Annotated in this window: 61 protein-coding genes (2 of these 61 running past the window's edge); 37 read left to right on the top strand and 24 right to left on the bottom strand. The window is 69.0% G+C overall.

Features of this window, described 5'->3' with window-relative positions:
• The 5 genes in view from urtE to urtA are tightly spaced (at most 48 nt apart) and all read right to left on the bottom strand, a layout consistent with a single transcriptional unit that may run on beyond the window.
• Window positions 1–100 carry the start of an urea ABC transporter ATP-binding subunit UrtE gene (gene urtE / locus ACLF3G_RS09945; protein ID WP_430669199.1) on the bottom strand. The gene continues 593 nt to the left of window position 1, outside the view, so 100 of the gene's 693 nt are visible here — the first part of the coding sequence; it begins with the start codon at window positions 98–100; its stop codon lies off the left edge, out of view.
• Window position 101: 1 nt separating this feature from the next.
• Entirely contained in the window at window positions 102–842 is a 741-nt protein-coding gene (gene urtD / locus ACLF3G_RS09940) for an urea ABC transporter ATP-binding protein UrtD (protein WP_430669198.1), read from the bottom strand.
• Window positions 839–1,933: an urea ABC transporter permease subunit UrtC gene (gene urtC / locus ACLF3G_RS09935; RefSeq protein ID WP_430669197.1), complete on the bottom strand. Its 1,095-nt coding sequence runs from the start codon at window positions 1,931–1,933 to the stop codon at window positions 839–841. Before urtC ends, urtD begins: the two co-directional genes overlap by 4 nt.
• Complete coding sequence (gene urtB, locus ACLF3G_RS09930) at window positions 1,930–3,498, bottom strand: urea ABC transporter permease subunit UrtB (RefSeq protein WP_430669196.1); 1,569 nt, start codon at window positions 3,496–3,498, stop codon at window positions 1,930–1,932. The genes urtC and urtB overlap by 4 nt, the downstream gene beginning before the upstream one ends.
• A gap of 48 nt (window positions 3,499–3,546) precedes the next feature.
• The gene (gene urtA / locus ACLF3G_RS09925) at window positions 3,547–4,791 is read right to left on the bottom strand and encodes an urea ABC transporter substrate-binding protein (RefSeq protein WP_430669195.1); all 1,245 of its coding nucleotides are present in this window, start codon (window positions 4,789–4,791) and stop codon (window positions 3,547–3,549) included.
• Window positions 4,792–5,061: 270 nt separating this feature from the next.
• On the opposite strand from urtA, the gene ACLF3G_RS09920 reads away from it, so the two are divergent.
• The 9 genes from ACLF3G_RS09920 to ACLF3G_RS09880 are packed head-to-tail and all read left to right on the top strand — an operon-like array spanning window position 5,062 to window position 11,136.
• Entirely contained in the window at window positions 5,062–5,886 is an 825-nt protein-coding gene (locus ACLF3G_RS09920; RefSeq protein ID WP_430669194.1) for an urease accessory protein UreD, read from the top strand.
• A gap of 40 nt (window positions 5,887–5,926) precedes the next feature.
• Window positions 5,927–6,229, top strand: coding sequence for an urease subunit gamma (locus ACLF3G_RS09915; RefSeq protein ID WP_430669193.1), 303 nt, complete (start codon window positions 5,927–5,929; stop codon window positions 6,227–6,229).
• Window positions 6,226–6,531, top strand: a complete 306-nt coding sequence (locus ACLF3G_RS09910) for an urease subunit beta (RefSeq protein ID WP_430669192.1) — start codon at window positions 6,226–6,228, stop codon at window positions 6,529–6,531. Before ACLF3G_RS09915 ends, ACLF3G_RS09910 begins: the two co-directional genes overlap by 4 nt.
• On the top strand, window positions 6,531–8,240 hold the full coding sequence (gene ureC, locus ACLF3G_RS09905; protein WP_430669191.1) for an urease subunit alpha: 1,710 nt from the start codon (window positions 6,531–6,533) through the stop codon (window positions 8,238–8,240). The genes ACLF3G_RS09910 and ureC overlap by 1 nt, the downstream gene beginning before the upstream one ends.
• Window positions 8,241–8,249: 9 nt before the next feature.
• Entirely contained in the window at window positions 8,250–8,765 is a 516-nt protein-coding gene (locus tag ACLF3G_RS09900) for an urease accessory protein UreE (protein WP_430669190.1), read from the top strand.
• Window positions 8,722–9,444 (top strand): urease accessory protein UreF, encoded by a 723-nt coding sequence (locus ACLF3G_RS09895; protein WP_430669189.1) that lies wholly within the window; start codon window positions 8,722–8,724, stop codon window positions 9,442–9,444. Before ACLF3G_RS09900 ends, ACLF3G_RS09895 begins: the two co-directional genes overlap by 44 nt.
• Window positions 9,441–10,112: an urease accessory protein UreG gene (ureG, locus tag ACLF3G_RS09890; protein ID WP_430669188.1), complete on the top strand. Its 672-nt coding sequence runs from the start codon at window positions 9,441–9,443 to the stop codon at window positions 10,110–10,112. The genes ACLF3G_RS09895 and ureG overlap by 4 nt, the downstream gene beginning before the upstream one ends.
• A complete protein-coding gene (locus tag ACLF3G_RS09885; RefSeq protein WP_430669187.1) occupies window positions 10,112–10,675 on the top strand; it encodes a HupE/UreJ family protein in 564 nt (187 codons plus the stop codon). The genes ureG and ACLF3G_RS09885 overlap by 1 nt, the downstream gene beginning before the upstream one ends.
• Window positions 10,672–11,136 (top strand): bleomycin resistance protein, encoded by a 465-nt coding sequence (locus ACLF3G_RS09880; RefSeq protein WP_430669186.1) that lies wholly within the window; start codon window positions 10,672–10,674, stop codon window positions 11,134–11,136. Before ACLF3G_RS09885 ends, ACLF3G_RS09880 begins: the two co-directional genes overlap by 4 nt.
• Here ACLF3G_RS09880 and ACLF3G_RS09875 read toward each other — a convergent pair.
• The 3 genes from ACLF3G_RS09875 to ACLF3G_RS09865 are packed head-to-tail and all read right to left on the bottom strand — an operon-like array spanning window position 11,082 to window position 15,020.
• Entirely contained in the window at window positions 11,082–12,257 is a 1,176-nt protein-coding gene (locus ACLF3G_RS09875) for an NAD(P)/FAD-dependent oxidoreductase (RefSeq protein ID WP_430669185.1), read from the bottom strand. The two genes, ACLF3G_RS09880 and ACLF3G_RS09875, sit on opposite strands and share 55 nt — an antisense overlap.
• Complete coding sequence (locus ACLF3G_RS09870; protein ID WP_430669184.1) at window positions 12,257–13,900, bottom strand: NAD(P)/FAD-dependent oxidoreductase; 1,644 nt, start codon at window positions 13,898–13,900, stop codon at window positions 12,257–12,259. Before ACLF3G_RS09870 ends, ACLF3G_RS09875 begins: the two co-directional genes overlap by 1 nt.
• A 7-nt stretch (window positions 13,901–13,907) precedes the next feature.
• Window positions 13,908–15,020, bottom strand: coding sequence for an S-(hydroxymethyl)glutathione dehydrogenase/class III alcohol dehydrogenase (locus ACLF3G_RS09865; RefSeq protein ID WP_430669183.1), 1,113 nt, complete (start codon window positions 15,018–15,020; stop codon window positions 13,908–13,910).
• 165 nt (window positions 15,021–15,185) lie between these two features.
• Between ACLF3G_RS09865 and ACLF3G_RS09860 the strand changes: the two genes are divergently transcribed.
• From ACLF3G_RS09860 to ACLF3G_RS09815, 10 genes are all read left to right on the top strand, one after another.
• A complete protein-coding gene (locus tag ACLF3G_RS09860) occupies window positions 15,186–16,058 on the top strand; it encodes a DUF4189 domain-containing protein (RefSeq protein WP_430669182.1) in 873 nt (290 codons plus the stop codon).
• Window positions 16,059–16,096: 38 nt separating this feature from the next.
• Window positions 16,097–17,119: a transporter substrate-binding domain-containing protein gene (locus ACLF3G_RS09855; RefSeq protein WP_430669181.1), complete on the top strand. Its 1,023-nt coding sequence runs from the start codon at window positions 16,097–16,099 to the stop codon at window positions 17,117–17,119.
• A gap of 39 nt (window positions 17,120–17,158) precedes the next feature.
• Window positions 17,159–17,854 carry a GntR family transcriptional regulator gene (locus ACLF3G_RS09850; protein WP_430669180.1) on the top strand — a complete coding sequence of 232 codons (696 nt, stop codon included), beginning with the start codon at window positions 17,159–17,161 and terminating at the stop codon, window positions 17,852–17,854.
• 142 nt (window positions 17,855–17,996) lie between these two features.
• A complete protein-coding gene (atzF, locus tag ACLF3G_RS09845) occupies window positions 17,997–19,328 on the top strand; it encodes an allophanate hydrolase (protein ID WP_430669179.1) in 1,332 nt (443 codons plus the stop codon).
• Window positions 19,325–19,714, top strand: coding sequence for an allophanate hydrolase-related protein (locus ACLF3G_RS09840; protein WP_430669178.1), 390 nt, complete (start codon window positions 19,325–19,327; stop codon window positions 19,712–19,714). Before atzF ends, ACLF3G_RS09840 begins: the two co-directional genes overlap by 4 nt.
• Before the next feature lie 11 nt (window positions 19,715–19,725).
• The gene (locus tag ACLF3G_RS09835; RefSeq protein ID WP_430669177.1) at window positions 19,726–20,688 is read left to right on the top strand and encodes an ABC transporter substrate-binding protein; all 963 of its coding nucleotides are present in this window, start codon (window positions 19,726–19,728) and stop codon (window positions 20,686–20,688) included.
• A gap of 24 nt (window positions 20,689–20,712) precedes the next feature.
• Window positions 20,713–21,567, top strand: coding sequence for an ABC transporter permease (locus tag ACLF3G_RS09830; protein WP_430669176.1), 855 nt, complete (start codon window positions 20,713–20,715; stop codon window positions 21,565–21,567).
• A complete protein-coding gene (locus tag ACLF3G_RS09825) occupies window positions 21,560–22,333 on the top strand; it encodes an ABC transporter ATP-binding protein (RefSeq protein WP_430669175.1) in 774 nt (257 codons plus the stop codon). Before ACLF3G_RS09830 ends, ACLF3G_RS09825 begins: the two co-directional genes overlap by 8 nt.
• Entirely contained in the window at window positions 22,333–23,208 is an 876-nt protein-coding gene (locus tag ACLF3G_RS09820) for a polysaccharide deacetylase family protein (RefSeq protein ID WP_430669174.1), read from the top strand. Before ACLF3G_RS09825 ends, ACLF3G_RS09820 begins: the two co-directional genes overlap by 1 nt.
• 7 nt (window positions 23,209–23,215) lie before the next feature.
• Window positions 23,216–23,926, top strand: a complete 711-nt coding sequence (locus ACLF3G_RS09815) for an aspartate/glutamate racemase family protein (RefSeq protein WP_430669173.1) — start codon at window positions 23,216–23,218, stop codon at window positions 23,924–23,926.
• Here the strand turns inward: ACLF3G_RS09815 and ACLF3G_RS09810 are convergent.
• Window positions 23,923–24,621 (bottom strand): TVP38/TMEM64 family protein, encoded by a 699-nt coding sequence (locus ACLF3G_RS09810; protein WP_430669172.1) that lies wholly within the window; start codon window positions 24,619–24,621, stop codon window positions 23,923–23,925. The two genes, ACLF3G_RS09815 and ACLF3G_RS09810, sit on opposite strands and share 4 nt — an antisense overlap.
• Window positions 24,618–25,709: an FAD-dependent oxidoreductase gene (locus tag ACLF3G_RS09805; RefSeq protein ID WP_430669171.1), complete on the bottom strand. Its 1,092-nt coding sequence runs from the start codon at window positions 25,707–25,709 to the stop codon at window positions 24,618–24,620. The genes ACLF3G_RS09810 and ACLF3G_RS09805 overlap by 4 nt, the downstream gene beginning before the upstream one ends.
• A gap of 111 nt (window positions 25,710–25,820) precedes the next feature.
• On the opposite strand from ACLF3G_RS09805, the gene ACLF3G_RS09800 reads away from it, so the two are divergent.
• From ACLF3G_RS09800 to ACLF3G_RS09780, 5 genes are all read left to right on the top strand, one after another.
• Window positions 25,821–26,204 carry a VOC family protein gene (locus tag ACLF3G_RS09800; protein ID WP_430669170.1) on the top strand — a complete coding sequence of 128 codons (384 nt, stop codon included), beginning with the start codon at window positions 25,821–25,823 and terminating at the stop codon, window positions 26,202–26,204.
• Window positions 26,201–27,349, top strand: coding sequence for an MFS transporter (locus ACLF3G_RS09795; protein WP_430669283.1), 1,149 nt, complete (start codon window positions 26,201–26,203; stop codon window positions 27,347–27,349). The genes ACLF3G_RS09800 and ACLF3G_RS09795 overlap by 4 nt, the downstream gene beginning before the upstream one ends.
• A gap of 104 nt (window positions 27,350–27,453) precedes the next feature.
• Entirely contained in the window at window positions 27,454–28,278 is an 825-nt protein-coding gene (locus ACLF3G_RS09790) for a transporter substrate-binding domain-containing protein (RefSeq protein ID WP_430669169.1), read from the top strand.
• Between the two features lies 1 nt (window position 28,279).
• Complete coding sequence (locus tag ACLF3G_RS09785; protein WP_430669168.1) at window positions 28,280–28,948, top strand: amino acid ABC transporter permease; 669 nt, start codon at window positions 28,280–28,282, stop codon at window positions 28,946–28,948.
• Window positions 28,948–29,652, top strand: a complete 705-nt coding sequence (locus tag ACLF3G_RS09780) for an amino acid ABC transporter permease (RefSeq protein ID WP_430669167.1) — start codon at window positions 28,948–28,950, stop codon at window positions 29,650–29,652. Before ACLF3G_RS09785 ends, ACLF3G_RS09780 begins: the two co-directional genes overlap by 1 nt.
• On the opposite strand, the gene ACLF3G_RS09775 is transcribed toward ACLF3G_RS09780, so the two are convergent.
• From ACLF3G_RS09775 to ACLF3G_RS09760, 4 genes are read right to left on the bottom strand one after another with little or no spacing between them, the layout of a single operon-like run.
• The gene (locus tag ACLF3G_RS09775; RefSeq protein WP_430669166.1) at window positions 29,633–30,556 is read right to left on the bottom strand and encodes a dihydrodipicolinate synthase family protein; all 924 of its coding nucleotides are present in this window, start codon (window positions 30,554–30,556) and stop codon (window positions 29,633–29,635) included. The two genes, ACLF3G_RS09780 and ACLF3G_RS09775, sit on opposite strands and share 20 nt — an antisense overlap.
• Window positions 30,553–31,656, bottom strand: a complete 1,104-nt coding sequence (locus ACLF3G_RS09770; protein WP_430669165.1) for an NAD(P)/FAD-dependent oxidoreductase — start codon at window positions 31,654–31,656, stop codon at window positions 30,553–30,555. The genes ACLF3G_RS09775 and ACLF3G_RS09770 overlap by 4 nt, the downstream gene beginning before the upstream one ends.
• Window positions 31,656–33,071 (bottom strand): NAD(P)/FAD-dependent oxidoreductase, encoded by a 1,416-nt coding sequence (locus ACLF3G_RS09765; protein WP_430669164.1) that lies wholly within the window; start codon window positions 33,069–33,071, stop codon window positions 31,656–31,658. Before ACLF3G_RS09765 ends, ACLF3G_RS09770 begins: the two co-directional genes overlap by 1 nt.
• Window positions 33,068–33,346 carry a (2Fe-2S)-binding protein gene (locus ACLF3G_RS09760; protein WP_430669163.1) on the bottom strand — a complete coding sequence of 93 codons (279 nt, stop codon included), beginning with the start codon at window positions 33,344–33,346 and terminating at the stop codon, window positions 33,068–33,070. Before ACLF3G_RS09760 ends, ACLF3G_RS09765 begins: the two co-directional genes overlap by 4 nt.
• A 110-nt stretch (window positions 33,347–33,456) precedes the next feature.
• Between ACLF3G_RS09760 and ACLF3G_RS09755 the strand changes: the two genes are divergently transcribed.
• The 10 genes from ACLF3G_RS09755 to ACLF3G_RS09710 all read left to right on the top strand — a co-directional run bounded on the left by ACLF3G_RS09755 (window position 33,457) and on the right by ACLF3G_RS09710 (window position 41,125).
• Entirely contained in the window at window positions 33,457–34,197 is a 741-nt protein-coding gene (locus ACLF3G_RS09755; RefSeq protein WP_430669162.1) for an amino acid ABC transporter ATP-binding protein, read from the top strand.
• Window positions 34,198–34,207: 10 nt separating this feature from the next.
• On the top strand, window positions 34,208–35,032 hold the full coding sequence (locus ACLF3G_RS09750) for a transporter substrate-binding domain-containing protein (RefSeq protein ID WP_430669161.1): 825 nt from the start codon (window positions 34,208–34,210) through the stop codon (window positions 35,030–35,032).
• A gap of 3 nt (window positions 35,033–35,035) precedes the next feature.
• Window positions 35,036–35,710, top strand: coding sequence for an amino acid ABC transporter permease (locus ACLF3G_RS09745; protein ID WP_430669160.1), 675 nt, complete (start codon window positions 35,036–35,038; stop codon window positions 35,708–35,710).
• A gap of 3 nt (window positions 35,711–35,713) precedes the next feature.
• The gene (locus ACLF3G_RS09740; protein ID WP_430669159.1) at window positions 35,714–36,394 is read left to right on the top strand and encodes an amino acid ABC transporter permease; all 681 of its coding nucleotides are present in this window, start codon (window positions 35,714–35,716) and stop codon (window positions 36,392–36,394) included.
• A gap of 12 nt (window positions 36,395–36,406) precedes the next feature.
• Window positions 36,407–37,315: a DUF6282 family protein gene (locus ACLF3G_RS09735; protein ID WP_430669158.1), complete on the top strand. Its 909-nt coding sequence runs from the start codon at window positions 36,407–36,409 to the stop codon at window positions 37,313–37,315.
• An 8-nt stretch (window positions 37,316–37,323) separates the two neighbouring features.
• Window positions 37,324–37,701, top strand: coding sequence for an oxalurate catabolism protein HpxZ (hpxZ, locus tag ACLF3G_RS09730; protein WP_430669157.1), 378 nt, complete (start codon window positions 37,324–37,326; stop codon window positions 37,699–37,701).
• Between the two features lie 280 nt (window positions 37,702–37,981).
• Window positions 37,982–39,391 carry a sensor histidine kinase gene (locus ACLF3G_RS09725; protein WP_430669156.1) on the top strand — a complete coding sequence of 470 codons (1,410 nt, stop codon included), beginning with the start codon at window positions 37,982–37,984 and terminating at the stop codon, window positions 39,389–39,391.
• The gene (locus ACLF3G_RS09720) at window positions 39,391–39,762 is read left to right on the top strand and encodes a response regulator (protein WP_430669155.1); all 372 of its coding nucleotides are present in this window, start codon (window positions 39,391–39,393) and stop codon (window positions 39,760–39,762) included. Before ACLF3G_RS09725 ends, ACLF3G_RS09720 begins: the two co-directional genes overlap by 1 nt.
• 5 nt (window positions 39,763–39,767) lie before the next feature.
• The gene (locus tag ACLF3G_RS09715; protein ID WP_430669154.1) at window positions 39,768–40,772 is read left to right on the top strand and encodes a phosphotransferase family protein; all 1,005 of its coding nucleotides are present in this window, start codon (window positions 39,768–39,770) and stop codon (window positions 40,770–40,772) included.
• Window positions 40,772–41,125, top strand: a complete 354-nt coding sequence (locus tag ACLF3G_RS09710) for a DUF6285 domain-containing protein (protein WP_430669153.1) — start codon at window positions 40,772–40,774, stop codon at window positions 41,123–41,125. The genes ACLF3G_RS09715 and ACLF3G_RS09710 overlap by 1 nt, the downstream gene beginning before the upstream one ends.
• On the opposite strand, the gene ACLF3G_RS09705 is transcribed toward ACLF3G_RS09710, so the two are convergent.
• The 4 genes from ACLF3G_RS09705 to hmgA are packed head-to-tail and all read right to left on the bottom strand — an operon-like array spanning window position 41,100 to window position 45,853.
• Window positions 41,100–42,239: a CaiB/BaiF CoA transferase family protein gene (locus ACLF3G_RS09705; RefSeq protein ID WP_430669152.1), complete on the bottom strand. Its 1,140-nt coding sequence runs from the start codon at window positions 42,237–42,239 to the stop codon at window positions 41,100–41,102. The two genes, ACLF3G_RS09710 and ACLF3G_RS09705, sit on opposite strands and share 26 nt — an antisense overlap.
• Complete coding sequence (locus ACLF3G_RS09700) at window positions 42,236–43,207, bottom strand: hydroxymethylglutaryl-CoA lyase (protein ID WP_430669151.1); 972 nt, start codon at window positions 43,205–43,207, stop codon at window positions 42,236–42,238. Before ACLF3G_RS09700 ends, ACLF3G_RS09705 begins: the two co-directional genes overlap by 4 nt.
• A gap of 28 nt (window positions 43,208–43,235) precedes the next feature.
• Entirely contained in the window at window positions 43,236–44,504 is a 1,269-nt protein-coding gene (fahA, locus tag ACLF3G_RS09695) for a fumarylacetoacetase (RefSeq protein WP_430669150.1), read from the bottom strand.
• A gap of 5 nt (window positions 44,505–44,509) precedes the next feature.
• Complete coding sequence (gene hmgA / locus ACLF3G_RS09690) at window positions 44,510–45,853, bottom strand: homogentisate 1,2-dioxygenase (protein WP_430669149.1); 1,344 nt, start codon at window positions 45,851–45,853, stop codon at window positions 44,510–44,512.
• Window positions 45,854–45,966: 113 nt separating this feature from the next.
• On the opposite strand from hmgA, the gene ACLF3G_RS09685 reads away from it, so the two are divergent.
• The 3 genes from ACLF3G_RS09685 to ACLF3G_RS09675 all read left to right on the top strand — a co-directional run bounded on the left by ACLF3G_RS09685 (window position 45,967) and on the right by ACLF3G_RS09675 (window position 49,652).
• Window positions 45,967–47,139 carry a thiolase domain-containing protein gene (locus ACLF3G_RS09685; protein ID WP_430669148.1) on the top strand — a complete coding sequence of 391 codons (1,173 nt, stop codon included), beginning with the start codon at window positions 45,967–45,969 and terminating at the stop codon, window positions 47,137–47,139.
• Between the two features lie 5 nt (window positions 47,140–47,144).
• Entirely contained in the window at window positions 47,145–47,543 is a 399-nt protein-coding gene (locus tag ACLF3G_RS09680) for a Zn-ribbon domain-containing OB-fold protein (protein WP_430669147.1), read from the top strand.
• Between the two features lie 321 nt (window positions 47,544–47,864).
• Window positions 47,865–49,652: an ATP-binding protein gene (locus ACLF3G_RS09675; RefSeq protein ID WP_430669146.1), complete on the top strand. Its 1,788-nt coding sequence runs from the start codon at window positions 47,865–47,867 to the stop codon at window positions 49,650–49,652.
• Between the two features lie 36 nt (window positions 49,653–49,688).
• On the opposite strand, the gene ACLF3G_RS09670 is transcribed toward ACLF3G_RS09675, so the two are convergent.
• From ACLF3G_RS09670 to lgt, 6 genes are all read right to left on the bottom strand, one after another.
• Window positions 49,689–49,991 carry a hypothetical protein gene (locus ACLF3G_RS09670; RefSeq protein ID WP_430669145.1) on the bottom strand — a complete coding sequence of 101 codons (303 nt, stop codon included), beginning with the start codon at window positions 49,989–49,991 and terminating at the stop codon, window positions 49,689–49,691.
• Window positions 49,992–50,087: 96 nt separating this feature from the next.
• Complete coding sequence (locus ACLF3G_RS09665; protein ID WP_430669144.1) at window positions 50,088–51,020, bottom strand: ribose-phosphate pyrophosphokinase; 933 nt, start codon at window positions 51,018–51,020, stop codon at window positions 50,088–50,090.
• 131 nt (window positions 51,021–51,151) lie between these two features.
• On the bottom strand, window positions 51,152–52,069 hold the full coding sequence (locus ACLF3G_RS09660) for a hypothetical protein (protein ID WP_430669143.1): 918 nt from the start codon (window positions 52,067–52,069) through the stop codon (window positions 51,152–51,154).
• Between the two features lie 59 nt (window positions 52,070–52,128).
• On the bottom strand, window positions 52,129–52,905 hold the full coding sequence (pgeF, locus tag ACLF3G_RS09655; RefSeq protein ID WP_430669142.1) for a peptidoglycan editing factor PgeF: 777 nt from the start codon (window positions 52,903–52,905) through the stop codon (window positions 52,129–52,131).
• The gene (locus ACLF3G_RS09650) at window positions 52,902–53,906 is read right to left on the bottom strand and encodes a class I SAM-dependent methyltransferase (protein WP_430669141.1); all 1,005 of its coding nucleotides are present in this window, start codon (window positions 53,904–53,906) and stop codon (window positions 52,902–52,904) included. Before ACLF3G_RS09650 ends, pgeF begins: the two co-directional genes overlap by 4 nt.
• Window positions 53,907–53,913: 7 nt before the next feature.
• Window positions 53,914–54,362, bottom strand: partial view of a prolipoprotein diacylglyceryl transferase gene (lgt, locus tag ACLF3G_RS09645; protein ID WP_430669140.1) — the 3' portion only. It continues 343 nt past the right edge of the window; 449 of the gene's 792 nt are visible here — the last part of the coding sequence; the start codon falls outside the window, past its right edge — the gene reads right to left on this strand; the stop codon is at window positions 53,914–53,916.

Raw genomic sequence — 54,362 nt, 5'->3', positions numbered from 1 at the left:
CCAGCACGGCGGTGACCCTGCCGGGTTCCGCCACCAGCGAGACGCCGCGCAGGCAAAGGCTGGCGCCGTAGGACAGGTCGATGGCGGAGACGTTCAGCATTTCATCGCCCCAGATACACTTCGATGACCCGGGGGTCGTTCTGCACGTGGTCGATGGAGCCCTCCGACAGCACGCTGCCGTCGCACAGCACGGTTACCCGCCGGCCTAACGCGCGGACAAATTCAAGGTCGTGCTCGACCACCACGACGCTGCGCTTGCCGGCAATGCGCACCAGCAGGGCCGCGGTCTGCTCGGTTTCCGAATCCGTCATGCCGGCGACGGGCTCGTCCACCAGCAGCAGCTCTGGGTCTTGCATCAGCAGCATGCCGATCTCCAGCCACTGCCGCTGCCCGTGGCTGAGGATGCCGGCCAGGTCGTAGGCGCGTTCGAGGAGTCCGATCTCCTCGAGCGTACGCTCGATGCTGGTGCGCGCCTCGCCGGTCAGGATCCAACGCAGGCAGGCGATCGGACCGCGCGGGGCCTTCAGTGCCAGTTCCATGTTCTCAAACACGGTCAGCGCATCGAACATCGTCGGTTTCTGGAACTTGCGGCCGATCCCGAGATTGGCGATGCCGGCCTCGTCCATCCGGGTCAGGTCGATGTCGCCGAAGTTTACAGTGCCCGTGGTGGGACGCGTCTTGCCGGTGATCACGTCCATCATCGTGGTCTTCCCGGCACCATTCGGCCCGATGACGGAGCGGAGCTCCCCCGGCTCGACGATAAGGGAGAGGTTGTTGAGCGCCCGGAAGCCGTCGAATACGACGGTGACGCCATCCAGGTACAGCCGGCGTCCCTGGCTCACGGGCTCCGCCCCTTCATCAGTCCGATCAAGCCCTTCGGCAGGAACAGCGTGACCGCAACGAACAGCCCGCCAAGCACGAATAGCCAGAGGTCCGGTGCGGCGGAGGTCAGCCAGGTCTTCAGCGCATTGACGGAGAATGCGCCAAGGACTGCGCCGATCAGGGTGCCGCGGCCGCCGACGGCAACCCAGATGACCGCCTCGATCGAGTTGGCAGGGCTGAATTCCCCGGGATTGATGATGCCGACCTGCGGCACGTAGAGCGCCCCGGCCACGCCGGCCAGCATGGCGGACAGCACGAAGGCGAACAGCTTGTGGTTGGTGGTGTTGTAGCCGAGGAAGCGCACCCTGCTTTCCGCGTCGCGGATCGCCGTCAGCACACGGCCGTACTTGCTGCGGGTCAGTCGCACACAGATCAGGAAGGCCAGCACCAGCGCGAGGAGAGAAGCGTAGAAGAGGCCCGATCGCATGCCAGAGGTGTTGAGCGGCTGGCCCAAAAGCTCCTTGAAATCGGTGAAGCCATTGTTGCCGCCGAAGCCCATGTCGTTGCGAAAGAATGCCAGCATGAGCGCGAAGGTCATCGCCTGGGTCAGGATGGAGAAGTAGACGCCCGTGATGCGGCTACGGAAGGACAGGAAGCCGACGACGAGGGCCAGTGCGCCAGGCACCAGCACCACCATCAACATGGCGAAGGGGAAGCTGTCGAAGCCCAGCCAGTACCAAGGCAACTCCTGGTAGCCAAGGAACACCATGAAGTCCGGCAGCACAGGATGGCCATAGGACCCGCGCGGCCCGATGAGCCGCATCAGGTGCATACCCATGGCGTAGCCGCCAAGCGCGAAGAAGGCGCCGTGGCCCAGCGACAGGATGCCGGCATAGCCCCAGGCGAGGTCCAGCGACAACGCCAGGATCGCGTAGCAGATCCATTTGCCGGCGATGGAGACGAGGAAGTCCGAGACGTGCAGCGGATGCGCCACCGGCAGCAGGTTCAGCAGCGGCATGACGCCGAGCGCCAGGATGAAGATCAGCAGGCCGGCCCGCAGGCCGAGCCGCAGCCTGCCATCCGGGGCCGTTGGGGATACCGCAAGGCTCATGCGTCCGCGGCCCTTCCCTTCTGCGCGAACAGGCCGCGCGGCTTGCGCTGGATGAACAGCATTGCCGCCACCAGCACGAACACCTTGGCCAACACCGCACCGGCCCAGGGCTCCAGCATCTTGTTGATGATGCCGAGGCCGAAGGCGCCCACCAGCGTGCCCGCCAGGGAGCCGACGCCGCCGAACACCACCACCAGGAAGCTGTCGATGATGTAGCCGGTGCCTAGGTTGGGGCTGACATTGTCGATCTGGCTGAGCGCCACGCCGGCGATTCCGGCAATGCCCGACCCGAAGGCGAAGGTCAGCGCATCCACACGCCCGGTGCGGATGCCCATGGAGGAGGCAATGGCCCGCTTCTGCGTCACCGCGCGCATCTCTAGCCCGAAGCGCGTGAAACGGATGGCGGCCACCGTCAGCCCCAGCACGACCAGCGAGAAGACCAGGATCCACAGCCGGTTCTGCGTCACGGCGATGTCGCCCGGCAGCATCAGCGTGCCCTGCATCCAGGCCGGGCTGATGATCTCGCGGTTCTGCGCGCCGAAGGTGAGCCGCACCGATTGCTGGATCATCATGCCGACGCCGAAGGTCATCAGCAGAGTCTCCAGCGGCCGGCCGTACAGGTGGCGGATGAGGCCACGTTCCATCGCCGCGCCACAGGCGGCGGTCACCAGGAAGGCGGCCGGCACCGCAAGCGGCAGCGACCAGGGCGCGAGCGCCGGAATGCCGCGCAGCGCTTCCTGCACCACGAAGGTGGTGTAGGCGCCGAGCATGACGAACTCGCCATGCGCCATATTGATCACGCCCATGACACCGAAGGTCACTGCGAGTCCCAGTGCCGCCAGCAAAAGCACGGAGCCAAGCGACAGCCCCTGGAACAGCGTCTCCGCCGCGCGCCGGACCGCCAGGCGCTGGTCGACCGCGGCCACCGCTTCCTCGATCTGCACGGAAAGATCCGGGTTGGCGGCGCGAATTTCGAGAAGCACGGCACGCGCCTCCGGGGAGGCCGTGGCGCCGAGGGCCGAGATGCCGAGCAGTTTGTCCGCCGGGTCATTTGCCATGACGCGAGAGGCGGCCAGGGCCAGGGCCAGCCGCGTGCGAATAGTAGGCACCGTCTCCCGTGCCAGGGCCGCATCAAGCAGCGGCACGTTTTCCGCCGATCGGCTGCGGAACACCGCCTCCGCCGCCGCCTGGCGTTCCGCGGGATCGGGCGAGACCAGTTGCAGGCGCCCAAGCGCCCCGCGTAACGCAACGCGCACCCGGTTGTTCAAGCGCACGGCTTCCGCGCCTGCGGCATCGGCGGTTGCGCCAAACAGCGCGTCGGTCGCGCCTGCCTCGGCACGGATCAGCAGTGTTCCATCTGCGCGGCGCAGCAGGCGCCCATCGCTCAACGCGCGTAGCAAGGGGAGGGCCGCCGGGTCGCCGCTTGCGCCCAGCCGGTCCACGGCCTCCGCCGTCTGGTTGAAGCCGGTGCCGATTCCGGCGAGACGGGCGGCTATCGTGTCCTGTGCGTGCACCGGCAGGGCCATGGCGCACATCAGCAGCAGGGCGAGAAGCGCGTTCTTCATGCGGTTGCGAACAGGGGGCGGCACGATGCCGCCCCCCATCCCTTCTGATCAGCCGCGGCGGCGGTTCGCGTTTTCCGGGATGAAGGGAGACCAGTTCTCGGCCGCGATGACCGTAGGCGTCTTCCACACCGTGTTGAACTGCCCGTCGGCCTGGATCTCGCCGATCATCACCGGCTTGGTCAGGTGATGGTTGGCGCGCATCTCCTGGTTGAAGCCGGAAGGTGCATCGACCTTCTGGCCGATCATGGCTGTGCGCACGGCATCGACATTGGTCGTCCCGGCCTGGGTCACGGCCTGGGTCCACATCTTGAAGCCGGTGTAGGTGGCTTCCATCGGGTCGTTGGTCACGCGGCGCGGGTTCTTGATGTAGGCCTGCCACATCGCCTTGAACTCGGTGTTCACCGGGCTGTCGACGGACATGAAGTAGTTCCATGCGGCCAGGTGCCCGACCAGCGGCCGCGCATCAATGCCGGCCAGTTCTTCCTCGCCGACGCTGAAGGCGACGGAGGGGATATCCTCGGCCTTGATGCCCTGGTTGCCCAGCTCGCGGTAGAACGGCACGTTGGCATCGCCGTTGATGGTCGATACGATGGCGGTCTTCTTGCCCTCGCCGGCGAAGCGCTTCACGCGGCTGACGATACCCTGCCAGTCGCTGTGCCCGAACGGCGTGTATTCTTCCATGATGTCGGCATCCGGAATGCCCTTGCTGTTCAGGAAGGCACGCAGGATGCGGTTGGTGGTGCGCGGGTAGACGTAGTCCGTGCCGAGCAGCGCGATACGCTTGGCCTCACCGCCATCGGCACTCATCAGGTATTCCACGGCCGGGATCGCCTGCTGGTTCGGCGCAGCACCGGTGTAGAAGATGTTCTTGCTCTCTTCCTCGCCCTCATACTGGACGGGGTAGAAAAGCATGCCGTTCAGTTCCTCGAACACCGGCAGCACGGATTTGCGGGACACGCTGGTCCAGCAGCCAAAGGTCACGTCGACCTTGGAAACTGCGAGAAGTTCGCGCGCCTTCTCCGCGAACAGCGGCCAGTTGGATGCAGGGTCGACTACCACCGCCTCGACCCGCCGGCCGAGTAGGCCACCGCGGCCGTTGATCCATTCGACCATCATCAGCACGGTGTCGCGCAGCGCGGTCTCGCTGATCGCCATGGTGCCCGACAGCGAATGCAGGACGCCCACCCTGATCGGCGCGGCCTGCGCGAAGGAGGGGCGGATGGCGGGCGCGGCCAGCACCGTGCCGAGGCCGGCCAGGGCGGCGCGCCGCGTGATGGGCATGCGATGGATCATTGTTTTGAAGCCTCCTCGGGGATGCACGAACCGGCGGCACCGACGCCGCCACTTGGCTGCGTCCCCACCCGAGCCGTCGCTGTTGCGAGATGTGTGCCAACGCTTGGCATACGATCAGATCGGCGCGTGCCCTGGTTTCGTGGCGTATCTGAACATCAGGTTTGCACAAAGAAGTGGCGGGGGGTGCCCTCGCCGGCCACGCGGCGCCATCGGCGTGTGCAGTTGCACATGTCTTGGCCGAGCGGTCGTTGACGTGCCATGCTGGGCGCGATGGACCAGACCGCACCGCTGGCGCTTCACCACCAGCGCGCCCGAGGCCGGGCCGAACTCGGCCTGCTTGCGGCGCCGGGCAGCGCGCGCATCGCGCATCTCTACCAGTCGTCGCCGCTGCGCGTGTTGTTTCCCGATGCCGATCCGGATGAGCCGAAGCAGGCGGCGCTGGTCAATGTCGCCGGCGGTCTGGCGGGTGGCGATCGGCTCGAGGCGGCGCTGACCCTTGGTGCCGATGCGCGCTTCACCGTCACGACGCCGGCGGCCGAGAAGGTTTATCGCAGCCTTGGTCCCGTTACCGAGATCTCGAGCAGCCTGGTACTGGCGGATCGGGCCACGGCGGAATGGCTGCCGCAGGAGACCATCCTGTTCGATGGTGCCCGGCTGGCGCGGCGGCTGGAGATCTCGCTGGCGCCTGACGCAAAGCTGCTGGCGGCGGAAATGCTGGTGCTCGGCCGCGCGGCCCGCTCCGAGACCTTTACCAGGGGTATGCTGCGCGATCGCTGGTGCATCCGTCGCGACGGCCGCCGGCTTTGGGTGGATGCATTGCACCTCGACCCTGGTGCGATCCCGCACCGGTTCACGCTGGATGGCGCCGGCGCGCTGGCGACACTGGTGCTGGCCATGCCGGATGCCGCCGCGCATCGCGATTTGGCCCGGGATCTTGCCGCCGGTGGTGCCGGCCTGTTGGCTCCCGGCCTGCTGGTTGCCCGTTGGCTCGGTGAGGCGGGTCAGGTGCGCGCCGCGTTGGCCGCCGCGATCATGGCGCTCCGGGCCCAGGCACTTGGCCTGCCGGCGCGGCTGCCGAGGCTCTGGCGCACATGATGTGGCATGCGCCATGCTTGGCGCCGCTGGGAGGTAGCGCATGAACCTGACGCCGCGAGAGAAGGACAAGCTGCTGGTCGCCATGGCGGCCACCGTGGCGCGCCGCCGGCTGGAGCGTGGCGTACGGCTGAACCACCCGGAAGCCGTGGCCCTCATCACCGACTACGTGGTGGAAGGCGCCCGCGATGGCCGCAGCGTGGCGGAACTGATGCGCGACGGCGCGACCGTCGTGACGCGCGCGCAGGTGATGGAGGGCATCGCCGAGATGATCCATGAGATCCAGGTGGAGGCCACCTTCCCGGACGGCACGAAGCTGGTCACCGTGCATGAGCCGATCCGATGATTCCCGGCGAGATCTTCCCCGCCGCGGGTGACATCGAACTTAACGCCGGCCGCCCGGTGACGGAGCTTGCCGTTGCCAATACCGGCGACCGCCCGATCCAGGTTGGCAGCCACTACCACTTCGCCGAAACCAACCCGGCGCTGCGCTTCGATCGCGCCGCCGCACACGGCCAGCGGCTCGACATCCCGGCCGGTACGGCCGTGCGGTTCGAGCCTGGCCAGTCGCGCAGCGTGCGGCTTGTGCCGTATTCCGGCGCGCGCATTGTGCACGGGTTCCGCGGCGAGACAGAAGGGAAGCTCTGATGGCCGCACGCCTGTCCCGCCGCGCCTATGCCGGCATGTACGGCCCGACCACCGGCGACCGCCTGCGCCTGGCCGACACCGACCTGATCATCGAGATCGAGCGGGACCTCACCACCTACGGCGAGGAGGTGAAGTTCGGCGGCGGCAAGGTCATTCGCGATGGCATGGGCCAGTCCCAGGTCACTCGGAAAAACGGCGCGGTGGATACCGTCATCACCAACGCGCTGATCCTCGACCACAGCGGAATCTACAAGGCTGATGTGGGCCTCAAGGACGGGCTGATCCACAGCATTGGCAAGGCGGGCAACCCGGACACCCAGCCAGGCGTCACCATCATCATCGGCCCGGGCACGGAAGTTCTGGCTGGTGAGGGCCGAATTCTGACGGCGGGCGGCATCGACCCGCATATCCACTTCATCTGCCCGCAGCAGATCGAGGAGGCGCTGGTCTCCGGCATCACCACCATGTTCGGCGGCGGCACGGGACCCGCCCATGGAACGCTGGCCACGACCGCCACGCCCGGCCCTTGGCACCTCGCGCGGATGCTGCAGGCGGCCGAAGCGTTTCCGATGAATCTCGGCTTCCTCGGCAAGGGCAATGCCGCCCTGCCAGAGGCGCTGGAGGAACAGATACGCGCCGGCGCCTGCGGCCTGAAGCTGCACGAGGATTGGGGCACCACGCCCAAGGCGATCGACACCTGCCTGCGCGTAGCGGACGCCTTCGACATCCAGGTCGCGATCCATTCGGACACGTTGAACGAAAGCGGCTTCGTCGAAGATACCATCCGTGCCATCGGCGGCCGCAGCATCCAGGCCTTCCACACCGAAGGCGCCGGCGGCGGCCATGCACCAGACATCCTGAAGGTCATCGGCGAGCCGAATTTCCTGCCGTCCTCGACCAACCCGACGATGCCCTACACGCGCAACACGGTGGATGAGCACCTGGATATGCTCATGGTCTGCCACCACCTCGACCCGCGCATCCCGGAAGACGTCGCCTTCGCCGAATCGCGCATCCGCAAGGAGACGATCGCGGCCGAGGATATCCTGCACGACCTCGGCGCCATCAGCATGATGTCCTCCGACAGCCAGGCGATGGGACGGGTGGGCGAGGTCATCATCCGGACCTGGCAGGCGGCGCACAAGATGAAGCAGCAGCGCGGCCGCCTGCCGGGCGAGACAGGCGACAACGACAATCTGCGCGTCCGCCGCTACATCGCGAAATACACCATCAACCCCGCCATCGCGCAGGGCATCGCCAAGCATGTCGGCAGCATCGCCGTGGGCAAGCTGGCGGACCTGGTGCTGTGGTCGCCGGCCTTCTTCGGCGTGAAGCCGGACTACGTGCTGAAATGCGGCACCATCGCCATGGCGCCGATGGGTGATCCCAACGCCTCCATCCCGACGCCGCAGCCGATCCACTACCGCCCAATGTTCGGCGCCTATGGTCGTGCCAACACCCTGTCCTCCGTCACCTTCGTGTCGCAGGCCGCGCTCGAGGCCGGCATCGGCCAGAGCCTCGGCCTGTCGCGCCCCTTGCTGGCCGTATCGGGTACGCGCAACCTGTCGAAGCGCGACATGGTGCTGAACGATGCCTTGCCGAAGATCGAGGTGGACGCCGAAACCTACGAAGTGCGCGCCGATGGCGAGCTGCTGATTTGTGAACCCGCCACGGAACTTCCCATGGCGCAGCGCTACTTCCTGTTCTGAGAGCCACGCATGCCCAACACCACGCCGCCCCGCGCCATCGCCGTCCACGCCGCCGGCACCTGGCCGCAGCAGGAGATGCGGGACACCGTCACGGTCGATTTCGACGACCGCTTCCGCCGCCGCAAGATGTACCTGACGGAAGGCGGCGGATCCTTCCTGCTCGACCTGCCGGAGGCGCAGGTGATGCGGGATGGCGACGGGCTGGAACTCGAACATGGCGGCTTCATCCACCTGCGTGCGGCGGCGGAGGATCTGGTCGCCGTCTCCGCGCCGAGCCCGGCCCTGCTGCTGCGCCTCGCCTGGCACCTCGGCAACCGCCACCTGCCGACGGAACTCGCCGGCGAACGCATCCTGATCCGGCACGACCACGTGATCATCCGGATGCTGGAGGGGCTTGGCGCGACGCTGGAGAAGGTGCGGGCGCCGTTCAACCCGGAGGGTGGCGCCTATGGCGAACACAACCGCCTGCCGGACCATCCGCATGGCCATCATCACCACGGCGACGATGACTACCACCACCACTGACCTCGCCGCATTGGCGCGGCTTCTGGCTTGGCTGTCGCCGGCCTATCCGACCGGCGCTTTCAGCTACAGCCATGGGCTGGAGATGGCGGTGGAGGTGGGCGCGGTGACGGACCGCGCCAGCCTCGTCGCCTATGCCGAGGCGGCCCTGGCGCATGGTGCCGGCGCTGTCGATGGTGGACTGCTCGCGCTGTCCTGGCGCGCGGCCGCAGCGGGTGACGAGGCCGCGCTGGATGACCTCGCGGACCTTGCCGCCGCCATGCGCGGCACCGCCGAGTTGGCGCTGGAGGCGACGCAGCCGGGCCATGCCTTCGCGCTCGCCACCAACGCCGCCTGGCCGCATCCGGCATTCGCCGCCTTCACCGCGCGGCATCCCGGCCGCCTGACCCATGCCGTCGCATTCGGCGCCGCTGCCGGCTGCCACGGCATCCCGCAGCGCGAGGCCTGCTTCGCCTGGCTCACCGCCTTCGCCGCCAATCTGGTCTCCGCCGGGGTCCGGCTGGTGCCGCTCGGGCAGACGGATGGGCAGGTCGCGACCGCGGCGCTGCTGCCCGCCATCGTCGCCGCGACGGACGCCGCGCTGGCTGTCCGTGATCCGGAGGATATCGGCAGCGCCGCGCCGGTCATCGACCTGTTCTCGCTGCGCCACGAGACCCAGTACACAAGGCTCTTCCGCTCATGAATGCTTCAGAAGGCCGGCCGCTTCAGGCCTCCGCGCGCAAAGAGCCCTCCGGCCATCGGACGGCGAACGGCCCCTTTCGCATCGGCATCGGCGGCCCCGTCGGTTCGGGGAAGACGGCGCTGGTCGACCGCCTTTGCAAGGCGATGCGCGACAGCCACGACGTCGCTGCCATTACCAACGACATCTACACCAAGGAGGATGCCGAGTTCCTGACCCGCAGCGGCGCCCTTTCCGCCGATCGCATCATGGGCGTCGAGACCGGCGGGTGTCCGCACACCGCAATCCGGGAAGATGCCTCGATCAATCTCGCCGCCGTGGCGGAAATGTCCGGCCGGTTTCCATCGCTGGAAATCCTGTTCATCGAATCGGGCGGCGACAATCTGGCCGCCACCTTCAGCCCGGAACTGGCCGACCTGACGATCTACGTCATCGACGTCTCGGCCGGCGACAAGATCCCGCGCAAGGGCGGGCCCGGCATCACGCGCTCCGACCTGCTTGTCATCAACAAGACCGATCTGGCACCACTGGTCGGTGCCGATCTTTCGGTCATGGACCGCGATGCCCGCAAAATGCGCGGCGCGCGGCCCTTCCTGTTCACGAACCTCAAGGAGAACAAGGGCGTGTCGGATATCGCAGCATTCATCCTCAAATCCGGCGGAATCGCCTGATGCGCCGTGTCCTGACCCTCGCGGCGCTGCTGGCGGCGCCCGTCCCCGCGCTGGCTCACACCGGCGCGGACCATCTTCATGGCTTCGCCGCGGGTTTCCTGCATCCGGTCGGGGGTCTTGACCACGTGCTGGCGATGGTCGCGGTCGGCCTCTGGGCCGGGCTGCTCGGCGGGCGCGCCATCTGGGCGCTGCCGGCCGGCTTCCTGGGTGCCATGGCGGTCGGCTTCGGCGTCGCCACCACCGGCCTCGGCCTGCCGATGGTTGAGGCCGGCATCCTTGCCTCCGTCATCGTGCTCGCTGCGCTGGTGGCGTCTTCCGCGCGGCTGTCGCTGGCCGTTGCGGTGCCCCTGGTCGCGCTGTTCGGGCTGCTGCATGGCCATGCGCATGGCACCGAACTGGCCGGGCATGGGGCGGTCGGCTATGCGGCCGGCTTCCTGGCCGCCAGCGCCGCCCTGCATGGACTAGGCATGCTGGCCGCATGGCAGGTAACCAACCGGCTCGTCCTGCGCGTGGCCGGCGGTGCCATCGCGGCGCTGATGCTGGTCGTCGCCGGCCTCGGGTGAACGACTTTCGCCGCGCCGTCCTGGTGCCGGAACTGCTGGTCGCCGAATTGGCGGCCAGCCTGCGGTTCTGGTGTTGTCTCTGTGGCTTCCGCGTCGCCTATGACCGGCCGGAGGATCGCTTCGCCTATCTCGACCGTGATGGCGCGCAGGTGATGCTGGAGGAGGCGGCTGGGCCGGGTCGCCGCTGGGTCACCGACGCGCTTGAACGGCCCTTTGGTCGCGGCGTGAACCTGCAGATCGGGGTGGCCGACGCCGGTCCAATCCTGACCGCACTGCGCAAAGCAAAATGGCCGCTTTACCTTGAGCCGGAGGAGAAGTGGTACCGCGTGGTGGAAGGTGCTGCCGGGGTGCGGCAGTTCCTGGTGCAGGATCCCGATGGATACCTTCTGCGCTTCTCCCAGCCGCTTCAGGCCGCCTCACCGGCGGCCCAGCCGCTCGACCAGGCCCATTGGAAATTGTAGCCGCCGAGCCAGCCCGTGACATCCACGGCCTCACCGATCACGAACAGCCCTGGAACATCCTTGGCGGCCAGGGTCTGCGACGAAAGGCCTGACGTATCGACGCCGCCCAGCGTGACCTCCGCCTTGGCGTAGCCCTCGGTCCCCGTGGGCTCCAGCCGCCAGGCCTTGAGCAGCGCGCCGAGCGCCTTCAGCGGCCCGTCTCCTACCTCGCCGATGACCCGTGGCGGCAGGTGCAGGGCGGCCATGGCCTGCGCCAGGCGGCCCGGCAGGAACTCGGACAGCACCGTCTTCGGCTCCGCCTTTGGCCGCGCGCGCTTGCCCGCCAGCAGCAGCGCCGCGGCGTCACGGTCTGGCAGCAGGTCCAGCGTCAGCGCCTCCCCGCCGCGCCAGTAGGAGGAGGCCTGCAGGATGGCCGGGCCGGACAGGCCACGATGGGTGAACAGCAGCGCTTCCCGGAACGTCGTGCGGCCGACCTTCGCGATGCTGTCCAGCGCGACGCCGGACAATGGCTGCATCAGGTCCAGCGCTGGTCCCACGAAGGTCAGCGGCACCAGTCCCGGCGCAGGCGCCACCAGCTTCAAGCCGAAGCGCCGCGCCACGTCATGCGCGAAGCCCGTCGCGCCCATCTTAGGGATGGACAGGCCACCGGTGGCCAGCACCAGCGATTCGGCGGTGAAGCGGCCCCGGTCGGTCGTCACCGCAAAGTGCTCTGCGCGGGAAACCTCCGTCACCCGCTGCGACAGGCGCAGATCGACGCCCGCCGCCGCACATTCCGCCAGCAGCATCGCAACGATGGCACGCGCCGATCCGTCGCAGAACAATTGCCCTAGCGTCTTCTCATGGAAGGCGATGCCGTGCTTCCGCACCAGCGCGACGAAATCCTGCTGCGTGTAGCGCGCGAGGGCGGAGCGGGCGAAGTGCGGGTTGCCCGAGAGGAACCGCTCCGGCACGCAGCCGGTGTTCGTGAAGTTGCAGCGCCCGCCGCCGCTGATCAGGATCTTCTTCCCGGCCGCCTCGGCATGGTCCAGCAGCAGCACCCGGCGTCCCCGCTGGCCCGCGCGCATCGCGCAGAACAGCCCGGCCGCCCCGGCGCCGAGCACCACCACGTCGAAATGCGTCATCAAGCGGCTTCTGCCAGCCCGGCCATGTCGCGCCCCACAGCCTCCGCCACGCGGATGCCGTCGACGCCGGCGGAGAAGATGCCGCCGGCATAGCCCGCGCCTTCTCCCGCCGGGTACAGGCCGAGCGTGTTGACACTGCGCAGCGATGCATCCCGCTTGATGCGGATGGGCGAGGAGGTGCGTGTTTCCACCCCCGTCATCACTGCCTCCGACATGTCGAAGCCTGCGATTTGTCGGCCGAAGGCGGGCAGCGCTTCCCGCATCGCGGCAACGGCGAAGTCGGGCAGGCAGGCGGCGAGGTCGGTGGGGGTGACGCCGGGCTTGTAGCTGGGCACCACGGCACCGAGCGACGTGGAAGCCCGCCCCGCAAGGAAATCACCCAAGAGCTGTGCAGGTGCTCGGTAGTCGCCGCCGCCCGCCACGAAGGCGCGTTCCTCCCAATGCCGCTGGAACGCGATTCCCGCCAGCGGGCCACCTGGGAAGTCCACCTCCGGCGTGATGCCTACGACGATGCCGGCATTGGCGTTGCGTTCGGCCCGCGAATACTGGCTCATCCCATTGGTCACCAGGCGCCCCGGTTCGCTCGCCGCGGCGACCACGGTGCCGCCGGGACACATGCAGAAGGAATAGACGCTGCGACCATTTTTGCAGTGGTGCACCAGCTTATAGTCTGCGGCGCCCAGGATGGGGTTGCCGGCGAAGGCGCCGAAGCGGGCACGGTCGATGATCGACTGTGGATGCTCGATGCGCACGCCGATCGAGAAGGGCTTCGCTTCCACGAACACGCCGGCCGCGTGCAAGCTCGCAAAAGTGTCGCGGGCGGAGTGACCGATGGCGAGCACCACGTGCTGCGTCTCAATCGTCTGGCCCGCTTCCGTCACCACGCCGCGCATTCGGCGCTGGCCGTCCCGCCCGGCTTCCACCAGGAAATCCACCACCTTGGTGCCGAAGCGGTATTCGCCGCCCAGCGCCTCGATCTTCGCGCGCAGGCTTTCCACCATCGTCACCAGGCGAAATGTGCCGATGTGCGGCTTGGCGACGTAGAGGATTTCCTCCGGCGCGCCGGCGTCCACAAATTCAGTCAGTACCTTGCGGCCGAGGTGCTGCGGGTCCTTGATGCCGGACCACAGCTTGCCGTCGGAGAAGGTGCCGGCACCGCCCTCACCGAACTGCACGTTGCTTTCGGGGACAAGCTGGTTGCGGCGCCACAGGCCCCAGGTGTCCTTGGTGCGTTCCCGCACCACCTTGCCGCGGTCCAGGATGATCGGCCGGAAGCCCATCTCCGCCAGGATCAGCGCGGCAAAGATGCCGCAGGGGCCGGTGCCGATGACCACCGGGCGGGCCGGCAGCCGGGCAAGGGCGTGCGCCACCGGCCGGTAGCCGGTATCCGGCGTCCGGCCGAGCGTGCGGGACAGCACCTTGTCGCCCGCCGCCCGCCGCAGCAGCGCGGCCTCGTCATCGACCGCGAAGTCGACCGAATACACCAGCAGGATCGCCGACCGACGGCGCGCATCCCAGGCGCGGCGGGCGATGGAGAACTCGCGCACCTCCGCTGGCCGCAGCCCCAGCGTCGCGCACAGCGCGAGTTGCACCGCCCCCTCGGCATGGTCCAGCGGCAGCTTCAGTTCGGTCAGGCGCAGCATCAGACCCTCAGTACACCACCACCGACCGGATCGACTCGCCGCGCTCCATCAGTTCGAAGCCGTGGTTGATCTGGTCCAGGGGCATCACATGGGTGATCAGGCTGTCGATGTCGATCTTCCCCTGCATGTACCAGTCGACGATCTTCGGCACGTCGGTCCGGCCGCGGGCGCCACCGAAGGCGGTGCCGCGCCAGGACCGGCCGGTGACCAGCTGGAACGGCCGGGTGCTGATCTCCTGCCCTGCGCCGGCGACGCCGATGATGATCGACTCGCCCCAGCCGCGATGCGTGCATTCCAGCGCCTGGCGCATGACCTTCACGTTGCCAATGCACTCGAAGCTGAAATCGGCGCCGCCGCCGGTCAGGTCGACGATGGCCTGCACCACCTTGTCGTGGCCGACCTCGTTCGGGTTGATGAAGTCGGTCATGCCGAACTTCCGGGCCATTTCTTCCCGCCCATTGTTCAGGTCGATGCCGATGATCCGGTCGGCACCGACCATGCGCGCGCCCTGGATCACGTTCAGCCCGATGCCGCCCAGCCCGAACACGGCGACATTGGCGCCCGGCCAGACCTTGGCGGTGTTGATGACGGCGCCGATGCCGGTGGTCACGCCGCAGCCGATGTAGCAGATCTTTTCGAACGGCGCGTCCTCCCGCACCTTCGCCACCGCGATCTCCGGCAGCACCGTGTAGTTGGCGAAGGTGGAGCAGCCCATGTAGTGCATCACCGGCGATCCCTCGCAGGAGAAGCGGGAGGACCCATCCGGCATGACCCCCTTGCCCTGGGTGCCGCGGATTGCCGTGCACAGGTTGCTGCGTTGTGAAAGGCAGGTTTTGCACTGCCGGCATTCCGGCGTGTAGAGCGGGATCACGTGGTCGCCTGGCTTCACGCTGGTGACGCCGGCGCCAACCTCGCGGACGATCCCAGCGCCTTCATGGCCCAGAATGGCCGGGAACAGCCCCTCCGGATCGGCGCCGGACAGCGTGTAGAGATCGGTGTGGCACAGGCCGGTGGCCTTCACCTCCACCAGCACTTCGCCCGCCCGCGGGCCGCCAATCTCCACTTCCGTCACCGAAAGGGGCTTCCCGGCCGCCCAGGCCACCGCTGCGCGCGTTTTCATGCAACCTGCTCCGTCTGCATCGCCCGCCTGCCTACAGCATCCGCGGCTGCAGTTCGAGGCAGGCTCAGCGAAGCCACCTCGCTTGTTGCAGCGAATCCCAATTTTCGGGACTTGCGCAACAAGTAACGAAAGGCGAAACCTTGGCGTAAGTCGGGGGTAGTGGCGATGCGATTGGCCGTGCTGGCACTGTCTGTCCTGCTTGGGTCCGTCGCACCCGTGGTGCTGATGCCTGCATGGGCCCAGACCGGCAACCCGACGAACGACCAGCTTCTCGCGCGGGACGGGGCGGGGCAACGGGACGCCTTCCGCAGCCTGCTGCGCACCAACGGCCTTGCGTGTTCGGAGGTTTCCAATCTCTATGCCGCCGGTCTGGACCGCGGCCGCACGGCTTATTGGGACATCCAGTGCCGCGATGGCGGGCCCTGGCGGGTCGCGCTGCCAGCGGAGCGCTGGTCCACGCCGCGCCTCCTGAACTGCGGCCTGGCGAGCGGCCCGGGCGCCGGCGCGTGCTTCACGCCGGTCGGCAGCGCCGCGCCGCCTCGGGCGGTGATGGCCAGCCGCCCGGCTTCAATCCCGCAATCCTGCCAGAGGGCCTGCAACAGCCAGCCACGCGCCCTGGTGCAGGCCTGCCAGCAAAGCTGCGCCCAGGGTGGCGTGCTGCCGGCCGCTGCACCGGCTGTCGGCGCCACAGCCTCCGCGCTGCGCGGCCGCTTTGGCTTCATCTATACGGCGGAACCACCCTCCACGGCCTATGGCTTCACCAGCGGGCAATCAGACCGGCTCGCCGCCAGCATGACGGCCATCCGCGCCTGTGAGGCCATCGTGGGCCGCAACCAGTGCCGCATTTCCCTGGAATTTCCCAACGCCTGCGGTGCCCTGGTCCAGGCGGTCAGCGAGACCCCGGCCCAGCTGCGCCGCACGGCCACCGGCGCTGGCCAGACTCGCGAGCAGGCCGAGGCCCAGGCCTTGCAGGTCTGCCGCATTGCGGAACGGCCTGGCTCCGGCATCGTGTGCCGCGTCGCCGCCTCCGGCTGCTGAACCTGATGCCGCGCCCTTTGCCCGATCGGAACACCACCATGCGCCGCTGCTTCCTCGGCTTCCTGATGATGCTGGGCCTTGTCGGCACCGCGCCGGCCCAGACCCTTGACGCTGTCCGGCAGCGCGGCGAGTTGCGCTGTGGTGTGTTCGGGCAGTTGCCCGGATTTTCCGCACCCGACCTGCAGGGCCGGATGCGCGGGCTGGACGCGGATTTCTGCCGCGCGGTGGCTGCGGCTGTGCTGGGCGATGCGGAACAGGTGGGCTTCGTGCCCGCGGCGTCCCTCGAAGCCGGGCTGGCGCAGGTCGAGGCCGGCACCGTCGACCTGCTGTCCAGCAACATGACCATCACGGCCATGCGGGACGCCGGCCGCAACCTGACGCCGATCGGGGTCCTTCTCTACGACGGGCAGGCGGTGATGGTGCGGACGGACGCCAATGTCGCCTCCTTCGCCCAGCTCAACGGCAAGCGCATCTGCGTCGCCGCGCCGGAAGTCGATGGCAGCCTCGGCATCCTCCGCAACGCGGCGACGCGGGCCGGCATCACCGTGCAGCCGGTGGTGACCCGCCAAAGTGGTGCGTCGCTGCTCGATGACTTCAAGGACGGGCGCTGCGACGCGGTGACGGCCGATGCCGCCGCCCTCGCCACCCTGCGCGTGACGGACCTGCCCGACCCGGCAGGCGCGGTGCTGCTGCCCGAACGCTTGAGCCGCGAGCCGCTGACGCCCTTCGTGCGCGGAGGCGACGAGCGCTGGCGCCAGATCGTGACCTGGACGCTGCACGCCCTGGTGGCGGCGGAGGAGCTGGAGGTGTCCAGCACCACGCTCGACGCCGCGCTGCGGTCCGACAATGCCGAGGTCCGCTTCCTGATCGGCCTCGATCGCGGCCTGGGCGCCCGGCTCGGGCTGAAGGATACCTGGGCGGCCGAGGCGATCCGCCAGGTCGGCAACTACGGCGAGATCTTCGAGCGCAACCTGGGCGAAGGCTCGCCGATCGGCCTGGAGCGCGGCCTGTCCGACCTGTGGCGCCGCGGGGGCCTGATGTATCCCTATCCCTTCCGCTGAGACTGGACGGCGGCGGCCCCGGCGCGGCACAACCGCGCCATGCCCCGCCGGCCCGTCAGCCCCTACCCGCGTCCCGTACGCCCGACCCATGGCGAGGCGATTGCCGCACGGCTCGCGGAGGATATCGTCGCCGGCCTGATGAAGCCGGGCACGCCGCTCGATGAAATGGCCCTGGCGAAATCCTTCGGCACCAGCCGGACCCCGGTGCGCGAAGCCTTGCGACAATTGGCGCCGACCGGCCTGGTGCAGGTCGCCCCCCGCCGGGGCGCCGTGGTCGCACTGCCGGACAGCCGGCAACTCGGCGAGATGTTCCTGGTGATGGCGGAGTTGGAGGCGATGGCCGCGGCGCTGTCTGCCCTTGCAATGACGCCCGACCAGCGGCGCGGCCTTGAACGCCAGCACCAGGCCATGGCAGCGATGGTGCGCATGGCGGATGTCGGCGCCTATCGCGCGGCCAACGTGGCCTTCCATCACATGCTCTACCTCGGCGCACACAACGGCTATCTGCTCGAAATCGCCACCGCAACGCGCCGCAGGATGGCGCCTTTCCGTGCGGCTCAGTTGGAGGCACCGGACCGTTTGCGGCGATCACATGAGGAGCATGGTGCGATCCTTGTCGCCATCCAGCGCGGCGACGCCGACGCGGCGGCCGCGCGGTTGCGCGCGCATATAGGACTGACCGAGCAGACCTGGACCTCGATGGCCGCGGCGCTGCACCAATCCGGCGCTGCCTGATTCACAGGCATATCTGGCGCTTAAGGTGCGTCGTGCATACACGGGCGACTGGCTGCGCCCTTAAGGGGCTGATCTGAAACGGCCGCGGTTGCGGCACGGGTCTTGCTAAAGGCAAGGTCATGTTTGCAACCCACACGGCGTGATGGCGCCCCCGCTTCCCCCCGGCATCGCCGCACTTCACGCGGCCTATGCCCGAGGCCTGACGCCCATGGCCATGGCCGCAGGATTGGAGGCCCGCCACGACTCGGTGGCCGATCCCGGCATCTACCTGTATCGCCCCACGCCCGGAGCGTTGTCGGCCAGCGCCGCCGGCCTGCCTGCCTTCGACCTGCACCGCTACCCGCTCTGGGGCGTGCCGATCGCGGTGAAGGACAATATCGACGTCGCGGGCATGCCCACCTCCGCCGCCTGTCCCGCCTATTCCTACTGGCCCACGAACAGCGCGCCGGCGGTGGCGCGGCTGCTCGCTGCCGGGGCACTCATCACCGGCAAGACCAACCTCGACCAGTTCGCGACCGGCCTGGTCGGCGTACGGACCCCGCATCCTGTGCCGCGGAACGCCTGCGCGCCGGACCACGTGCCGGGCGGGTCGTCATCCGGCTCAGCCGTCGCGGTGGCGCAGGGGCTGGCGCTGCTGGCGCTGGGCACGGACACCGCGGGATCGGGGCGCGTGCCGGCCGGGCTCAACGGCTTGGTGGGGCTGAAGCCCTCGGTCGGTGCCGTCCCGTCCCGCGGCGTGGTGCCGGCCTGCCCGAGCCTCGACTGCATCTCGGTCTTCGCCCGCAGCGTCGACGATGCCTGGGCCGGCTACGTAGTGATGGCCGGGGAGGATCCGCTCGACCCCTGGTCGCGTCCCATCGAACTGGGCAGCCCTGGCGCGCCGTTCGTCCGGCTCGGCATCCCGCGCGCCGCCGACCTGCACCTGGACGATGCCGATCAGCGCGCCGCCTGGGACGCCGCCATCGCGCGGGCCGGGCGGGTCGCCACGCTGGAGGAGATCGATCTCACGCCGTTCCTCGAGATCGCGCGCCTGCTGTACGAAGGTGCCTTTGTCGCGGAACGTGACGCCGCCTTCGGCCACCTGGTCCCGCGCTCGGCCATGCACCCGGTGACGCAGCGCATCCTCGCCGGCGCCGCCCGCTTCACCGCCACGGATGCATTCACCGGCCTGCACCGCCTGGCCGCGCTGCGGCTTGCGACGCGCCCAGCCTGGTCGCGCATGGAGGCGCTGATGGTGCCCACCGCGCCGAACTTCCCGACGCTGGCGGAACTGGAGGCGGACCCGGTCGGCCCCAATGCCCGCCTCGGCACCTACACCAACTGCGTCAACCTGCTGGACCTCGCGGCGCTTGCCATCCCTGCGCCCCGGCGGCCCGATGGCCTGCCCTTCGGCGTCACGTTGATCGGCCCGCGTGGGAGCGACGCAGGCCTGGCCGCCACCGGCAACCACCTGCTGAAGGCCTTCGCCGCATGATCGAGATCTGCGTCGTCGGCGCGCATCTGTCCGGCATGGTGCTGAACCCGGAGCTGCTGCGCGAAGGTGCCGAGTTCCGCCGCGCCGTGCAGACCGCGCCGCTGTATCGCCTCTTCGCTCTCGCCGGCGGCCCACCCCGTCGCCCTGGCCTGCTGCGCGTGCCTGCGGGCCAGGCCATCGCGACCGAGGTCTGGGCGATGCCCGTGGACGGCTTCGGCCGCTTCGTCGCCGGCATTCCGGCCCCACTCTGCATCGGCACGCTGCGCCTGGCCGATGGCACCATGCCGAAGGGCTTCCTCGTGGAGCCCGAGGGCCTGCACGGCGCCGAGGACATTTCCGCATTCGGAGGCTGGCGCGCCTTCATCGCCAGCCTCGTCACCGCATAGGAGACCCGATCATGCTCAACCGCCGCCAGATCCTGACCGCCGCCGCCGCGACGATCACCGCACCCTTGGCAGCCCCGCACATCGCCAACGCGCAGGCCGCGCGCACGGTGAAGATGGGCTCGCTGCGCCTGATCCATTCGATGACGCCGCATTTCTACCAACGCTTCGCGCCGGCGGGCCTGACCATCGAGATCATCACCTTCGACAGCCCGACGGACGGCAAGAACGCCGTCGTCACCGGCTCCGTCGCCTGCGGCGGCTTCGGCATCGCCGCCGCGACGCTGGGCGCCGCCGCGGGCGAGCCCGTCGTCGTCGTCGGCGCCTTCTGCAACAAGGGCATGGGCGTGATCTCGAAGGCTGGCGGCCCGCTGCGCAGCATTGCGGACCTGCGCGGCAAGCGCATCGGCATCTGGCCCGGCTCGACGCAGGAAGTGTTCATCCTGGAACGCCTGCGGGAGACCGGCATGTCCGTCCGTGACATCACGCCCGTGCGCGTGCCGTTCGGCGAGATGCACGCCATGCTCTCGCGCGGCGACATCGACGCCTATGTAGGTGCGGAGCCCGGCCCGGGCCTGTCCATCTCCTCCGGCGTCGGCCAGCTTGTCGAATATCCGTACGGCACCGCGATGGGCGGACTGAACATGATCTTCGGCACCAGCGAGGACCTCATCAAGTCCGACCCGGCGCTGGTGCGCACCATGCTCGGCATCCACCGCCGCGCCAGCGAGCACATGAAGGCGAACCCGGCCGAAGTGGCGGAGGCCACCGTCCGCATCCTCGGCGCGCCGCGCGCCGCGGTGGAGCAGGCGCTGGGTGCCGGCAACGTAGAATACATCTGGAAGCTGGACGAGACCGTGCTGACGCAGTCGCGCACCTACGCGCAGCAGATGCTGGAGTTGCGCCAGATCCGCCGCTTGCCCAATTTCGATACCTTCCTGAACCCCAGCTTCTCCAACGCCGTCGCCTCCGCGTAACACCGGGGCGGGGAGGGCAGCGCCATGTCGGATGTCACAATCGCTCCCCCGGGCGCGGCTCCGGCCACCGCGCCGGCACTTTCGGCGCCAAGGCTGTGGCGCCGGGTGAAGCCGGTGCTGCTCTCCCTCATCGTGCCGCTGCTGCTGCTGCTGGGCTGGCACCTGGCGGTGGCAAACGGCATGACGCGGCTGATCCCCTCGCCGGCCGAAGTCGCCGAATACATGGTGGACTTCGCCATCGGCGGGATCTGGGACGATGCCTTCTCCGCCACCCTGCATATTCATCTGCTGGCCTCCGCCAGCCGCGTCTATGGCGGCTTCCTGCTGGCCGCGGGGGTCGCCATCCCGCTCGGCCTGTTGATCGGGCGCAACGCCTTCGTACGTCAGTTGCTCGATCCGTTCCTGCAACTTATGCGGCCGATCCCGGTCACTGCCTGGCTGCCGCTGTCGATGATCCTGTTCGGGCTCGGCGCGCGGTCCGCCTTCTTCCTGGTGTTCCTCGGCGCCTTCTATCCGATCCTGCTGAACACCATCTTCGGCGTGAAGAATGTCGAGCCCCGCCTGTTCGAGGCCGCCTCCATGCTCGGCTGCCGCGGCAACGCGCAGTTCTTCCGCGTCGTGCTGCCGGCGGCGCTGCCTTCCATCTTCACCGGACTCCGCCTGGGCCTGGGACTTGCCTGGTTCGTCATCGTGGTCGGCGAGATGACGGGCGTGCCGCAGGGGCTCGGCGCCGTCATCATGGATGGCCGCACCCTGTCGCGCACCGAGCTCGTGATCTGCGGCATGATCGTCATCGGCATCGCCGGCTTCATCTCCGACCGCATCGTGGTCATGCTGATGAACCGCCTCCTGCGCTGGAGCCCCTCGCACCATGGCTGAGATTCCGATCCTCGAGATCAAGGGCGTGGGCAAGACCTACATCCTGAACGACACGCGCATCGAGGCGCTGCGCGACGCCAATCTCTCCGTCCGCAAGGGCGAGTTCGTCTGCCTGATCGGCGCCTCCGGCTGCGGCAAATCTACGCTGCTGCGAATCGTTGCGGGCTTCGAACAGCCGACGACGGGCCAGGCGCTGATGTGGGGCAAGCCGATCCCTGGCCCGGCACCGGATCGGGGCATGGTGTTCCAGGATTACGGCCTGTTCCCTTGGCTGACGGTCCGGGAAAACATCGGCTTCGGCCCCGCCAGCCGCGGCCGGCCGAAGGCGGAGGTGCGCGATACGGTCGAACGTTTCATCTCCCTCATCGGACTGGCCCGCTTCGCCGATGCCCATCCGCACCAGCTTTCTGGCGGCATGAAGCAGCGCGTCGCCATCGCCCGCGTGTTGGCTAACGACGCCGAGGTGGTGTTGATGGACGAGCCCTTCGGCGCGCTGGACGCGATGACGCGGGAGCGCCTGCAGGATGAGTTGCTGGAGTTGTGGCAGCGTACCGGACTGACCGTGCTGTTCGTGACCCATTCGATCGAGGAAGCGATCTTCCTGTCCGACCGCGTCGTGGTCATGGAACCCGGGCCTGGCCGCATCGCCAGCGCGGAGCATGTGGCGCTGGCGCGGCCGCGCGATGTATCCTCGCCGGAGTTCAACGAGGTGCGCCGCGAGCTTGGCGCCCGCCTGCATTCGCACCACGCCAAGAAGGCCGCCTGATGCGCCCCGAGCAACGCCTGCGCTACAGCACGCCCGCCGACCGACCGCCCAGTGCGCTGCCGAACGGCGCCAAGGTTGTCGTCTGGCCGGTGGTGAATGTCGAGAACTGGCTGATCGACAACCCGATGCCGCGCCAGGTCCTGGTCGCGCCCACGGGCGTGCCGCTGCTGCCGGACGTCGCCAACTGGGGCTGGCACGAATACGGCATGCGGGTCGGCTTCTGGCGTTTCCTGGAGGCGTTCGAGAAGCGCGGCATCCGGCCGACGCTCTCCGTCAACGGCTCCGTCTGCACCGCCTATCCGCGCGTGGCGCAGGCGGCGCATGAGGCGGGCTGGGATTTCATGGGGCACAACCACGTCCAGGTGCCGACCCACAAGGTGCCGGACCAGCGCCTGATGATCCGCCAGACCATCGAGGCGATCCAGGACTGCACTGGCGCCCCGCCGCTCGGCTGGCTGGCACCCGGCCTGACGGAAACACTGGAAACCCCGGACCTGCTGGCCGAGGCCGGGCTGCGCTACTGCGCCGACTGGCTGGTGGACGACCTGCCCTGCCGGCTTTCCACCGCCAGCGGCCCGATCTTCACCATGCCCTACAGCGTCGAGCTCAACGACATCCCTGTGGTGATGATCCAGCATCACGACGAGCAGGAACTGCCGCGCCGCGCCCGGCTGCATGCCGCGCGACTTCTGGCGGAAGCCGGCACGACGCCGCGCATCATGTGTGTCGCAATCCACCCCTACATCACCGGCGTGCCGCATCGCATCGCCGCGCTGGAGACGCTCCTGGACGACCTGGCGGCCATGCCCGGCATCGCCTTCATGCAGGCGCGGGAGATCCTGGACTGGTACGAGGCGAGCGGCGATCCAACCTGAGTTCCGCATGAACCTCCTGCTGATCAACGCCAACACCAGCGCCGATATCACCGCGAGGCTGGTCGGCATCGCCCGCGCCATCGCGCCGCAGGGCGTCACGATAACTGGCGCCACCGGCCGCTTCGGCGCCCGCTACATCGCCAGCCGCGCCAGCTCCGCCATCGCCGCCCATGCGGCCATCGATGCCTATGCCGAGCACGGGGCCGGGGCGGATGCCGTGCTGATCGGCTGCTTCGGTGATCCTGGGCTGGATGCCCTGCGCGAATTGGCGCCGGTGCCGGTGCTCGGCCTGGCCGATGCCTCCGCCGCCGCGGCGCGAGGCCGCCGCTTTGGCGTCGTGACCGGTGGTGCCGCCTGGAAGCCGATGCTGGAGGAGTTCTTCGCCGCGCGCGGCTACGGCACGCAGCTCGCAGGCGTCCGTACCGTGGCCCCTACGGGGGGCGAGATCGCGCGTGACCCTGACGCAGCCCTCGCGCTGCTCGCGGAGACCTGCCGCGACTGCGTGGAGCAGGACGGGGCGGAGGTGGTGATCCTGGGCGGCGCCGGCCTCGCCGGGCTGGCCGCGAGGCTGGACCTGCCGCTGCCCGTGCTGTGTTCGGTGGAGGAAGGCGTGCGGGCCGCCCTCGCGGCGCTAGGGCAGGTCGGCGCGGGGCTGATCCCGCATGGGCCGGTCGAGACCATCGGCCTTTCGCCGGAACTCCAGGCCCGCCTCGGCTAATCGCGCACGAAGCGGCGCTTCAGCGGAATTGCCAGCAGGGACAGCGCCGCCAACCCGAACAAAGCGCCCAGGATCTGCGGCGTCAGCACCTGGCCGATCTCAAACTGCCCGCCCGCATCCAGCACCCCGCCGAGCCCGGCCCCGGCCAGGCTGAACACCGCCGTGGCCGGGATGATCCCGATCAGGGTGGTCACGGCGAAGACGCCCAGCCGAACGCCGCAGAAGGCCGGCACCAGGTTCACCAGGAAGAACGGCACCGGCACCAGCCGCAGCACCAGAAGATAGGCCACCGCATCCAGCCGGATGCCCTCCGCGATGCGCTGTGCCCGCGGCCCCAGCCGGTCCAGCGCATCGGCGCCGAAGATGCGGCGGGCCAGCAGGAAGACTACTACGGCCCCTATGGTCGCGGCCACCACGGTCAGCGCGGTGCCGGCCAGTGCGCCGAACAGGAAGCCCCCGGTGATTGTCAGCCACACCGCGCCCGGGACCGAGACCGCCACCGCCGCCGCATAGACGAGCACGAACAGGCCGCCCGCCAGCAGGCGGTTCTCCGCAACTAGGGTCGCGAGCGTGGCGCGATACCGGGCGAGCGTCTCGAGCGACAGGATCTCGCCGATGCCAGCCGCCCGCAGGCCCACCACCAGCCCGACCACCACCAGCGCGAACCACAGGCGCCGGTCCCGCAGCCACCTCATGCCGCGGCGCCCTGGTAGCGCGCCATGAAGCGCCGATCGATCGTGTCCTTCAGCCACCAGACCCAGCGGCCGCGGACCGTGAACCCGTTTCGGGTTCCGATCGCCTTCCCATCCCCCAGTGACAGCAGCCGAAGGTAGTCCCCCTGCGGTCGGAAGAGTGCCGGCGCGCGCCCCTCCGCCACCGCGCGCAGGTTGCCAGCCAGGACGGGTCCTTGCCGCACCGCGAAGACCCCGGCCTTGGGCAGGCCCTGCCCGAAGGAGGCGACGTCGCCCGCCGCGAAGATGTCAGGGTGCCCAGCCGCCCGCAGGCAGTCATCGACGCGCAGGAACCCGCGCGCGTCGCGGTGCAAGCCCGTCTCGGTCAGCCAGGGCGCGGCCGCCGCACCTGCGGCCCAGATCACCGGATCCGCCGCCAGGCTCCCGGCTTCCGCGAAGTGCACCTGGCCTTGGGAGATGCGCACGGCGTCCTGCCCTTCCCGCAGCGCCACGCCGCGCTGCGCCAGCGCCCGCGCCACCAGCCGCCGCATCCGCGCCGGAAACCCCGGCAGCAGCCCCGACCTTCCCGCCACCAGCGTCACCGCCGCCCGCAGCCGCAGCGCGAGCGCCAGCGCGATCTCGGTTCCGGCCGCACCGGCGCCGACCACGGCGATGGGCTGGCCGGGACGCGCGCCGGCAATGATATCCGCCATCCGTGGCAGCAGCGCGTCGATGGGCTTCAGCGGCAGGGCATGTTCGGCCGCGCCGGGAACCCGGCTGGTGTCCGGGGTGGCGCCCGTGTCGATCGACAGCAGGTCCCAGGGCAGGTCATTGCCATCCGCCCGCCGCACCCGCCGTGCCACGGGATCAACTCCCGTCGCGCGATCGACCAGCAAGGCCACGCCGCAGCGCGCCGCCAGCGCCGGCAGGTCGATCAGCGCCTGTTCCGGACGGTAGAGTCCGGCCAGCACCCCGGGCAGCATGCCGGAATAGGGCGACATCACCTCCCGCGTCAGCAGGGTTACCTGCCAGCCGGGCAGGGGGGCGGCACCAAGCTGCCGCAGCACCTCGACATGCGCATGTCCGCCCCCCAGCAACAGCAGATGCCGCATGTGTCCCGCCAAACCCTGTGAAGCGAGGAGGTGGTGCCCGCGCCGCCCGCATCAACGCCGCGACGAACCGCCCCTCTTGGAGTCCGAGGCGATAATGCGCCACAAATGCGCATGAGCACCTACACCTTCGACCACATCCACCTCCGCAGCCCCGCCCCCGAGGCGACCGCGGCCTTCTATGTCTCGGCCTTCGGGGCCGAGATCCGGCAGCGGGTCACCCCCGGCGGCCGCCTGCGGGTCATCCTCGACCTGGCCGGCGTCCCGCTGTTCGTGGAGGAGGTTCCGGCGGACACCGCCGCCCCGCCCGCGCCGCCCTTCCTCGGCATCGAACATGTCGGCCTCGGCGTCGGCGACCTCGACGCCGCCCTCGCCGACCTCGCCGCCAAGGGGGTCCCCTTGATCTCCGGCCCCACCGAGGCGCGCCCCGGCGTCCGCATCGCCTTCCTGCAGGCGCCGGACGGCGTGCGCGTGGAGCTGATCGAGCGTCGCGGCTGACCACCGATTGGCGGGCCGTCATCGCCATCCTGGCGGGCGGCATCCTCGCGGCGGCACAGATCGGCAAGGTACCGGCGGCGATGACCACCATCGGCGCCGAATTCGGCCTCGGACTGTCCGGCGCCGCGCTGCTGGTTTCGCTGTTCGCGCTGATGGCCGCCTTTGGCGGCCTCGCGATAGGCCTCGGCGCGGCCCGAATCGGCCCTCGGCGGGCGCTGCTGGCGGGACTGGCGCTGGGTTCCGTGGCTGCGCTGGCCAGCGCCGTGGCTCCCACGGCACCCTTGCTGCTGGCCGCCCGCGTGGCCGAAGGCGCGGGCTTCCTGCTGATGACCGTGGCGGCGCCAGGCCTGATGGCCGCGGCCGCCGCGCCCGACGACCGCGCCTTCGCCATGGGACTCTGGGGCGCCTACATGCCGGCCGGCATCGCGCTCGGCCTGCTCAGCGCGCCGCTGGTCGAGGCCTCGGGCTGGCGTGCCGCCTGGGGGGTGCTGGCCCTGCTGCTCGGCGTCGCCACGCTGGCCTGCTGCCGCCTGATGCCATCTGCCGCCGTTTCGGCGTCGCCGCCAAGGATGCCGGTGGCGCGGCAGCTGCGGGCGCTGGCCGAGGCGGGACGGCCGCTGCGCATCGCCGCAACCTTCGCTGCCTACAACACGATGTATTTCGGCATTGCGGCCTTCCTGCCGGCGCGGCTGGAGTCGCTCGGCGCCGGTACCGGTGCGGCCGGCGCCGCGGCGGCCCTGGCGGCCATCGCCAATGCCGCGGGAAACCTTGCCGCCGGCCTACTGATGCGCCGTGCCGTGGCGCCCGGGCGGCTGGTCCTGGTCGGCGCCCTCGGCATGGCGCTGCTGGCGGCCTGCGTCTACCTGGTCCCCCAGCCGGCGGCTGTGCTGGTGCTGGCCGTGCTGGCCTGCGGCATCGGCGGCCTGCTTCCGGCCGCCTGCTTCGCGCTGCTGCCGCGCGCCGTGCCGGACCCGGCGCTGGTGGCGCCCGCGGTTGGGCTGGTGATCCAGGGCAACAACCTGGTGCAGCTCCTGGCGCCGCCACTGATCGGCGCGCTGGCCGCGCAGGCCTGGTCACTCGCGGCGCTACCGCTGATGGCCGCCGGGCTCCTGGCCACGCTTGCTGGACGTGGCCTGTCCCGGTGACCCTTGCCGGCGCGTACCACCACGGCCAAGCTGAGCACACGCGACCCGTAACGAGGCCGCAGCCACAGGGACCTCACGCCAGCCTGCCAGATCAAGGGAGCGCCATGATGACCAGCCGCCTCGACCGCCGCCATCTTCTCACCCTCGCAGCGGCCGCGCTGCCGCTGCTTGGCACCGCCGCCTCCGCGCGGCCGCTGGACCAGGTGCTGTCTACCAAGCGCCTGCGCGCCGGCATCAACCCGACCCTGCCGCCGATGGGCCTGTTCAACGAGCGCAACCAGATTGACGGCTTCGACGCCGACATCGCGCGGGAGATCGCGCGCCGCATGAATGTTGAACTCGAGATCGTGCAGGTCGGCTCCCCCGACCGCATCCCGTTCCTGCAGTCGGACCGCATCGACATCGTGCTGGGCTCCATCACCCGCACCGTGGAACGCGCCCTGGTCATCGACTACACCGTGCCGCTGCACACGCAATCCATGGTGGTGCTGACCAAGGCGAGCGGCACCGCGGTGCCCATCAACACGCCGGCGGACCTGAACAACCGCGCGGTGCGCCTGGTTCAGGTGCGCGGCACGGTGGGCGTGCCCTGGATCGCGGCCAATGCGGCGCAGGCGCAGGTCACGCTGCTGGACAACTACCCGGACTGCTTCCGTGCGCTGGCGCAGGGGCGCGCCGACGCGATGGTGGATGTCGCCGAGTCCGTCGTCATTCCGATGCGCAACTTCCCCGTGCAGTGGAAGATCCTGGACGAGGTGCTGGCGAGCTTCTGGGTCGGCATCGGTGTTCAGAAGGGCAACACCAGTCTGAAGGACGTGCTGAACGTCATCCTGTTCGAGATGCACCGCAGCGGCTTCGTCAACACGACCTGGCAGAAGTATTTCGGCGTGCCGATGACCACGCCGATCCCGTTCAACCCGATGTTCTAGGGTGTCCCTGCAGTACGGGCAGGTCTGGCAATACCTGCCCGATTTTCTTCTCGGCGCGCTGACAGCGTTATGGATTGCCGGCGTCGCCTTCGCCGGCGGCCTGCTGATCGGGCTCGCCGGCGCCTCGGCCCTGACCTATGCCGCCTGGCCACTGCGCGCGCTGGTGATTGGCTACGTCCGGTTCTTCACCTACACGCCGCAGCTGGTGCAGATCTTCTTCCTGTTCTTTGCCCTGCCGGAGGCTGGGATCATCCTGTCCCCCGTCACCGCCGTGCTGATCGGCATGACCCTGAACGCCGGCGCCTACCTGACGGAGATCGAGCGCGCGGGCTTCGCCAGCGTGCCGCGTTCGGAACTGGAAGCTGCCGAGACACTCGGCTTCAGCCGCGTGCAGACCGTGTGGTACGTCATCGCGCCGCACGTCGTCCGCGCGCTGTACCCGGCGCTGTCCAGCCACTACATCATCATGACGCTGGGTACCTCGATGGCAGCCATCTTCGGGGTCGAGGAACTGACGGGACGGGCGCTGAACGCCAATGCCATCTCGTTCCGATCGGTCGAGATCTTCTCCGTCGTCGCGGCGATCTACATCGCGCTCACCATCATCGCCTCCGCGCTGTTGTGGCTGGTCGGGCGCTGGCTGTTCCGGGTCAAGGCGAAGGTCTTCTGATGTCGGCCTGGGACATCATCCTGGCCGAGGCGCCACGTTTCTACACCTGGTGGAACCTGCGCTTCCTGCTGATCGCCGTTGGCAACACGCTGATCGCCAGCGTGGCGGGCTGCGGCATCGGCTACGCGCTCGGCTTCCTGCTTGCCACGCTGCGGCTGCCGCAACTTGTGCCCTTCGCGCCCGTCCGGGGCGCCGCGATCCTGTGGGTGGAAACCTTCCGCCGGATTCCCTTCCTGGTGCTGCTGCTGCTGGTGTTCTTCCTGTCGCAATTCGCGCAGCTCGAGGCACCGCTCTGGGCCATCGCCGTCACCGCCGTCGCGCTGCGCATGTCCGCGCTGGCGGCGGAGAACGTCCGCGCGGGGTTCGAGACAGTGCGACTGACGCAGTGGGAAGCGGCGCTGACCATGAACCTGCCGGGCCTGACGACGCTGCGCCGCGTGGTCCTGCCGCAGAGCTGGCGCGTGATCCTGCCGCCCTCCATCGTGCATGTGCTGTCGATGGTGAAGGAAACCTCGCTGGTCAGCCAGATCGGCTTCATCGAGATCACCTTCGCCGCCAAAATGCTGACCCAGCGCGGCTTCTCCGCGCTGATCACCTACGGCACCGCGTTGATCCTGTATTTCTGCATCAGCTGGGTCCTGGCCAATTCCGGACGGTGGCTGGAACGCCGTCTGACCCTGCGGCCTACAGCCCTGACGCCCTGAGCGCGGCCCGCATCAGCGCCGCCTCCGCACCCTCCACCGGTGGCTGCGGCGGGCGCAACGCGGGGCAGGGGATGACGCCCATCTCCGCCAGGCAGAATTTTAGCCGCGCCGTCGCCCGCCCGGCCGGTGGCGCGCCGTAGATCGCATCCGCCAGCGGCTCGAGCCGCTCATGCAGCGCGCGGGACGCGGGCAGGTCATTGGCGCGCACCGCCGCGTCCAGCGCCACGATCTCGTCCGGCAGGATGTCGGCCAGCGAGACCAGGCTGCCGTCGGAGCCGTGCACGTAGCAGGCCAGCAGATGCTCGTCCCCGCTGGCACACACCGCCACATCCGGCCGCTTCGCGCGCACCTGGCGGCGCAGCGCGTCGTAGCCATTCACCTCCCAGCCGCCTTCCTTGATGCCGACGACCTCCGGAATGTCCAGCAGCGCGTCCAGGGTTTCCGCCGTGAAGCCCATGCGCCCGGCCGCGTGATGCGCGCGGAACAGCCATATCGGCAGGCCCGGCACCGCATCCGCGATGATGCGATGGTGCAGCACGGATTGCGCGGTGGAATGGGCGAGGGCGAAGCTGTTCGGCAGGAACACCATGATGGCATCCGCGCCCGCCACGTGCGCCTCCCGCGCCTCCTCCGCAGCCTCCAGGCTGCTCTCGGCGTTGATGCCCGCCACCACGATGCGCGTGCTGCCGACCGTCGCGACGGTTACCTCCACCGCGCGTCGCTTTTCCTGCCGCGACATCACGAAGTTCTCGCCGGCATGGCCGTTCATCAGCACCCCGGCGATGCCCTCCCGCAGCACGCAATGCGCCGTGTGCCGCGCGTAGCTTTCCCAATCCGGCGCGAAGTCGGGAAACATCGGCAGTACCGTGGAGGGGTAGATGCCGTGGAAGGAGGCGGGTTTCACGCGGCTTTCTCCTGCGCCAGCAGACGGTCGATGGGAAACAGCGGCAGCTCGGGCGCCTGGCCGCAGATCGCTTGCGCCAGCAGTTTCCCGAGATAGGGCCCGCTGGTGTAGCCGGAATGCACGCTGCCGATGATCCAGGCGTCGTCGATGCCCGGCATCGGCCCGATCGCCGGCAGTGCATCCGCCGTCTCCGCCTCCAGCCCCAGCCAGGCACGCACCACCCGCGCATCGCGCAGCGCCGGCACGGTGTGCGCGGCCAGCCGCACGTTGCCGAGGAAGCTCTCGGGCTTCACGGCCAGGCCGCCGCGCGCGCGATCACCGATGCCCTGCCAGCCGCCGCCGATCAGCACCGTGCCGTTCGCATACTGCTTAAGCGACAGCAGGCCGGAGGCGACGCCGAGCACCGTCCGCATCACCGGCGCCATGCGTTCGGTGACCACCAACTGGTTGACCAGCACCTTGATCGGCAGCGTCACGCCGAGCCAGCCGGCCATGTCCTGCAGCCAAACGCCGCCCGCCAGCACGATGCGCTTCGCGCGCAGTGGCGCGGCCGCCGTGTCCAGCTCGAAGCCCGGTGTCACGCCGCGCACCGCGCAGCTCTCGCGCAGATCGACCCCCGCGTTCAGCAGCGCCGGCCGGAAGGCACGGCCCGTGAGGTAGGCACTGGTGAAGCCATCGATCGGGCAATGCCCGGCGGCGATCACCCGCGCCGAAAGGCCCGGCTCGATCTCCCGCGCCCGCGCCGGGCTCACCAGCTCGATCGGCGCGCCGGCCTGGCGGCGGAAATGCGCGCGCTCCTCCAGCATCGCCGCCTCACGGTCCGTGAAGGCCACGGACAGGCCGGGGCAGCCGGTGGCCAGCACATGGCCGCCATCGCACCACTCCGGCATGCGCAGCCACATCTCATGCGCCCGCAGTGCATAGGGGATCAGCGCGGCGCGGGTCATCTGCATGGTCAGCGTGCCGGCATTGACGCCAGAAGCCTCGCGGCAGATGGCGCCACGGTCCAGCAGCGCTACCTTCATCCCCGCGCGCGCCAGGAACAGCGCGGTGGAGCAGCCCATCACGCCCGCGCCGATCACCGCGACATCGAAGCTCATCAGATCGGCGCCGCGGCCGGCACGGGAATGTCCGCGTAGTCGAATTCGCCGAGCAGCGCGTCCATCGCCACCGGCCGCAACGGCAGGCGCCCCGTGGCGAAGCCCACCTTCTCGCGACCTCCCACCCGCATCGCGACCAACTCCGCCGCCGCCTCTCCGCACAGGCGCCCCTGGCAGGGGCCCATGCCGCAGCGGGTGAACTGCTTGAGCTGGTTCATGTCCGTCGCGCCATCGGTGCAGGCGGCCTCGATCTCGGCGCGCGTGACGCCTTCGCAGCGGCACACAACCGTGTCCGGCGGTATCGCCGCAACCAGGACTGGCCGCAGCGCCATCATGCGCGCCATCGCAGCACCCGCGCGCGCCGCCCGCGCATGGGCCCTGGCCGGGATGGCACGCGCGACAGCATGCGATGGGCCATCCAGCAGGCCGAGGTCGTGCAGCGCCGCGAGGGCCGCGAGCCGCCCCGCATCCGGCGCCGCCGCGGCACCGCGAATCCCGGCGCCGTCGCCCGCCGCGTACAGGAATGGCACTGAACAGCGGCCATCCTGATCCAGCACCGGCACCCAGCCGCCATCCCCCGTGGCGTAGCGATGCGTGGCGCGGAAGGTCCGCGTGGCTTCGGTCGCCGGCACCAGCCCATGGCCGATGCACAGCGCGTCGCAGTCGAAGGCGCGCTCCGCCACCCGCACCCGTTCCAGCACCGCATTGCCTTCCGCAGCGGCGATGCGCGCTCCAGCCAGCACTGGCACACCCTGGGCGCGCAGGCCCGCGCGCCAACCCATTCCGCGCGCCAGCAGGTCCGGCCGCGCCGCCAGCGCCGGCAGCGCTCGTGCCCATTCGCCGCTGGTCGCGAGATCCACCACGGCGGCCACCTTCGCTCCCGCCTTCACCAGCTTCCACGCCACTGCGAACAGCAGAGGCCCGGCACCGGCCACCACCACGCGCCGCCCCGGCAGCACACCCTGTGCCTTCATCAGGATTGTCGCCGCAGCCAGGCCCATCACGCCGGGCAGCGTCCAGCCGGGGAAAGGGATGATGCGTTCATGCGTCCCCGCGCACACCACCAGCGCCCGCGACTCGACATGGAAGCTGCTGCCATCCGGCGCCAGCGCATCCAGCCGGAACGGCGCCGGTGCCACGCCGGCCGCCACCAGCGCGCCGCCGCCCACGCCCCAGACGCGGCATCCGGTACGCACCTCCGCGCCACTGGCGGCCAGGGCGGCGCGCAGAGCGTTGCCCGCGCGCGCATCCGAATCGGGCTTGATGACGAAACCTGGCGGCGGCGCCCGGTAGACCTGCCCGCCCGGCGCCGGGCTTTCCTCCAGCAGCAGCACCCGCGCACCGCGTCGCGCCGCTTCCGTCGCCGCCGCCATGCCGGCCGGCCCGCCACCGAGCACCGCGACATCGAAACTCATGCGCGTGTCACCGCGATTCCTTCCTGCACCGGGGTGATGCACGCCTGCACCAGGCGCCCGCCGACGCGCACCAGGCATTGCTGGCAGACGCCCATCAGGCACAGCGCAACGCGCGGTCGCGCCGGATCCATCCCCTCGCCGAGCCGCCGTATACCGCTGGCGAGCAACGCGACGGCCAAAGCTTCGCCCGCCGGCGCCATCAAAGCCTGGCCCTCGAAGGTGAAGGACACCTCTGCGGGGCGCTGGATGCCTGCGATACGGAGATCATGTGCCACATCTTTATCCTATCGCACCACGACGCTGCGTCTATGACCTCTATTGCCGCTTGACGGGGCCACCTTTCCGCAAAGACACTTTCGGGAATGGAAAGGAAGGGGAACCGGGCTTGGCCTTCCTCGCGCTGAATGGGCTGACCGCTAGCTATGGCGGCAAGGCGGACGTGTTGAACGACGTCACGTTGAACTTTGCCAAGGGCGAGGTGGTGGGGCTGATCGGACCGTCCGGCTCCGGCAAGTCATCGCTGCTGCGCGCCCTCGTCGGCCTTCTGAAGCCGCATGCCGGCAGCGTCACGCTCGGCGGAAAGCCGATCGACTACACCAATGCCGGCTCACTGCGCGCCGCGCGCGACCGCTTCGCCATCGTCTTCCAGCAGTACAACCTGTTCCAGAACATGACGGCGCTGCGCAACGTGGCCATCGCGCCGACCCTGGTGAAGAAGCGCCCTGCGAAGGAGGTGGAGGCGGAGGCACGTGCCTTGCTCGCCAAGGTCGGACTCGGAGAGAAGTTCAACGCCTACCCGGACGAATTGTCCGGCGGCCAGCAGCAGCGCGTCGCCATTGCCCGTGCGCTGGCGCTGCATCCCGATATCCTGCTGCTGGACGAGGTCACCAGCGCGCTCGACCCCGAACTGGTGGGGGAGGTGCTGGACACCATCCGCGCCCTGCACGCCGATGGCATGACCATGCTGATCGTCAGCCACGAGATGTCCTTCATCCGCGAGGTCGCGACCACCGTCGTGTTCATGGACCAGGGCCGCGTGGTGGAGGTCGGCCCACCCGCGCAGATCTTCGACACGCCCCAAAGCACTCGCCTGCGCGACTTCACCGCCCGAATCCTGCGCCATTGAGGAGAGAGACATGACCGATCGTCGCAAGTTGTTCGTCGGCGGTGCGGCCGCGGCCGCCGCCGGCGCCGCCCTGCTCACCCCCAACCAGGCCTCGGCTCGCCCGCTGGAGGATGTGCTGCGGGCCGGCGAACTGCGCGTCGGCGTGAATCCGACCCTGCCGCCGCGGGCCCTGTTCAACGACCGCAACGTGATCGATGGCTTCGAGCCGGAGGTCGCCGCCGCCATCGCCGCCAAGCTCGGCGTGCGCCTGGCGCTGCAGGCGGTGGGCTCGCCCGATCGCATCCCGATGGTCGCCTCCGGCCGCATCGACTTCGTCATGGGCGCGATGAGCCGCACTAGCGAGCGTGCCAAGGTCATCGACTACACCGTGCCGGTGCATTCCGAAAACTACGGCATCGTCGCCATCGCCGGCCGCGGCCACACGACCCTTGAGGCGTTGAACAAGCCGGAGGTCACCTTGGCGCAGGTACGCGGCACCACCGCCATCCCCTACATCGCCCGCGCGATTCCTAACGCGCAGGTCCTGCTGCTGGACAACTATCCGGACCGCAACCGTGCCATCGCGCAGGGCCGCGCGCAGGCCAGCTTCGACGGCGTCGATTCCGTGCGCTTCGCGCTGCGCCCATTCCGGCAGGTTGAGTGGGAGGTGACGGGTGTGCCGAGCTTCGGCGTCACCTATTCCGGTCTCGGCGTGGCGAAGAACAACCACTCGCTACGCAACTGGCTCAACATCGCGCTGTACGAGTTGCATGTGGACGGCACGATCGAGCGTGCGTGGGAGAAGTGGTTCGACGGGCCGATGTTCACCAAGGTGCCGCACAGCCCGTTCTTCTGAGGAATGAGCTATACGCTCATCTATTCGCAGGTCACCGGCCATATCCCCTATCTGCTGGCCGGGGCCTGGCTGACGCTGCAACTCGCCTGCATCTCCTTCTTCATCGGCTGGGGCATCGGGCTGGTGAATGCGACGGTGCTCAGCTACGGGCCGCGCCCCGCGCGGCTCGCGGTGCAGGCCTACGTCACCTTCTTCATCAACACGCCGCTGCTGGTGCAGATCTTCTTCATCTTCTTCGTGCTGCCGGACATGGGCATCCTGCTGTCGCCCTACGCCGCGGTCGCCATCGGCATGTCGCTGAACGCCGGTGCCTACCTCACCGAAATCCAGCGCGCCGGCTTCGCCAGCCTGCGGCGGACGGAGCTGGATGCGGCCTCCGTCATGGGGTTCTCGCTGTTCCAGACGGTCTGGTACGTGATCCTGCCGCACATCGCCAAGGTGCTGTATCCGCCGCTCGCCAACCAGTTCATCATCCAGGTGATGACCACCTCCATCGCCGCCATCTTCGCGGTCGAGGAACTCACCGGCCGCGCCTACAACGTCAATTCGCTGACCTTCCGGGCGCTGGAGGTCTTCTCGATCACGGCGGTGATCTACATCGTGCTGACGCTGGTCTGCTCCCTGGCGCTGGCGCTGCTCGGACGCTGGCTGTTCCGCGTCGACGCCAAGGTGTTTTGAACGATGTGGGCGCAGGTCATCGAGGAATCGCCACGCTTCTTCGGCTACTGGAATCTGCTGTTCATCGGGGAGGCGCTGGTCAACACACTGCTGCTGTCCTGGCTCGGCGCCTGCGTCGGCTTTGGCTTCGGCTTCCTGTTCGCCATCTGCCGTCACCCGCGCCTGTTCGGCGTCGGGCCGCTGCGCCTGGCCGCCACGCTGTATGTCGAGGTCTTCCGCCGCATCCCCTTCCTCGTGAAGCTGATGTGCGTGTTCTTCGCCTTCCAATTCTCCGGGACCGAGGCCAGCCTGTTCACCATCGCGCTGGTCACCGTCATCCTCTCGGCCGCCGCCTTCGCCGCCGAGATCGCCCGCGCGGGCATCGAGGCGATCCCGGCACCGCAATGGGATGCGGCGGAGGCGATGAATTTCGGCCGCTGGCGCACCCTGTTCCGCATCGTCGCGCCGCAGAGTTTTCGTGTCGTTCTGCCGCCTCTGTTCGGCTACACCGTCGGCTTCATCAAAAGCACCTCCATCGCCAGCCAGATCGGCGTGATGGAGTTGACCTATGCCGCGAAAATCCTGAACACCCGCGGCTTTTCAGCCTTGCTCTGCTTCGGCACCATCCTGGTGCTGTACTTCCTGATCTGCTGGCCCACGAAACATTTCGGCGAACGGCTCGAAGCCCGTCTCGCGCGACGCTGAGGAGAATCAGGAATGGCCTACACGATGCCCGGCATGAACCTGCTACAGGGCGCCATCGACTGCCACGTGCACTGCGCCCCGCACCTCAACGGCCGTTCCGTGAACGTGTTCGATGCGGTGCGCCAGGCCGCCGCCGCGGGCATGAAGGCCATCGGCATCATGTGCAACTTCCAGAATACGTCGGGCTTCGCCGCCCTGGCCAATGACGAACTCGGGCATCTCGGCTGCCACGCCTTCGGCGGCGTCATCATGCAGCCGACGGCCGGCGGCGTGACGCTGGAAGTGGCGAAAGCCGCCATTGGCTATGGCTACGGGCCCGGCACCGGGGCCCGCTTCGTCTCGCTGCCGACACACCACACCCGCTACATCGCGGAGCGCGAGGGGCGCGGCCCCACCTTCCTGGAAACCACCTTCCAGGTTCCCGAATCCGGGCAGGTGCCGGACGTCGTCTGCGCCATTATGGACCTGTGTGCCGAGAAGGACGTGGTCTTCGACTGCGGCCATGTGTCGGGACGGGAGGCCGTCGCCCTGGCCGAGGAATGCCGGCGCCGAGGCGTCTCCCGCATCCGCACGCATGGCTCGCGCTATGCCATCGACCAGATCCGGGCGATCACCGCCCTCGGCGGCTATGTGGAACTGTCCTTCTTCATCCTGACCCATGCGACCCAGGTCGGCCTGACTCATGTGGATGAGGAAAAGCACAAGATTTCCTCCGCCAGCACCATCCAGGATTTCACCCCGCGCATCCGTGCCGCCGGCGACCATTGCATCCTGTCCTCCGATGGCGGCGTCTTCCTGCTGCCGCCGCCGGTCGAGTGCTTCCGAGAGTATCTGCTGCTGGTGCAGTCGGAGGGCTTCACCGAAGCGGAGATTCGCCGCATGACCTCGACCAACCCCGCCGCCCTGTTTGGCCTGGACTGAGAGACCCGATGCAGACCGACCTCCCCGAGACGCTCGCCGAAGTCACCGCGGCCTTCAGGCGGTACGAGCAGGCTCTGGTTGCCAACGACGTGGCGGTGCTGGACGAGTTGTTCTGGAACGATCCGCGAACGATCCGCTATGGTGCTGGGGAAAACCTGCACGGGTATGCCGAGATCATGGCATTCCGCGCCGCCCGGCCGTCGGTCGGTCTCGAGCGGGAATTGCTGCACACGGTCATCACGACCCATGGCCAGGACTTTGCTACCGCAAACACCACCTTTGCCCGCAATGGGCGTGTTGGCCGGCAGAGCCAGACCTGGGTGCGGCGGCCGGAAGGTTGGCGCGTCGTGGCAGCGCATGTCAGCCTGATGCCGCCTGCACCGTGAGGCCAGGCCCCAAGATCAGTTCAAGGAACCGTGATCGGACGGCGAGAGGCCCGGTGCGCCGCAGCGCGCGGCCGCGTACACTGCTATGGTCAAAATCTAAATCTATTGAGTCCCACACATAAACCTAATGCCGTTCAATCTACCTTCTCTGCAAGGACCTCAGCTTCGGTCAACGGGACTCTGCACACTGACAGACCCTGATCTTGTCTGGCTGCATATAATATCCGATATCGCAACCGGCCTTGCCTACTTCTCGATTCCAATCGTTCTGATCGTCTTCGTGCTGCGGCGGCGCGACCTCGCCTATCCGTGGGTCTTCGGGCTCTTCGCCCTGTTCATCATCGCCTGCGGCACAACCCACCTGATGCATGCCTGGACGATGTTCTATCCGGACGATGTGACGGAGGGCCTGATCAAGGCGCTCACCGCCGCAATCTCCGTCTCTACCGCCATCGTGCTATGGCCGCTGCTGCCCCGTCTGCTCGCCCTGCCAAGCCATGCGGCCCTGGCGCGGGAGGTGGAGGAGCGTCGATTGGCCGAATCCCGTGCCGTGGCCAGCGAGGCACGGATCGCCGCCTTCATCGAGAACCTGGCGGAGGCGCTGTTCGTGGTCCGCGTGGAGGCGGGCGGCTTCGTTATGGAGACCGTGAACCCGGCTTTCGAGCGCCTGTTCGGGCTGCACGCCAAGGACATCGTGGGATACCCGGTCTCGAAGGTCATCCCCTCCGCCATGCTCGCCGCCGCCCTGCCGCACTGGCACAAGGCGGCTGAAGCCCGGCAACCGGTCGAGTACGTCGTCGAAGCGGAAACCCCGCTGGGGCTCCGTGTCTGGCAGACGGTGCTGGTTCCGATGATGGACCAGGATGGTCGCGTGGATCGCCTGCTCGGTTCGGCACGCGACATCACCATGACCCGCCGCCTGCAGGCGGACCTGTTGCAGAGCGCGCGGCTCGCCACCGTGGGCACCATGTGCGCCGGCTTGGCGCACGAGACCAGCCAGCCGCTGAACGCGGCGATGCTGTGGCTGCGCAGCGCGCGCGCCGCGACCGCCGGGTTCGAACCACCGCGGCAGACGGAAAAGCTTCACAACGCGCTGGGCGTTGTGGAGGGTCAGCTTCGGCGCGCCGGGGACCTGGTCGCCCGCATCCGAGCCCTGCCGGGCGAGGAGGCGGGCGTCACGCAGGTGTTCGACGCCGCGCGCGCCGCCGCAGCGGCTGTCCATACAGCAGCCGGGCAATACGCCGCGGAGGATATCACGATCCGCCTGCACCAGCAGGCCGCGCTTCTGCCTGTCCGCGGTGCGTCGGCGCGCCTCGAACAGGCGCTGATGCAGCTTCTCGCCAACGCACGTGACGCGGTTCTGGACAAGCGCCAGGTTGATCCGGGTTCTGATGCCTCGATTTTCGTCACGCTCCGCGCCGAGGCGGGCGAGGCGGTGATCGAGGTGCAGGATACCGGTCCCGGCTTCCCGGACAGCCTTCGCGATGCGATCTTCGACCCGTTCTTCACCACCCGAGATCCAGGCCGCGGCAGCGGCCTCGGCCTGCCGCTCGCAGCCGCCGTCGCGCGTGGCATGGGCGGTCGGATCGAGGGCCGCAACCTGCCGGATGGCGGCGCGCTGTTTACCATGCGCCTGGCATTGGCACCTGAATCCTGCCTGCAATCCGCGACGGAGGCGGCACCCACCTGATGGCATGGACGATTCTGGTTGCGGAGGATGAGGGCCTCGCCGCTATGGCGATCGAGGATGAATTGCTGCGGGAGGGCTATGAGGTCGTGCTGGCCCCGGATGGCCAGGCCGCCCTCGAAGCCGCGGAGTTGCGTCCGCCGGACCTGTTGCTGACCGACCTGCGGATGCCGCGGCTGGATGGATCGGCGCTGATCCGCGCCCTTCGGGCCGCGCGACCCGATCTGCCCGTGGTGGTGATGACGGGCTACGCGCCTTTCGGCGGTGCCGCATCCTTTGGCCGTGACGGCGAAGCGCCGGTCAGCCTTTTCCCGAAGCCGCTCGACATGGATGCGGTGCTGGCGGAACTCCGCAAGCTGCTGCCCGGACGCTAGGCCTGATGGACGAAGGCGAACTGCGCTACTGGCTGGTACAGACCACCGGCGACCCCGGGCTCCAGATCACCGGGCTGAAGCGCCTGTCAGGTGGAGCCATCCAGCAGAACTGGTCGCTCGACGTCCTGCTGCGTGGCGAGCCTCAGGCCTGGGTGCTGCGCACGGATGCCCCGGCGGTGCTTGCGGTCAGCCATTCCCGCGCGCAGGAATTCGCCCTGCTGCGGGCCGCACGCGCGGCCGGCGTCACGGTGCCGAAGCCGATCTACCTCTGCAACGACATTGCCGTCATCGGTCGGCCCTTCTTCATCATGGCGCGGATCGAGGGACTGGCCACGCCACACCGCGTCGTGCGGGAGTTTGCCGACCGGGCGGGACGCGACATGCTGGTGGCGGCGCTCGGGCGCGAGCTTGCGCGCATCCACACCATCCATCCGCCCCATGCGGGTCTCGCCTTCCTGGGCGCCCCGCCGGCGGACCCGGCCCTTGCCGCCATTGCCGCCCTGCGCGAACGGCTGGACGCCGCCGGCACGCCGCGGCCGGTGCTGGAATGGGGACTTCGCGCGCTGGAGCGCAATGCGCCACCGCCGCTGCCCGCCGTGCTGTGCCACAATGATTTCCGCACCGGCAACGTCATGCTGACGGAGTCCGGAGTCGCCGCCGTGCTGGATTGGGAATTCGCCGGCTGGGGCGATCCGCATGCCGATCTGGGTTGGTTCTGCGCGAAGTGCTGGCGCTTCGGGAATGTCGCGCAGGAAGCCGGCGGCATCGGCCGCCGCGCCGCCCTTCATGCCGCCTACGAGGATGAATCGGGCAGCCGGATCGATGCGTCGCGGCTGCCGTGGTGGGAGTTGCTGGCCACCATCCGCTGGGCCGTCATCGCCGCGGACCAGGCGGCACGGCATCTCTCGGGTCAGGAACGCAGCCTGGAACTGGCGCTGACCGGGCATATCGTGCCGGAGTTGGAGTGGGATATCCTGGCGCAGGTCGACCGGATGCCAGGGAGGCTCTGATGCTGGAGAAACCCGATGCCGCCAACCTTCTGGCCACGGCGCGAAGCCTGCTGATGGAAGACATCTTGCCGGCCCTGCCGCCGGAGAAGTCCATCGCCGCGCGCATGGTCGCCGCCGCCATCGGCCTGGCATTGCGGGAGGCGACGGCTGGACAGGAATGGCAGCAGGCCCTGCAACAGCGCCTCCGCGGGCTGGTTGCCGCGCCGGATTCCCGGCTGCTGCAATGCCTGTCCGAGGAAATCCGGGACGGTCTGCACGACCCGGGCGCGGCCAGCCACGCCGAAATTGCCCATTGGTTGCACGACTATGCGCGCCTGCGCGCGACCGTCAGCGCCCCGAAGGCGTTGCTCTGAATTCTGCACCCCGGTGCTGGTCCAGTCGCGGCGCACCAGCTCCCGGGGCAGGGCGGCTGCCGTCAAAACTGATCGGCAAGGCGACGACCTGAAAATCCTCGCCTGGCGGTGTCACCAGCATGTCCATTGCCGCGGCCTGCGGCTCCGCCAGCATTTCCGGGATGGTGTTGATCGGGGCGCAGGGCACGCCAGCCTCCACCAGCAGGCCAAGCCATTCGGCGCGCCGCCGGACGCGCAGGATATCGCGGATCAGCGGCAGCAGGTCGTCCTTGTGCGCCAGCCGGTCCCGGTTGGTGGCAAAGCGCGCATCGGCAGGCCATTCGCCATGTCCCAAAACCCGGGCGAATTTCGCGAACAGCCGGTCATTGCCGCAGCAGACCAGCAGCGGCGCATCTGCGGCGTCGAACGCCTCGTAGGGCACGAAGCCAGGATGGCCGGAGGCGTGGCGCACCGGCTCCTCTCCCTGGTTCACATAGGCGGAAACCTTCTGGTTCGCCCAGGTGAAGGCGGTCTCGAACAGGGATGTGTTGATGACGCAGCCGCGCCCGGTCCGGGCCCGCTGTTGCAGGGCAGCCAGCGCGCCGATCACCGTCCACATGCCGGTGCCCTGGTCCACCACGCTGGCGCCCATCCGCACCGGCGGCCCCCCCGGCTCACCGGTGATGGAGGACAGCCCGCCGAAGGCCTGCAGCAGCGGCTCGTAGCCCGGCTGGTCGCGCATCGGGCCGAGATGGCCGAAGGCGCCCATCTCGCAATAGATCAACCGCGGATGCCGCGCCGTGGTCTCCGCCGCCCCGAGGCCGAGCGAGTCCGGCACCCCCGGCCGCATGTTGTGCACCAGGATATCCGCCTGCTCGAGCAGCCCATGCAGCGATGCCACGCCCTCCGGCGCCTTCAGGTCGAGCGCGATACTGCGCTTGCCGCGGTTGAATTCGTGGAAGACCAGCGCGTCGCCGTGCCGGAAGGCACGCCCCATCTGGCGAGCATCGTCACCGCCCTCGGGCTTCTCCACCTTGATCACGTCGGCGCCAAGGTCGGCCAGGATCGCGCCGGCAAAGGGGCCGGCGAAGACCTGGCCAACTTCGACGACCTTGATGCCCTCCAGCGGCCTCACGCCGCCAGGCCCTGCTTCGCGCGGTACTTCGCCAGTGACCCGGCGTGCATCACCCGGCCGTTCAGCCGGCGGCCGATGATGCGCTCCGCCATGCGGGCGCACTCCACCAACGCCTCCAGGTCGATGCCGGTCTCGATGCCCAGCTCGTGGCACAGGAACACAAGGTCCTCGGTGCACACATTGCCTGCCGCTCCGGCATCGCCATGCGCGGCGAAGGGACAGCCGCCGAGGCCGGCGACGCTGCTGTCGAACAGATCCACCCCCATCTCCAGCGCCGCCATGACATTGGCGGTGCCGAGGCCGCGCGTATCGTGCAGGTGCAGGCCGAGCCGCACCTCCGGCAGCGCCTCCCGCACCATCCCGACCAATCTGCGGGTCTGCTCCGGATTACCCCAGCCCATGGTGTCGGCGAGGAAGATCTTCGGGAGTTTCTCGCCACGTTCTGAACAGATGTCGCGGGCGTAGCGAGCCAAGGCGACCACGCGCTCAGGCGGGATATCGCCCTCGTAGTTGCAGCCGAAGGCGGCCATGATGATGGCGAAGTCCGGCTTCAGCCCGGCCTCGGCGTAGAATTCGAGCCAGCGCTTCTGCCGGTTCGCCATCTCCTCCGCCGAACAGCCATTGTTCTTCCGGGCGAATTCGTCCGAGGCATAGAGGGAAATTTTCCCGGCGAGATCGACGCCCGGGGTCGCAAGCGCGCGTCGAAAACCCTGCTCGTTCAGCCACAGGCCGGCATAGTGCACGTCCGGCCTGCGGCGGATTGCGGCGAAGAAGGCCTCGCTGTCGGCCATCTGCGGGACGTGCTTCGGGCTGACGAAGCTGGCCACCTGGATATGGTGCAACCCTGTTTCGGCCAGCGCCTCCACCAGCTTCACGCGATCGGCCAGCGGGAAGATGGTCTTCTCGATCTGGAAGCCCTCGCGCGGGCCTTCCTCGCGGAACTCAACCCGTTTCGGCAGGTCGGACATGCAGTGGTCTCCTCTCAGGCGCCGTCTCTCAAGTCTTTGACAGGATGGTGCCGGTGCAGTCGCCGAAGCCGATTCCGGCGAAGCCTTCGCGCCGTGCCCGTGCCCGTAGCGTGATGCTGTCGCCATCTTCCAGGAAACGCCGCGTGGCGCCGGATGGCAGCGTCAGCGGCTTCCGCCCGCCCTGCGTGATTTCCAGCAGCGATCCATAGCCGGTGGCGGTGGAGATGGTGCCGGTGCCGAACAGGTCGCCAGGTTGCAGGTTGCAGCCGCCGCAGGTGTGGTGTGCCACCATCTGCGCCGGCGTCCAGTACAGCCCCTGCGCGTCGCCGTGCGAGAGGCGGAAGGGCTCCGCGCCCGGCACGGTCAGCCAGACCTCCAGCTCCAGCCCGAGCGCGCCACCTTGCTGGTCCGCCGCGTCCCAAAGATAGTCCATCGGCTTCGGATCGCCTTCCGGCCGCGCCGGCTGCGCCACCATGAAGGGCGCCAGCGCCTCCGGCGTGATCACCCAGGGGCTGATCGTCGAGCAGAAGTTCTTGGCCAGGAACGGCCCGAGCGGCTGGTATTCCCAACCCTGGATGTCGCGCGCCGACCAGTCGTTCAGCAGCCCGTAGCCGGCAATGTGGCCGCCGGCCTGCGCGATCGGGATCGGCTCGCCCAGCGCGTTGCCCGGGCCGATCCAGATGCCGAGTTCCAATTCATAATCCAGGTTCCGGCTCGGCCCAAAGCTCGGCTCCGCCTCCGCCGCCGGCTTGCGCTGCCCGTTCGGCCGTCGCAGCGCCGTGCCGGATGGCACGATGGAGCTGGCGCGGCCGTGGTAGCCGATGGGTACGTGCTTGTAGTTCGGCAGCAGCGGATTGTCCGGCCGGAACAGCGCGCCGACATTGGTGGCGTGCTGGATGCCGGCGTAGAAATCCGTGTAGTCGCCGATCCGCGCCGGTAGATGCAGCGTGCAGTCCTTCGGGTCGTGCAGAACCGGAACCTTCCCGTCGGCGCCCTCGACCAGCATGTCCGAAAGCTGGGCCCGCAGCGCGTGCCGCGGCGCGGCGCCGAGCGCGAACAGCCCGTTCAGCGTGCCGTCCCTCGTCGCCGCCACCGCCTCCGCCGCCACCCCGGCCAGCAGTCCTGCCTCAAGCGCCGCGGCCAGGTCCAGGATCATGTCGCCAATCGCGATCCCGGCCCGACGCGCCCCGCCGGCGGTCGAGAAGATGCCCAGCGGCAGGTTCTGGATCGGGAAATCGGCATGCCCGTTGGCCGATGCGACGAAGCTCCGCCGCCCCGCATCATGTGTGTGGTCCAACACCCTCAGCCCCGCCGCGCCGGATCAAAAGTCTTCCGCAGGCCGGACCAGCAGGCCTCGTAATCCTGCTGCCGCTGCGGCAGCCCGGCCGCATAGGCGGTGACGCGCTGCGGCAGCCGGGTCTCCAGCATGAAGGCCATGGTGTTGGTCAGCTTGTGCGGCGCCAGCTCCACGGTACTGGCCTTCTGGAAGGCCTCCGCATCCGGCCCGTGCGGCAGCATGCAGTTGTGCAGGGAGAAACCGCCCGGCACGAAGCCCTGCGGCTTGGCGTCGTACTGTCCCAGGATCAGCCCCATGAACTCGCTCATCAGGTTCATGTGGTACCAGGGTGGCCGGAAGGTGTTCTCCGCCACCATCCAGCGCTCCGGGAACAGCACGAAGTCGATATTGGCCGTGCCTGGCGTCTCGGAGGGCGCCGTCAGCGTGGTGAAGATCGACGGGTCCGCATGGTCGAACAGCAGCGGCCCGACCGGGGAAAACCGGGAGAGGTCGTATTTGTAGGGCGCGTAGTTGCCATGCCAGGCGACCACGTCCAGCGGCGAATGCCCGATTTCCGCCTGCCAGAGCTGCCCGCCCCACTTCACCACGACAAGCTGCGGCCGCTCCACATCCTCATAGGCTGCGGTGGGGGAGAGGAAGTCGCGCTGGTTCGCCAGGCAGTTGGCGCCGATCGGGCCACGTTCCGGCAGGGTGAAGGCGCCGCCGTAGTTCTCGCAGACATAGGCGCGGGCCGGTGTCTCATCGAACAGCTCGACCCGGAACTTCACCCCACGCGGCATCACCGCGATCTCGCCCGGCGCTACGTCGACCACGCCGAACTCGGTCCGGAAACGCAGGCGGCCCTGCTGCGGCACCACCATCATCTCGGCGTCGGAATTCCAGAAGGTCTCATCCACCATGCTGCGCGTCACCAGCGCGATGCTGGCCGCCATGCCGGTCTGGGCGGAGACGTCGCCGCAGGTGGTGATGGTGCGCATGCCGGTCAGGAAGGTCTCGCCCGAATCCGGGATTGGCAGCGGGTCCCAGCGCAGCGGCTGGATCGGCAGGCCGGACTCCTCGGCGCAGGGCGCGCTGCGCCACAGGCCGGGATCGCGCGGCGCGAAGCGGCCGATATGGGAGACGGTCGGGCGGATACGGTACAGCCAGGACCGCGCATTGCTGGCGCGCGGCGCCGTGAAGGGGCTGCCCGAAAGCTGCTCGGCATACAGCCCATAGGCACAGCGCTGCGGCGAATTGCGGCCGACGGGCAGGGCGCCGGGCAGCGCCTCCGTCTCAAAGCCGTTGCCGAAGCCGGACATGTAGCCGGCATTGGCTGCCGTCACGAAGCTCTGTTGCGGGGTGATGTCCATGGAACGCCTCCTCGATCCCTCCAGCATAGCGCATCCGTGCAGAAGGGGGATGCTGGACGCGCGCGGCCCTTGGCGGCACCCTCCGCCCCGAACCTGCTGGGACACGTCCAGATATGAGCCTTCGCGGCCGCGCCTGCATCGTTGGAGCCTTCGAACATCCGACCCGCAAGGCTGAAGACAAATCCGTGGCGCAACTGCATGCAGAGGTCGCCTACGGCGCGCTGGCCGATGCTGGCCTGACGAAGGACGACGTCGATGGCTATTTCTGCGCCGGCGACGCGCCCGGTATGGGTCCCCTGGCGATGGCCGACTACCTGGGCCTGGACCGTCTGAGCCATGTCGATTCGACCGATATCGGAGGGTCCTCCTACCTGGCCCATGTTGCCCATGCCGCGGCGGCTATCGCGCTCGGCCGCTGCAACGTGGCGCTGATCACCTTGGCCGGACGCCCGCGCTCCGAGGGAATGGCCACCGGCACCGCCGCCCGCGCCCAGAATGCCAGCGTACCGGACGATCCCTTCGAGATCCCGATGGGCCGCACCGTCGCCGGCAGCTACGCGCTGTGCGCCATGCTCCACATGCACGAATTCGGCACCACCAGCGAAGATCTCGCCTGGATCAAGGTCGCCGCCAGCCAGCACGCGCAGCACAACCCGCACGCCATGCTGAAGAAGCCGGTGACCGTGGAGGAGGTGGTCAATTCCCCCTTGGTGGCGGACCCGCTGCACCGCTTGGATTGCTGCGTCATCAGCGATGGCGGCGGCGCCCTGGTGGTTGCGCGGCCCGAGATCGCCCGCAGCCTGAAGCGTCCTGTCGTCGTGGTGCGCGGCACCGGCGAGTCGATGAAAGGCCAGTTCGGCGGCTATCCCGACCTGACCTTTTCCGGCGCCCGGTACTCCGGCGCCCGCGCCTTCGAGGAAGCCGGCCTGAAGCCTGCCGACATGCGCTACGCCAGCATCTACGACAGCTTCACCATCACCGTGCTGATCCAGCTGGAGGACCTCGGCTTCTGCGCCAAAGGCGAGGGCGGCAGGTTCGTGCGCGACGGCAACCTGATATCGGGTGTTGGCAAGCTGCCCTTCAACACCGATGGCGGCGGCCTCTGCAACAACCACCCGGCCAACCGTGGCGGCATGACCAAGGTGATCGAGGCCGTCCGCCAGTTGCGCGGCGAGGCCCACCCGTCGGTGCAGGTCGCCGATTGCAGCCTGGCGCTCGCACATGGCACCGGCGGCCTGCTCGGCCACCGCCACGGCAGCGCCACCCTCATCATGGAACGGGAGTGACCCCGATGTCCGAGCGCATCATCGCCGCCCCCGTCGTCGATCCCTCCACCAAGGCCGTGTGGGACGCTGCCTCCGAAGGCCGCCTGCTGGTCGGCCTGTGCCGCGACACCGGCCGGCACTTCTGGTACCCGCGCGGTGCCTCGCCCTTCACCCTGTCGCCCAACGTGGACCTGGTGCAGGCGAGCGGCCGCGGCACGATCTACAGCTACACCGTGATGCGCGTGGCACAGCCCTATGCCTGCGCCTATGTCGAGCTGGAGGAAGGCCCGCGCATCTTCACCAACATCGTCGACTGTGATTTCGCCGAGCTTCGCATCGGCATGAAGGTGCGTGTCGCCTTCAAGCCGAGCCAGGCTGCGGACGGCACGCCGGGCGCGCCGGTGCCGATGTTCGCGCCGGCCTGACGGATCCGGCGCGGCTGTACAGGCAGGCTGTCGGGAAAGGGCGTCGCGGCAGGGCAGAATTTTCGTATGCGAAAGGATTCGTCGGGCTGATCTGACAGATTGGCTTTCCTGTTAAACGTACGTTCATAGCTGGGCGTGCAGGCTTGGGAAGGTTGTTGGTATCGGGCGCCCTTCTGTGGCGGGTCCGGGGGATTGCCCTGACCTTGCAGATGCTCTCGAACCCCGGCGGCCAACCTGTCGCGCCGGCAGTTCGACGCTGCCGGCCCAACCCCGCATGGCTGATGCCTGATCTGGGAGCCTGGCCTGATCTGGACTCTCGCTTTGGCCGATTTCTTCATCGGCCTGTCCTACGCGACCATCCCCGTTGCGTTGGCAGTCTTCGCCCGGCAGCGGCCGGACCTGGCGTATCGCCCGGTGGTCTGGCTGTTCGCCACCTTCATCCTGCTGTGCGGCATTGGCCATTGGTTGAAGGTCCTGTCGCTGTGGGTACCGGTGCACGGCATCCAGGCCTGGGTGACGGTCGCCGCCGCGCTGGTTTCCGCGACAACGGCGGTGGCGCTGTGGTGGCTGCTGCCGCACCTGCTCGCCCTGCCGTCACCGGCACGGCTGCGAGCGGCGGATCAGGCGCTGGCCGAATCGCGGCGCCGCGCCAGCTTCGAACACTCCCCGGTGCCACTGTTCACCCAGACCTTCGACGGCACGCTGACGGATGTCTCCAATTCCTGGCTGGCGCTGCTCGGATACGCGCATGCGGAGGTGGTGGGGCGCCCGCTGGCTGACCTCCAGCCGCCCTGCGTCCCGCCCTGGACCCTGCGGCAGCGTGCCCTGCTTGAGGCGGGCGAGGCCTGTGAATCGGAACAGCAATTCCTGCACGCGGATGGCCGCGTCATCGATGCCCTGGTCACCGCCAGGCTGGAACATCGCGGTGCGGATGCGAACTTGTCCTGCGTGCTGGTCGACATAACGGCCCGCAAGCACGCCGAATCGGCGCTGCGCACCAGCGAGGAGAAGCTGCGCCAGGCGCAGAAGATGGAGGCGATCGGGCGCCTCGCCGCCGGCGTCGCGCATGATTTCAACAACATCCTGCAGAGCGTGGTCGGCGCGCTGGAGATGGTGCTGGACGAACAGCCGGCTGGCAGCCGCGGCCACGAATATGCCGGCGTGGCGCTGGATGCGGCGGAGCGAGGATCCTCGCTGACCCACCACATGCTGTCCTATGCGCGCAAGCAGATCCTCCGGCCGCGGCACATCGCGCTGGAGCCCTTCCTGGCCGACATGCAGAAGCTGCTGGTCCGCACCCTCGGCCCGCATATCACCGTGACGGTCAGGAACGCCAAGGCACTCTGCACCCTGGCGGACCCGGGCCAGCTGCAGACGGCACTGCTGAACCTGGCGATCAACGCCGCCCACGCCATGCCGCATGGCGGCACCCTGGCGATCGAGGCACAGCGTCGATCGTCAGGAGGGCTGGGCTGGGCCTGCGTCACCGTCGCCGATACCGGAACCGGCATGGATGCCGCGACATTGGCGCAGGCGGTCGATCCCTTCTTCACCACCAAGGGCCTGGACGGCACCGGCCTCGGCCTGTCCATGGTGCAGGGCTTTGCCGAGCAATCCGGAGGCCGCCTGCACCTGCACAGCCTGCTGGGCCAGGGCACGACGGCAGAGCTGTGGCTGCCGATCGTTGCAGCCGCCCCTCCGCCGCGGCCCGCGGAGGTGGTGGCGCAGCAGATTCATGGCCGCGTCCTGCTGGTGGATGATTCGGCCGATGTGCTGCTGACCACCGGCAGCTTCCTGGAACGCGCGGGCTTCCAGGTGACACGGGCCGAAAGCGGCGACCGCGCCCTCGCATCACTGAATCAGGGCGTTGCCTTCGACGTGCTGATCACGGACTACGCCATGGCCGGCCTGAACGGCGCCGACCTGATCGCGGAGGCCCGCCTGCTGTTGCCCGGCATGCGGGCGCTGCTGATCACCGGCTTCGCCGACCTGCGCTACACCGACCACCTGCCGGCCGGCACGCTGGTCCTGCACAAGCCGTTCCAGCGCCAGGACCTGACAGACGCGCTGCGACGCATCCTCCAGTCCAACCAGAAGCCCGTGACCTGAGGCCGGCCCCAGCGAGAGGGGATCGGCACGTCACCCTCAGTTGCAGATTTCACGCGTCACCATGCGATAGCGGGTACGGCCGAAGCGGTCGCGATAGGCAACCCGGCGCTGCACCAGGCGGCAGCGCCGACGGCGGCGGCCACGACCGCGGCCGGGCGGCGGTCCCCACTGCGCCGGGACCAGCAGGTCAGCCTCCGCAAGGTTCTCGCCGCCCTGCGCCGAGGCCTGGGGCACACGAGCGGCCGAGGCGCCAACGCCACTGGCGGAGGCAACCGCCGGGGCCAGCGCCGTGCCGATGGCGGCCGCGAAACCGGCAAGCAGAAAACCACGACGCTCCATTTGGCTGTCCTCCTGAACAGGCGGACAGATGAACCGGCAAAGGTGTCCAAAACCTGGCGAATTCGCGCGCCGGGAAACGTGAACCTTGCCCCTGTCTCAGTTGAACAGGGAGCTGACCGAGGATTCCTCGCTGATCCGCTTCATCGCCTCGGCCAGCAACTGCGCGATCGTCAGCTGCTTGATGTTGTGCGACACGCGCACCGCCTCCGTCGCCAGGATGCTGTCGGTCACGACCATGTGCTCGATCTTGGCGGCGCCGACGCGGGCCACCGCGCCGCCCGAGAACACGCCATGCGTCACATAGACGCTGGCCGACTTGGCGCCGTTCTTCAGCAGCGCCTCGGCCGCGTTCACCAGCGTTCCGCCCGAATCGACGATGTCATCCACCAGGATGCAGTCACGCCCCTCGACCTCGCCGATCACGTTCATCACCTCGGACACGCCGGCGCGCGGGCGGCGCTTGTCGATGATGGCGAGGTCGGTGTTCAGCCGCGCCGCGATCGCCCGCGCGCGCACCACGCCGCCGACATCCGGTGACACCACCATCAGGTCGCGGCCGGCGAAGCGCTGCTGGATATCGCGGGCGAACAGCGGGGCGGCGAACAGGTTGTCCACCGGCACGTCGAAGAAGCCCTGGATCTGCCCGGCATGAAGATCCATCGTCAGCACGCGGTGCGCGCCGGCCTCCACGATCAGGTTCGCCACCAGCTTGGCCGAGATCGGCGTGCGGCTGCCGGATTTCCGGTCCTGCCGTGCATAGCCGAAATACGGGATCACCGCGGTGATGCGCCGCGCGCTGGCGCGCCGCAGCGCGTCCAGCATGATCAGCAGTTCCATCAGGTTGTCGTTGGCCGGGTAGCTGGTGGATTGCACCACGAAGACGTCCTGGCCGCGGACGTTCTCATGGATCTCGCAGAAGATCTCCATGTCGGCGAAGCGGCGCACGGAGGCCTGGGTCAACGCGATGCCGAGCGCCGCGGCCACCGCCTCGGCCAGCGGGCGGTTGCTGTTGCAGGCGATGATCTTCATGGGCAGCGGAACCCCGGGGGGAGGAGCAGGAAACCGGCGGGCGTCGCGGCGGAGAAATCCCGCACCGACGGGCGGCTTGGTAGCAACGTGACGGTATGGTGTCCATCACGCGCCGATGATGGGCAGCCATTTCAGGCCGGCGGCCGTGCCGCCTCGGCCGGCGCAGGAAAGCCGCCCGCATTGAATACAACGTCGCGGATGCCGCCCGAGGCTTCCTGTGCGACCACGTATGCGACGTCGCCCCAGAGACCCCGCAGCGTCCCGGTCGGCACCTCGTTCAGTTGCAGGACACGCCCCAGATCCTCGCCGTCGCGGCGGGAGACGATCCAGACGATCTCGACGCGTTGCTGTCCCGGCCGGGATGGCACCACAGAAACCTCGCCCTGCACCGCGAATTGCGCGCCCTGCGCTTCCTCCTGCACCTGGAAGCCCAATGTCGCGAGCCTTTCGCGCATGCGCGCCGTCAGGCTGCTGTTGCCATCGCCAGGCGCACCGCGCACCGGCAGCAGGCGCAGCACCGGCGGGCCACTGCCTACCGCGCGCTCATCGCCGGTGCGGCGCTGCGCGTCGATCCGGCCCACCAGCGTCGCCAGCCGCGGCGCGGTTTCCGCAGCCAGGCGTGCGTGCAGGGGCGCGCCGCCCTCCACCCATTCCCGCGCCGGCACCGGCTGGCCGATCAGCATGCCGAGCGCCTGTCCATCGGCATCACGCAGCGCGTAGCGCGGCACGACCTGGTCCGATTGGCGTTCCGCCGCCGCCACCAATTGCCAGTCGAGCGGCAGGCCAGGCCCGGGGACGGCCGGCACCTCGCTGGCCACCAGCGCCTGCGCGAAGGCGCGCGACAGGCTGGCGCTGTCCTCGTCCGTCAGCAGCAGCATGGAAGAGGCCGGGACCGCGATGCGGTAGCCGGGCGGCTGGCGCAACCGTCGCGCCAGCTCCCCGGGTCGCCCGCGGAAAGGTTGCGGCAAACCGGTGCAGCCGGCCAGCACCAGCGGCGCGAAGGCGCCCAGGCGCAGCAGAAGGCGGCGGGAGGGATTAGATGAGGACACAGGAGGCCAGCAGGGTGAGCACCATCAGGACCATGAACATGACGACGTAGGGCATTGGCTCATCCGGCGATAGCGATGGCGGAAAGCTGGTGCCCGATCGGCCCGGCGGCACCGCCCTTGGCCGCCAGGGTCCGCCGCCGGTGGCTGAAAAAACGGTCCTCCGCCGTCAGCGTGTCCTGCCACAGGGCGGAGGCCTGGCCGGTGCCGGCCGCCTCCAGCCGGGCCAGGCAGTAGCCGGCCAGGTCGAACTGCCAACGATCCTCCCGCTGGCCCGCCGCGAAGTAGCGCGCATCGGCATCCTGGTGCGCCAGCACCGCGTCCCGCAGATCCGGCCCGACCTCATAGCTGGCCTGCCCGATGCAGGGGCCGACGACGGCGGAGATGTCCGCCCGCCTTGCGCCGAGAGCTTCCATCGCCGCCAGAGTCGCCTCCAGCACGCCGGCGACCGCGCCGCGCCAGCCGGCATGGGCGGCGCCGACCACGCCGGCCCGCGTATCCGCGAACAGCACCGGCGCACAATCCGCCGTCAGCACGCCGATCGCCTGGCCCAGCCGGTCCGTCACCAACGCATCCGCGGCCGGGCGGGCCGCCTCGGGCCAGGGCGTGCGGGCATCCGCCACCGTCACCCCATGCACCTGCACCAGCCCGAGCAGCGCGTCCGGCGCGACGCCCAATGCCCCGGCGCAGGCGGCACGGTTGCGGCGCACCGCATCCGGGTCATCCTGCCCGGACAGCGAACAGTTCAGCGCGGAGTAGGGCCCGGTGGAGACGCCACCCTCGCGGGTGAAGAAGCCATGCGGGAGGGCCAGTCCGGCAGTCAGGAAGCCGGGGGTCATGCGGGTTCGAATCCAGGCAGGGTGGGCAGGGCAGGCTCGCAGACGGCCAGTGCCTTGAACAGCCGGCCCATGCCCTCCGCCGCCACCAGGCGCTCCGCGCCAGACAGGATCTCGCCGGCGAGTCGGGGACGCGCCTGGGCGAGGGTGGCGGCGCGGCTCATCAGGCCCAGGCGTTGCAGGAACAGCCCCTGCGGCAACGGACCACCGACCGCAGCGCCCTGGCCCTGTGCCACCCGCGCCAGCGCCGCGAAATCGACATGCGCCGTCAGGTCCGTGCTGCCCGGATCGACCAGAGGATCAAGCCCCGTCGCCTGCCCGCGCACCGCCTGCAGGCTCTCGCCGAAGGCCGAGGCGGCGGGGCCGTAGTCCAGCATCAGTGCCGCGCCGCCCTGCGTCGCCAGCCGCCGCGCCAGGGCCGCGATCCAGCCCTGAGCCACCTCGCCCACCTCCTGCACCGCGCCTTCGGGGGCGGTGGGCGGCAACGGGGGAGGGGTTTGCGCCACCCGTTCGACAAAGGCGCCCTCCGCGACGTACCGCTCCAGCCAGCATTCCCCGCGCCGGATGAACTGCCGGATCGGCAGGGCGTCCAGGAATTCATTGGCCAGCAGCAGCATGGGGCCATCCGGCACAGTGGAAAGGTCATCATGCCACCCGGCCACCGCATCGCCGAGCATCCGCTGTTGCGCGGCCCGCAGGCTCGGGGAGGTCTCAACCAGATGCACCTGCGCCGCCTGCCGGAAGGGTGCCGCTACCTCGCCCACCGCGCGCAGCGCATCGGCCATCAGGGTGCCGCGCCCCGGGCCGCATTCCACCAGCAGGACGGGGTCCGGCCCGCCCATCTGGTCCCAGGCGATGGCGGCCCAAAGGCCGAGTACTTCTCCGAAGGCCTGGGAGATCTCTGGCGCCGTGGTAAAATCGCCGGCCCGGCCGAAAGGCGTCGCCTCACGCGCGTAGTAGGCCGCGATGGCCCGGCCCATGAAATGGTCCAGACGCTCCATCATCGGGCCATCACGCCGCGCGGCGCGCCCGGACCATCAGCCACCCACCCACCAGGATCATCGGCAGCGACAGCAACTGCCCCATGGTGGCGCCGGCGAACAGGAAGCCGAGATGCGCATCTGGCTGCCGGAAGAACTCACCCACCAGCCGCGCCAGCCCGTAACCGGCCAGGAAGGCGCCGGTGACGAAGCCCTCCCGCGCCCGCAGCCCCGGGATGCGCACCAGGATGTTGAGCAGGACAAACAGCAGCACGCCCTCCATCGCCGCCTGGTAAAGCTGGCTCGGGTGCCGCGGCTCCGGGCCGCCGGTCGGGAACACCATGGCCCAGGGCACATCGGTGACCCGGCCCCACAACTCGCCGTTCACGAAGTTGGCGATGCGCCCCAGACCAAGGCCGATCGGGACCACCGGCGCGACGCGGTCGCCGAAACGCAGCGCCCGCAGTCCCTGGCGCCGGC

The sequence above is a fragment of the Falsiroseomonas sp. HC035 genome (assembly GCF_050563525.1).
Taxonomy (GTDB): domain Bacteria; phylum Pseudomonadota; class Alphaproteobacteria; order Acetobacterales; family Acetobacteraceae; genus Falsiroseomonas.
This window is presented reverse-complemented; position numbering and strand designations above follow the sequence as displayed.

Coding starts and splice junctions, on each gene's coding strand:
- ACLF3G_RS09835 (WP_430669177.1), top strand. CDS start 19,726: ATGCTCAACCGCCGCCAGATCCTGACCGCCGCCGCCGCGACGATCACC.
- ACLF3G_RS09670 (WP_430669145.1), bottom strand. CDS start 49,991: ATGGAGCGTCGTGGTTTTCTGCTTGCCGGTTTCGCGGCCGCCATCGGC.
- ACLF3G_RS09685 (WP_430669148.1), top strand. CDS start 45,967: ATGAGCCTTCGCGGCCGCGCCTGCATCGTTGGAGCCTTCGAACATCCG.
- ureC (WP_430669191.1), top strand. CDS start 6,531: ATGGCCGCACGCCTGTCCCGCCGCGCCTATGCCGGCATGTACGGCCCG.
- ACLF3G_RS09830 (WP_430669176.1), top strand. CDS start 20,713: ATGTCGGATGTCACAATCGCTCCCCCGGGCGCGGCTCCGGCCACCGCG.
- ACLF3G_RS09750 (WP_430669161.1), top strand. CDS start 34,208: ATGACCGATCGTCGCAAGTTGTTCGTCGGCGGTGCGGCCGCGGCCGCC.
- ACLF3G_RS09735 (WP_430669158.1), top strand. CDS start 36,407: ATGGCCTACACGATGCCCGGCATGAACCTGCTACAGGGCGCCATCGAC.
- ACLF3G_RS09855 (WP_430669181.1), top strand. CDS start 16,097: ATGCGCCGCTGCTTCCTCGGCTTCCTGATGATGCTGGGCCTTGTCGGC.
- ACLF3G_RS09915 (WP_430669193.1), top strand. CDS start 5,927: ATGAACCTGACGCCGCGAGAGAAGGACAAGCTGCTGGTCGCCATGGCG.
- atzF (WP_430669179.1), top strand. CDS start 17,997: ATGGCGCCCCCGCTTCCCCCCGGCATCGCCGCACTTCACGCGGCCTAT.
- ACLF3G_RS09820 (WP_430669174.1), top strand. CDS start 22,333: ATGCGCCCCGAGCAACGCCTGCGCTACAGCACGCCCGCCGACCGACCG.
- ACLF3G_RS09865 (WP_430669183.1), bottom strand. CDS start 15,020: ATGAAAACGCGCGCAGCGGTGGCCTGGGCGGCCGGGAAGCCCCTTTCG.
- ureG (WP_430669188.1), top strand. CDS start 9,441: ATGAATGCTTCAGAAGGCCGGCCGCTTCAGGCCTCCGCGCGCAAAGAG.
- ACLF3G_RS09815 (WP_430669173.1), top strand. CDS start 23,216: ATGAACCTCCTGCTGATCAACGCCAACACCAGCGCCGATATCACCGCG.
- urtA (WP_430669195.1), bottom strand. CDS start 4,791: ATGATCCATCGCATGCCCATCACGCGGCGCGCCGCCCTGGCCGGCCTC.
- hmgA (WP_430669149.1), bottom strand. CDS start 45,853: ATGGACATCACCCCGCAACAGAGCTTCGTGACGGCAGCCAATGCCGGC.
- ACLF3G_RS09895 (WP_430669189.1), top strand. CDS start 8,722: ATGGCCATCATCACCACGGCGACGATGACTACCACCACCACTGACCTC.
- ACLF3G_RS09680 (WP_430669147.1), top strand. CDS start 47,145: ATGTCCGAGCGCATCATCGCCGCCCCCGTCGTCGATCCCTCCACCAAG.
- ACLF3G_RS09740 (WP_430669159.1), top strand. CDS start 35,714: ATGTGGGCGCAGGTCATCGAGGAATCGCCACGCTTCTTCGGCTACTGG.
- ACLF3G_RS09790 (WP_430669169.1), top strand. CDS start 27,454: ATGATGACCAGCCGCCTCGACCGCCGCCATCTTCTCACCCTCGCAGCG.
- ACLF3G_RS09885 (WP_430669187.1), top strand. CDS start 10,112: ATGCGCCGTGTCCTGACCCTCGCGGCGCTGCTGGCGGCGCCCGTCCCC.
- ACLF3G_RS09860 (WP_430669182.1), top strand. CDS start 15,186: ATGCGATTGGCCGTGCTGGCACTGTCTGTCCTGCTTGGGTCCGTCGCA.
- ACLF3G_RS09780 (WP_430669167.1), top strand. CDS start 28,948: ATGTCGGCCTGGGACATCATCCTGGCCGAGGCGCCACGTTTCTACACC.
- urtB (WP_430669196.1), bottom strand. CDS start 3,498: ATGAAGAACGCGCTTCTCGCCCTGCTGCTGATGTGCGCCATGGCCCTG.
- ACLF3G_RS09770 (WP_430669165.1), bottom strand. CDS start 31,656: ATGAGCTTCGATGTCGCGGTGATCGGCGCGGGCGTGATGGGCTGCTCC.
- ACLF3G_RS09650 (WP_430669141.1), bottom strand. CDS start 53,906: ATGATGGAGCGTCTGGACCATTTCATGGGCCGGGCCATCGCGGCCTAC.
- ACLF3G_RS09710 (WP_430669153.1), top strand. CDS start 40,772: ATGCTGGAGAAACCCGATGCCGCCAACCTTCTGGCCACGGCGCGAAGC.
- ACLF3G_RS09720 (WP_430669155.1), top strand. CDS start 39,391: ATGGCATGGACGATTCTGGTTGCGGAGGATGAGGGCCTCGCCGCTATG.
- ACLF3G_RS09850 (WP_430669180.1), top strand. CDS start 17,159: ATGCCCCGCCGGCCCGTCAGCCCCTACCCGCGTCCCGTACGCCCGACC.
- ACLF3G_RS09810 (WP_430669172.1), bottom strand. CDS start 24,621: ATGAGGTGGCTGCGGGACCGGCGCCTGTGGTTCGCGCTGGTGGTGGTC.
- ACLF3G_RS09920 (WP_430669194.1), top strand. CDS start 5,062: ATGGACCAGACCGCACCGCTGGCGCTTCACCACCAGCGCGCCCGAGGC.
- ACLF3G_RS09745 (WP_430669160.1), top strand. CDS start 35,036: ATGAGCTATACGCTCATCTATTCGCAGGTCACCGGCCATATCCCCTAT.
- ACLF3G_RS09765 (WP_430669164.1), bottom strand. CDS start 33,071: ATGAGTTTCGATGTCGCGGTGCTCGGTGGCGGGCCGGCCGGCATGGCG.
- ACLF3G_RS09825 (WP_430669175.1), top strand. CDS start 21,560: ATGGCTGAGATTCCGATCCTCGAGATCAAGGGCGTGGGCAAGACCTAC.
- ACLF3G_RS09870 (WP_430669184.1), bottom strand. CDS start 13,900: ATGCTGCGCCTGACCGAACTGAAGCTGCCGCTGGACCATGCCGAGGGG.
- pgeF (WP_430669142.1), bottom strand. CDS start 52,905: ATGACCCCCGGCTTCCTGACTGCCGGACTGGCCCTCCCGCATGGCTTC.
- urtC (WP_430669197.1), bottom strand. CDS start 1,933: ATGAGCCTTGCGGTATCCCCAACGGCCCCGGATGGCAGGCTGCGGCTC.
- ACLF3G_RS09800 (WP_430669170.1), top strand. CDS start 25,821: ATGAGCACCTACACCTTCGACCACATCCACCTCCGCAGCCCCGCCCCC.
- ACLF3G_RS09875 (WP_430669185.1), bottom strand. CDS start 12,257: ATGACGCATTTCGACGTGGTGGTGCTCGGCGCCGGGGCGGCCGGGCTG.
- ACLF3G_RS09900 (WP_430669190.1), top strand. CDS start 8,250: ATGCCCAACACCACGCCGCCCCGCGCCATCGCCGTCCACGCCGCCGGC.
- ACLF3G_RS09840 (WP_430669178.1), top strand. CDS start 19,325: ATGATCGAGATCTGCGTCGTCGGCGCGCATCTGTCCGGCATGGTGCTG.
- ACLF3G_RS09700 (WP_430669151.1), bottom strand. CDS start 43,207: ATGTCCGACCTGCCGAAACGGGTTGAGTTCCGCGAGGAAGGCCCGCGC.
- ACLF3G_RS09805 (WP_430669171.1), bottom strand. CDS start 25,709: ATGCGGCATCTGCTGTTGCTGGGGGGCGGACATGCGCATGTCGAGGTG.
- ACLF3G_RS09910 (WP_430669192.1), top strand. CDS start 6,226: ATGATTCCCGGCGAGATCTTCCCCGCCGCGGGTGACATCGAACTTAAC.
- ACLF3G_RS09665 (WP_430669144.1), bottom strand. CDS start 51,020: ATGAAGATCATCGCCTGCAACAGCAACCGCCCGCTGGCCGAGGCGGTG.
- ACLF3G_RS09715 (WP_430669154.1), top strand. CDS start 39,768: ATGGACGAAGGCGAACTGCGCTACTGGCTGGTACAGACCACCGGCGAC.
- hpxZ (WP_430669157.1), top strand. CDS start 37,324: ATGCAGACCGACCTCCCCGAGACGCTCGCCGAAGTCACCGCGGCCTTC.